The organism is Candidatus Competibacteraceae bacterium (genome assembly GCA_016713505.1).
GTDB lineage: Bacteria > Pseudomonadota > Gammaproteobacteria > Competibacterales > Competibacteraceae > Competibacter_A.
This window is the reverse complement of record JADJPA010000001.1, coordinates 1,997,501-2,055,171: the sequence shown is the minus strand read 5'-3', so window position 1 is coordinate 2,055,171 and position 57,671 is coordinate 1,997,501. Positions and strand designations below refer to the sequence as shown.

General features: G+C 61.0%; 52 protein-coding genes and 1 pseudogene (1 of these 53 cut by a window edge). 47 read left to right on the top strand and 6 right to left on the bottom strand.

Annotated features, from left to right (window positions below; translation table 11 throughout):
- From glmS to IPK09_09135, 32 genes are all read left to right on the top strand, one after another.
- Window positions 1–426 carry the final stretch of a glutamine--fructose-6-phosphate transaminase (isomerizing) gene (glmS, locus tag IPK09_09290; protein ID MBK7983806.1) on the top strand. The gene continues 1,413 nt to the left of window position 1, outside the view, so 426 of the gene's 1,839 nt are visible here — the last part of the coding sequence; its start codon lies off the left edge, out of view; the stop codon is at window positions 424–426.
- Between the two features lie 49 nt (window positions 427–475).
- A complete protein-coding gene (rfbA, locus tag IPK09_09285; GenBank protein MBK7983805.1) occupies window positions 476–1,360 on the top strand; it encodes a glucose-1-phosphate thymidylyltransferase RfbA in 885 nt (294 codons plus the stop codon).
- Window positions 1,357–1,914, top strand: coding sequence for a dTDP-4-dehydrorhamnose 3,5-epimerase (gene rfbC, locus IPK09_09280; GenBank protein ID MBK7983804.1), 558 nt, complete (start codon window positions 1,357–1,359; stop codon window positions 1,912–1,914). The genes rfbA and rfbC overlap by 4 nt, the downstream gene beginning before the upstream one ends.
- Window positions 1,915–1,917: 3 nt before the next feature.
- Window positions 1,918–2,802 carry a dTDP-4-dehydrorhamnose reductase gene (rfbD, locus tag IPK09_09275; GenBank protein MBK7983803.1) on the top strand — a complete coding sequence of 295 codons (885 nt, stop codon included), beginning with the start codon at window positions 1,918–1,920 and terminating at the stop codon, window positions 2,800–2,802.
- Entirely contained in the window at window positions 2,792–4,489 is a 1,698-nt protein-coding gene (gspE, locus tag IPK09_09270) for a type II secretion system ATPase GspE (protein ID MBK7983802.1), read from the top strand. Before rfbD ends, gspE begins: the two co-directional genes overlap by 11 nt.
- A gap of 1 nt (window position 4,490) precedes the next feature.
- Entirely contained in the window at window positions 4,491–5,711 is a 1,221-nt protein-coding gene (gspF, locus tag IPK09_09265) for a type II secretion system inner membrane protein GspF (protein ID MBK7983801.1), read from the top strand.
- A gap of 93 nt (window positions 5,712–5,804) precedes the next feature.
- Window positions 5,805–6,242, top strand: a complete 438-nt coding sequence (gene gspG, locus IPK09_09260; GenBank protein ID MBK7983800.1) for a type II secretion system major pseudopilin GspG — start codon at window positions 5,805–5,807, stop codon at window positions 6,240–6,242.
- A gap of 18 nt (window positions 6,243–6,260) precedes the next feature.
- Window positions 6,261–6,725, top strand: coding sequence for a GspH/FimT family pseudopilin (locus tag IPK09_09255; protein MBK7983799.1), 465 nt, complete (start codon window positions 6,261–6,263; stop codon window positions 6,723–6,725).
- On the top strand, window positions 6,722–7,126 hold the full coding sequence (locus IPK09_09250) for a type II secretion system protein (protein ID MBK7983798.1): 405 nt from the start codon (window positions 6,722–6,724) through the stop codon (window positions 7,124–7,126). Before IPK09_09255 ends, IPK09_09250 begins: the two co-directional genes overlap by 4 nt.
- Window positions 7,127–7,173: 47 nt before the next feature.
- The gene (locus tag IPK09_09245) at window positions 7,174–7,761 is read left to right on the top strand and encodes a hypothetical protein (protein ID MBK7983797.1); all 588 of its coding nucleotides are present in this window, start codon (window positions 7,174–7,176) and stop codon (window positions 7,759–7,761) included.
- Window positions 7,758–8,654, top strand: a complete 897-nt coding sequence (locus IPK09_09240) for a general secretion pathway protein GspK (GenBank protein ID MBK7983796.1) — start codon at window positions 7,758–7,760, stop codon at window positions 8,652–8,654. Before IPK09_09245 ends, IPK09_09240 begins: the two co-directional genes overlap by 4 nt.
- A gap of 92 nt (window positions 8,655–8,746) precedes the next feature.
- Window positions 8,747–9,805 carry a PilN domain-containing protein gene (locus IPK09_09235; GenBank protein ID MBK7983795.1) on the top strand — a complete coding sequence of 353 codons (1,059 nt, stop codon included), beginning with the start codon at window positions 8,747–8,749 and terminating at the stop codon, window positions 9,803–9,805.
- Window positions 9,805–10,401, top strand: a complete 597-nt coding sequence (locus IPK09_09230) for a type II secretion system protein M (GenBank protein MBK7983794.1) — start codon at window positions 9,805–9,807, stop codon at window positions 10,399–10,401. Before IPK09_09235 ends, IPK09_09230 begins: the two co-directional genes overlap by 1 nt.
- On the top strand, window positions 10,402–11,019 hold the full coding sequence (locus IPK09_09225) for a hypothetical protein (protein MBK7983793.1): 618 nt from the start codon (window positions 10,402–10,404) through the stop codon (window positions 11,017–11,019). It begins immediately after the preceding gene.
- Between the two features lie 17 nt (window positions 11,020–11,036).
- Window positions 11,037–13,415: a type II secretion system secretin GspD gene (gene gspD / locus IPK09_09220; GenBank protein ID MBK7983792.1), complete on the top strand. Its 2,379-nt coding sequence runs from the start codon at window positions 11,037–11,039 to the stop codon at window positions 13,413–13,415.
- Between the two features lie 277 nt (window positions 13,416–13,692).
- A complete protein-coding gene (locus IPK09_09215; protein ID MBK7983791.1) occupies window positions 13,693–14,721 on the top strand; it encodes a hypothetical protein in 1,029 nt (342 codons plus the stop codon).
- Between the two features lie 126 nt (window positions 14,722–14,847).
- Entirely contained in the window at window positions 14,848–16,077 is a 1,230-nt protein-coding gene (locus IPK09_09210; protein MBK7983790.1) for a VCBS repeat-containing protein, read from the top strand.
- A gap of 80 nt (window positions 16,078–16,157) precedes the next feature.
- Window positions 16,158–17,201: a peptidyl-prolyl cis-trans isomerase gene (locus tag IPK09_09205; GenBank protein MBK7983789.1), complete on the top strand. Its 1,044-nt coding sequence runs from the start codon at window positions 16,158–16,160 to the stop codon at window positions 17,199–17,201.
- A gap of 12 nt (window positions 17,202–17,213) precedes the next feature.
- A complete protein-coding gene (locus IPK09_09200) occupies window positions 17,214–17,699 on the top strand; it encodes a hypothetical protein (protein ID MBK7983788.1) in 486 nt (161 codons plus the stop codon).
- A 24-nt stretch (window positions 17,700–17,723) separates the two neighbouring features.
- Window positions 17,724–20,444, top strand: coding sequence for a tetratricopeptide repeat protein (locus tag IPK09_09195; protein ID MBK7983787.1), 2,721 nt, complete (start codon window positions 17,724–17,726; stop codon window positions 20,442–20,444).
- A 5-nt stretch (window positions 20,445–20,449) separates the two neighbouring features.
- Window positions 20,450–21,295, top strand: a complete 846-nt coding sequence (locus IPK09_09190) for an ABC transporter permease (GenBank protein MBK7983786.1) — start codon at window positions 20,450–20,452, stop codon at window positions 21,293–21,295.
- Window positions 21,285–22,667: an ABC transporter ATP-binding protein gene (locus IPK09_09185; GenBank protein ID MBK7983785.1), complete on the top strand. Its 1,383-nt coding sequence runs from the start codon at window positions 21,285–21,287 to the stop codon at window positions 22,665–22,667. Before IPK09_09190 ends, IPK09_09185 begins: the two co-directional genes overlap by 11 nt.
- 70 nt (window positions 22,668–22,737) lie before the next feature.
- The gene (locus tag IPK09_09180; protein ID MBK7983784.1) at window positions 22,738–23,481 is read left to right on the top strand and encodes a class I SAM-dependent methyltransferase; all 744 of its coding nucleotides are present in this window, start codon (window positions 22,738–22,740) and stop codon (window positions 23,479–23,481) included.
- 65 nt (window positions 23,482–23,546) lie between these two features.
- A complete protein-coding gene (locus tag IPK09_09175) occupies window positions 23,547–24,209 on the top strand; it encodes a hypothetical protein (GenBank protein MBK7983783.1) in 663 nt (220 codons plus the stop codon).
- A gap of 21 nt (window positions 24,210–24,230) precedes the next feature.
- Complete coding sequence (locus IPK09_09170; GenBank protein ID MBK7983782.1) at window positions 24,231–26,249, top strand: glycosyltransferase; 2,019 nt, start codon at window positions 24,231–24,233, stop codon at window positions 26,247–26,249.
- A complete protein-coding gene (locus IPK09_09165) occupies window positions 26,239–26,793 on the top strand; it encodes a hypothetical protein (GenBank protein ID MBK7983781.1) in 555 nt (184 codons plus the stop codon). The genes IPK09_09170 and IPK09_09165 overlap by 11 nt, the downstream gene beginning before the upstream one ends.
- Before the next feature lie 42 nt (window positions 26,794–26,835).
- Window positions 26,836–27,807: a flippase-like domain-containing protein gene (locus IPK09_09160; GenBank protein ID MBK7983780.1), complete on the top strand. Its 972-nt coding sequence runs from the start codon at window positions 26,836–26,838 to the stop codon at window positions 27,805–27,807.
- Window positions 27,804–29,228 carry a UbiA family prenyltransferase gene (locus IPK09_09155; GenBank protein ID MBK7983779.1) on the top strand — a complete coding sequence of 475 codons (1,425 nt, stop codon included), beginning with the start codon at window positions 27,804–27,806 and terminating at the stop codon, window positions 29,226–29,228. The genes IPK09_09160 and IPK09_09155 overlap by 4 nt, the downstream gene beginning before the upstream one ends.
- Window positions 29,225–30,529, top strand: a complete 1,305-nt coding sequence (locus IPK09_09150) for an FAD-binding oxidoreductase (protein MBK7983778.1) — start codon at window positions 29,225–29,227, stop codon at window positions 30,527–30,529. The genes IPK09_09155 and IPK09_09150 overlap by 4 nt, the downstream gene beginning before the upstream one ends.
- Before the next feature lie 13 nt (window positions 30,530–30,542).
- On the top strand, window positions 30,543–31,283 hold the full coding sequence (locus IPK09_09145) for an SDR family oxidoreductase (GenBank protein ID MBK7983777.1): 741 nt from the start codon (window positions 30,543–30,545) through the stop codon (window positions 31,281–31,283).
- A 127-nt stretch (window positions 31,284–31,410) separates the two neighbouring features.
- A complete protein-coding gene (locus IPK09_09140; protein MBK7983776.1) occupies window positions 31,411–32,133 on the top strand; it encodes a class I SAM-dependent methyltransferase in 723 nt (240 codons plus the stop codon).
- 11 nt (window positions 32,134–32,144) lie between these two features.
- The gene (locus IPK09_09135) at window positions 32,145–33,752 is read left to right on the top strand and encodes a hypothetical protein (GenBank protein ID MBK7983775.1); all 1,608 of its coding nucleotides are present in this window, start codon (window positions 32,145–32,147) and stop codon (window positions 33,750–33,752) included.
- Between the two features lie 73 nt (window positions 33,753–33,825).
- Here IPK09_09135 and IPK09_09130 read toward each other — a convergent pair whose 3' ends face one another.
- Together IPK09_09130 and IPK09_09125 are read right to left on the bottom strand one after the other, a co-directional pair.
- On the bottom strand, window positions 33,826–35,241 hold the full coding sequence (locus IPK09_09130) for a glycosyltransferase family 4 protein (protein ID MBK7983774.1): 1,416 nt from the start codon (window positions 35,239–35,241) through the stop codon (window positions 33,826–33,828).
- Window positions 35,235–37,337: a glycoside hydrolase family 99-like domain-containing protein gene (locus tag IPK09_09125; GenBank protein ID MBK7983773.1), complete on the bottom strand. Its 2,103-nt coding sequence runs from the start codon at window positions 37,335–37,337 to the stop codon at window positions 35,235–35,237. Before IPK09_09125 ends, IPK09_09130 begins: the two co-directional genes overlap by 7 nt.
- 138 nt (window positions 37,338–37,475) lie before the next feature.
- Here IPK09_09125 and IPK09_09120 point away from each other — a divergent pair, with 138 nt between their 5' ends.
- From IPK09_09120 to IPK09_09095, 6 genes are read left to right on the top strand one after another with little or no spacing between them, the layout of a single operon-like run.
- Window positions 37,476–38,507, top strand: coding sequence for a glycosyltransferase family 2 protein (locus IPK09_09120; protein MBK7983772.1), 1,032 nt, complete (start codon window positions 37,476–37,478; stop codon window positions 38,505–38,507).
- Between the two features lie 16 nt (window positions 38,508–38,523).
- The gene (locus IPK09_09115; GenBank protein MBK7983771.1) at window positions 38,524–40,029 is read left to right on the top strand and encodes a class I SAM-dependent methyltransferase; all 1,506 of its coding nucleotides are present in this window, start codon (window positions 38,524–38,526) and stop codon (window positions 40,027–40,029) included.
- Window positions 40,030–40,074: 45 nt separating this feature from the next.
- Window positions 40,075–40,854 (top strand): glycosyltransferase, encoded by a 780-nt coding sequence (locus tag IPK09_09110; protein MBK7983770.1) that lies wholly within the window; start codon window positions 40,075–40,077, stop codon window positions 40,852–40,854.
- A complete protein-coding gene (locus IPK09_09105; protein MBK7983769.1) occupies window positions 40,839–41,858 on the top strand; it encodes an NAD-dependent epimerase/dehydratase family protein in 1,020 nt (339 codons plus the stop codon). Before IPK09_09110 ends, IPK09_09105 begins: the two co-directional genes overlap by 16 nt.
- A complete protein-coding gene (locus IPK09_09100; protein ID MBK7983768.1) occupies window positions 41,855–43,054 on the top strand; it encodes a hypothetical protein in 1,200 nt (399 codons plus the stop codon). Before IPK09_09105 ends, IPK09_09100 begins: the two co-directional genes overlap by 4 nt.
- A 6-nt stretch (window positions 43,055–43,060) precedes the next feature.
- Window positions 43,061–44,551 carry a hypothetical protein gene (locus tag IPK09_09095; protein MBK7983767.1) on the top strand — a complete coding sequence of 497 codons (1,491 nt, stop codon included), beginning with the start codon at window positions 43,061–43,063 and terminating at the stop codon, window positions 44,549–44,551.
- Here the strand turns inward: IPK09_09095 and IPK09_09090 are convergent.
- The 3 genes from IPK09_09090 to IPK09_09080 are packed head-to-tail and all read right to left on the bottom strand — an operon-like array spanning window position 44,522 to window position 46,848.
- A complete protein-coding gene (locus IPK09_09090) occupies window positions 44,522–45,688 on the bottom strand; it encodes a glycosyltransferase (GenBank protein MBK7983766.1) in 1,167 nt (388 codons plus the stop codon). The genes IPK09_09095 and IPK09_09090 overlap by 30 nt on opposite strands.
- Window positions 45,688–46,107, bottom strand: coding sequence for a DUF2304 domain-containing protein (locus tag IPK09_09085; protein MBK7983765.1), 420 nt, complete (start codon window positions 46,105–46,107; stop codon window positions 45,688–45,690). The genes IPK09_09090 and IPK09_09085 overlap by 1 nt, the downstream gene beginning before the upstream one ends.
- A 9-nt stretch (window positions 46,108–46,116) precedes the next feature.
- Window positions 46,117–46,848 (bottom strand): glycosyltransferase family 2 protein, encoded by a 732-nt coding sequence (locus tag IPK09_09080; GenBank protein ID MBK7983764.1) that lies wholly within the window; start codon window positions 46,846–46,848, stop codon window positions 46,117–46,119.
- 260 nt (window positions 46,849–47,108) lie between these two features.
- On the opposite strand from IPK09_09080, the gene IPK09_09075 reads away from it, so the two are divergent.
- The 6 genes and pseudogenes from IPK09_09075 to IPK09_09050 all read left to right on the top strand — a co-directional run bounded on the left by IPK09_09075 (window position 47,109) and on the right by IPK09_09050 (window position 53,812).
- Window positions 47,109–47,414 carry a (2Fe-2S)-binding protein gene (locus tag IPK09_09075; GenBank protein MBK7983763.1) on the top strand — a complete coding sequence of 102 codons (306 nt, stop codon included), beginning with the start codon at window positions 47,109–47,111 and terminating at the stop codon, window positions 47,412–47,414.
- Window positions 47,415–47,435: 21 nt separating this feature from the next.
- A complete protein-coding gene (gene bfr / locus IPK09_09070; protein MBK7983762.1) occupies window positions 47,436–47,900 on the top strand; it encodes a bacterioferritin in 465 nt (154 codons plus the stop codon).
- Between the two features lie 179 nt (window positions 47,901–48,079).
- Entirely contained in the window at window positions 48,080–49,360 is a 1,281-nt protein-coding gene (locus IPK09_09065) for an alpha-amylase (protein ID MBK7983761.1), read from the top strand.
- A gap of 84 nt (window positions 49,361–49,444) precedes the next feature.
- Window positions 49,445–50,916 (top strand): annotated as a pseudogene (glgA, locus tag IPK09_09060) (glycogen synthase GlgA).
- Window positions 50,917–51,043: 127 nt separating this feature from the next.
- Window positions 51,044–52,507 (top strand): glycosyl hydrolase family 57, encoded by a 1,464-nt coding sequence (locus IPK09_09055; protein ID MBK7983760.1) that lies wholly within the window; start codon window positions 51,044–51,046, stop codon window positions 52,505–52,507.
- A gap of 114 nt (window positions 52,508–52,621) precedes the next feature.
- Window positions 52,622–53,812 carry a glycoside hydrolase family 57 gene (locus tag IPK09_09050; protein ID MBK7983759.1) on the top strand — a complete coding sequence of 397 codons (1,191 nt, stop codon included), beginning with the start codon at window positions 52,622–52,624 and terminating at the stop codon, window positions 53,810–53,812.
- A 54-nt stretch (window positions 53,813–53,866) separates the two neighbouring features.
- Here IPK09_09050 and IPK09_09045 read toward each other — a convergent pair whose 3' ends face one another.
- Entirely contained in the window at window positions 53,867–54,292 is a 426-nt protein-coding gene (locus tag IPK09_09045) for a TlpA family protein disulfide reductase (GenBank protein MBK7983758.1), read from the bottom strand.
- Window positions 54,293–54,548: 256 nt separating this feature from the next.
- On the opposite strand from IPK09_09045, the gene IPK09_09040 reads away from it, so the two are divergent.
- The 3 genes from IPK09_09040 (at window position 54,549) to IPK09_09030 (ending at window position 57,576) form a co-directional block, all read left to right on the top strand.
- Window positions 54,549–55,580 (top strand): N-acetyl-gamma-glutamyl-phosphate reductase, encoded by a 1,032-nt coding sequence (locus IPK09_09040; protein MBK7983757.1) that lies wholly within the window; start codon window positions 54,549–54,551, stop codon window positions 55,578–55,580.
- A 244-nt stretch (window positions 55,581–55,824) separates the two neighbouring features.
- Window positions 55,825–56,187 carry an iron-sulfur cluster insertion protein ErpA gene (gene erpA, locus IPK09_09035; GenBank protein MBK7983756.1) on the top strand — a complete coding sequence of 121 codons (363 nt, stop codon included), beginning with the start codon at window positions 55,825–55,827 and terminating at the stop codon, window positions 56,185–56,187.
- Window positions 56,188–56,373: 186 nt separating this feature from the next.
- The gene (locus IPK09_09030; protein MBK7983755.1) at window positions 56,374–57,576 is read left to right on the top strand and encodes a tyrosine--tRNA ligase; all 1,203 of its coding nucleotides are present in this window, start codon (window positions 56,374–56,376) and stop codon (window positions 57,574–57,576) included.
- Window positions 57,577–57,671 lie beyond the last annotated feature (95 nt).

Here is a 57,671-nt window from a genome sequence, read left to right as displayed (position 1 = left end):
TTTCTGGGGCGCGGCCCGCAGTACCCGATCGGCATGGAAGGCGCGCTCAAGATCAAGGAAATTTCCTACATCCACGCCGAGGCGTATCCGGCCGGCGAACTCAAGCACGGGCCGCTGGCGCTGGTCGATGCCGACATGCCGGTGGTGTGCGTGTTGCCCAAGGATGGCTTGCTGGAAAAGGTGCTGTCGAACCTGCAAGAAGTGCGGGCGCGCGGCGGTGAGTTGTTCCTGTTCGCCGACAGCGAGGTTGACACGCACCTCAGCGGCGTCAGCACCCATGTCTTGTCGCTGGGCACCGTCCCGGAATCGATCGCGCCCATCGTGTTCACCGTGCCGCTGCAACTGCTGGCCTATCACGTCGCCATCCTTAAGGGGACCGATGTCGACCAGCCGCGCAATCTGGCCAAATCGGTCACGGTCGAATAGAGCGGCTTGCGGTACTCTTTCCCTCGATCACCAACCTGACGGATCTTGAATGGCCTACAAAGGCATCATACTGGCGGGCGGTTCCGGCACCCGGCTGCATCCGCTGACCGTTTCGGTCAGCAAGCAGCTCATGCCGGTCTACGACAAGCCGATGATCTACTATCCGGTCGCCACGCTGATGCTGGCGGCGATTCGGGATATTTTGATCATCACCACGCCCCGCGACCAGGAGGCGTATCAAAGCCTGCTCGGCGACGGCGCGCGCTGGGGCGTTAACTTTCAATACGCGGTCCAGCCCAGCCCCGACGGTTTGGCGCAAGCCTTCCTGATCGGCGAACGCTTCATCGGCCGCGATCCGGCCTGCCTGATTCTCGGTGACAACATTTATTACGGTCAGGGTCTGTCGGCGTTGCTGCGCCGCGCCACCGCCCGCGAGCGCGGCGCCACCGTGTTCGGCTATTACGTGCGCGATCCCGAACGCTACGGCGTGGTCAGTTTCGACGAATGCGGCCGAGCGGTCGCCATTGAGGAAAAGCCGAAAGCGCCAAAATCCAATTACGCGGTGACCGGGCTGTACTTCTACGACAATGACGTGGCGAACGTCGCCAAGCATATCCGGCCCTCGGCGCGCGGCGAGTTGGAAATCACCGATGTCAACCGGGTCTATCTCGAACGCAGCGAACTGAACGTCGAGCTGTTGGGGCGCGGTTATGCCTGGCTCGATACCGGCACGCACGAGTCCTTGTTGGCCGCCGCCCATTTCGTGCAAGTGGTCGAGCAGCGGCAGGGTCTGAAAGTCGCTTGTCCCGAAGAGGTGGCCTGGCGGATGAAGTTCATCGACGACCACCAACTGGTGCAGTTGGCGGAACCGCTGGCCAAGAGCGGTTACGGTCAATATCTGATGGATTTGTTGGAACGGAAGATCGCGCCGTGAAGGTGATTGCCACGCATTTGCCCAGCGTGCTGCTGCTAGAGCCCAAAGTTTTCGGTGACGCGCGCGGCTTTTTCATGGAAACCTGGCAGGCGGCGCGTTATGGCGGGGCCGGTATGCCCGAGCGCTTCGTGCAGGACAATCATTCCCGGTCGCGGCGCGGGGTGTTGCGCGGCTTGCACTACCAAATGGTGCGACCACAAGGCAAACTGGTGTGGGTGACGCGCGGCGCGGTGTTCGATGTGGCGGTGGACATCCGGCGCGGTTCGCCGACGTTTGGCCGCTGGTACGGTTGCGTGCTGGACGATGTCGACCACCGTCAACTTTATATTCCGCCGGGTTTCGCGCACGGCTTTTGCGTGTTGTCGGAAGACGCGGATTTCTTTTATAAATGCACCGACTATTACCATCCGTCGTCGGAGTGCGGTATCGCCTGGGACGATTCCGACATCGGCATCGACTGGCCGTTGCGAGAGGTGTCGTTGTCGGCCAAGGACCGGGAAAATCCGCGCTTGGGCGATCAGGTCAGCGACAAGCTGCCGCTTTACGAGGGCTGAGCCATGCGACTTGCGATCATCGGCGCCAAGGGTCAGGTAGGTTGGGAATTGAGCCGGCGCGCGCCCATGTTCGGCTACGAGGTGCTGGCCTGGGACGTGGACGAACTGGATATCACCGATGCCGCCGCCGTGGATCGGGCGCTGGGAGCGAGCGGCGCGGATGCCGTTATCAACGCGGCGGCCTACACCGCCGTGGATCAGGCCGAACAGGAACCGGAACGGACGTTCGCGGTCAATCGCGATGGTCCCGCCCATCTGGCGGCGGCCTGCGCGAGGTTGAATATCCCCTTGCTGCACATTTCCACCGATTACGTGTTCGATGGAACCAAGGTGGGTTCCTACACCGAGGACGATCCCGCCGCGCCGTTGGGCGTGTACGGCCAAAGCAAGTGGGAAGGCGATCAGGCGGTACGGCGGTTGTGGCCCCGCCATCTGATCGTGCGGGTGAGTTGGGTGTTCGGGGTGGAGGGTCGGAATTTCGTCAAGACCATCCTGCGGCTGGCGCGCGAGCGCGAGGAGTTGCGGGTGGTCGCCGACCAGCACGGCTGCCCGACCTATGCCGGCGACATCGCCGATGTCTTGCTGGAGTTGGTGGGACGGACCGAGGAAATCGACACCCGTCAGCTCTGGGGCGTCTACCATTATACCGGCGAGCCAGCCACGACCTGGTACGAGTTCGCCGCCGCCATCCTCGAACGGGCGCGACCGCATGAAAAACTGTTGGCCCGCACCGTGACCGCCATCACCACCGCCGACTATCCCACGCCGGCGGCGCGCCCCGCCAATTCGGTGCTGGACTGCTCCCGATTGGGTTCGTGTTTCAGTATCTACCCCGCGTCGTGGCGCGATAGTCTGGCCACTTTGTTGTTTGCCATCCATGGCCGTTGACCTCGGCGAACTGCTGGTCGAGCACCAGAAGCTGACCGCCGCCGACCTGCAACGCGCCCGACGGGTGCGGGAGAGCAGCGGTGAAGGGCTGGATACGTTGCTGGTCAAGCTGGGCTTGGTCTCGGAACGCGATCTGGCCGAGGCGGTCGCCGCGCGCCTGAAGCTGCCCCTGGTCAAGCCGGTCGATTATCCTGAAATCTCGGTGACCAACGGCGGGGTTTCGGCGCGGTTTCTCAAGGAAGCGCGGGTCATCCCTCTGTTCGAGGACGACCAGGGATTGACCGTGGCGATGGCCAATCCCACCGATGATTACGTGCTGTCCGCCTTGCGGCTGGCCACCGGCAAAACCATCGTGGCTCGGGTGGCGATTCCGTCCGAACTCGAAGTCGCCTTCGAACGGCTGTACGGCAGCGGCCGTTCGGCGATGGGCCAGATCGTCGATTCCATCGGGCTGGCGGAGGATCTGACCGACGAGGAACAAATCCAACACCTCAAGGACCTGGCCAGCGAAGCGCCGGTCATCCGGTTGGTGAATCTGATGATCGCCCGCGCGGTGGAGTCGCGCTCCTCCGACATCCACATCGAACCGTTTGAGAACCGGCTCAAGGTCCGCTATCGGGTGGATGGCGTGCTGCGCGAGGTGGAGTCGCCGCCCTCAAGATTATCGGCGGCGGTCATCTCCCGCATCAAGATCATGGCCAAGCTCAACATCGCCGAGCGCCGTCTGCCGCAGGACGGGCGGATTCAGTTGCGGGCGCAGGGCAAGGAAATCGACTTGCGCGTGTCCACCGTGCCGACGTTGTGGGGCGAGAGCGTGGTGATGCGCATTTTGGATAAGGCCAGCGTGGTGCTGGATTTTCCGGTGCTGGGCTTCAGTCCGCGCACCTTGGCGCGTTTCCTGGAAATCCTGCATCTACCACACGGCATCATCCTGGTCACCGGCCCCACCGGCAGCGGTAAGACCACCACGCTGTACACCGCCTTGCAGACCATCAACACCTCGGAGCGGAAAATTCTGACCGTCGAAGATCCAGTCGAATACCAATTGGAAGGCGTCAATCAAATTCAGGTCAAGCCGCAGATCAATCTGACCTTCGCCAACGCCTTACGCGCCATCGTCCGTCAGGACCCCGATGTGATCATGATCGGCGAGATGCGCGATCTGGAAACCGCCGGCATCGCCGTGCAATCCGCCTTGACCGGCCATTTGGTGCTGTCCACCCTGCACACCAACGATGCGGCCGGCAGCGTCACCCGCTTGCTGGACATGGGTGTTGAAGACTATCTGCTGACTTCGACCATCAACGGCATTCTGGCCCAGCGCTTGGTGCGCCTGCTGTGCACCCGCTGTCGTCAGCCGTATCCGGCGTTGCCGGAGCTGGTCGAGGAAATGCGCTTGCACCGCTTCAGCGACACGCCCGACATCACCTTATATAAACCGGTCGGTTGCGAGCACTGCGGGGGTAGCGGCTATCGGGGCCGGGCGGCGATCATGGAATTCCTGGTGATGAGCGACCCACTGCGGCGGCTGGTGCTGAAACACGCCGACGCCGGCGACTTGCAGGACACCGCCCAGCAGGAAGGCATGGACACCATGTACGAAGACGGCCTGCGCAAAGCGGTCGCCGGCGTCACCACCATCGAGGAAGTGCTGCGGGTGACCACCCAGCAGGAGCAGGACGCCTGATATGCCCCGCTATCGCTACGAAGCGGTGGATGCCGCCGGCGAGGTGTTGCGCGACGAGCTGGAGGCGGCGAGTGCGGACGCGGCCATCGAGCGCTTGCGCGATCAGGGCTTGTTGCCGCTGTCGGTTGACGAGGCCAAAGGCGGGTTGCTGCGCGGCGGTCTGGGTCAGCCGCTGTTCAGCAAACGTCGGGCATTATCTCGCAAGGCGCTTGGCGTGTTTACCCAGCAACTGGCCAGTTTGTTGGGGGCTGGAATGCCGTTGGATCGGGCGCTGACCATCTTGATCGGCGTCGCCGAGGACGAACGCGGCAAGGCTCTGTTGGAGCGGGTGCAGGCAAAAGTGCGCGGCGGCTCGACGCTGGCGGACGCCCTGGAGGCGCAAGGCGCGTTTTCGCGCTTTTATCTGAACATGGTCCGGGCGGGCGAATCCGGCGGCGCGCTGGAAACGGTGCTGAAGCGGCTGAACGAGTTTCTGGAGCGCTCGCAAGCCTTGCGGGAAACGGTGACCTCGGCGCTGATTTATCCGATCATCCTGCTCTCGGTCGCCGTGCTCTCGGTCATCATCTTGCTGACCTTCGTGGTGCCGCAGTTCGAGCGCCTGTTCGCGGACGCCGGCAAGGCGCTGCCGCTGGCCACGCAGGTCGTGATCGCCCTCGGCAACGGGTTCCGGCATTACTGGTGGGTCGGGCTGATCGTGATCGGGTCGATCGTGACGGTGGCGCGCCGGCAGTTGAATCAGCCGGACAGCCGCGCCCGCTGGGATCGGCGATTGTTGCGCTTGCCGCTGTTTGGCGACCTGATCGCCAAGGTCGAAACCGCCCGCCTGAGCCGCACGCTGGGAACCTTGCTCGGCAACGGCGTGTCACTGCTAAGCGCCTTGACCATCGTGCGCGAGACGCTGAGCAACCAGATATTGGCCGGCGCGCTGGGCGAGGTGGCGGAACACGCCAAGACCGGTCGGGGGTTGGCCGAACCGTTGTTGGAAGCGGGCCATTTCCCCAAGCTGGCGGTGCAGATGATTCGGGTCGGTGAAGAAACCGGCCAGTTGCAGGAGATGCTGATCCAGGTGGCCGACACTTACGATGGCGAGGTGCAAACCGCTGTCAAGCGCTTGCTGACGCTGCTGGAGCCCGCCTTGATTTTAGGGCTGGGCGTGGTCGTGGCCGGTATCATCATGTCCATCCTGGTGGCTATCCTCAGCCTCAACGACTTGGCTTTCTAAGCCGGATTGGTAGATGAGTCCCGGCGGGCGCGGCTCGCGCCGCGCCGGATAGGCTCCCGCGTTTCGAACTGAACTTTCTGTAGGTGCGTACCGATGAGATTCCACAGCGACGTTCGCCGCTCGCGCGGTTTTACTTTGATCGAATTGTTGGTGGTGCTGGTGATTCTTGGCCTGCTGGCGGGGTTGGTCGGACCGCAGGTCATGAAGTACCTGGGCGGCGCCAACACTAAAACCGCCAAATTGCAAATCGAGGATTTCAGTACCGCGCTCGATGCGTTCCGGCTGGACATGGGGCGCTATCCCAATACGGCGGAAGGTTTGCAAGCATTGGTCGCTCAGCCGGCGGGCGCCAGCCGGTGGAACGGTCCTTATTTGAAGAAAAACATCATTCCCAAAGACCCTTGGGGCAACGATTATCAATATCGCGCGCCCGGCCAACGCAGCGGCGGGGCGTTTGATTTGTACTCGCTGGGGGCCGACAACGCCGAAGGCGGCGACGGCGAAAATCAGGATGTCGTGGGCTGGATGTAGCCGCGCCGGACCCACCGAATGGCGTCGATCCGACCGCGACAGCGGGGCTTTACCCTGCTGGAACTGATGGTGGTGCTGGTGATTGCGGTGCTGTTGGTCGCGGTCGCGCCGCCGTTGTTGTCCGGCTTGAGCGGCGCCACCGAACTGCGCGGCGCGGCGCGGCAACTGGCCGCCGGTTTGCGCTTCGCCCGCAATGAGGCGGTCACCCGCCAGCGGGAGGCCACGTTGACGCTCGATCTGGCCCAACACCGCTTCGCGGTCAGCGGCGACCCGCGCGAAATCAGCTTGCCGGACACCCTGGCCTTACAGCTTCATACCGCCCAGTCGGAACTGTGGAATCACACCACCGGCAACATCCGCTTTTTTCCGGACGGCAGTTCCACCGGCGGCGCGATCACGGTCAGCGGGCCGAAACGGGCCTATCGGGTGAACGTGGATTGGCTGACCGGCGGCGTCGCCATCGTCGAGCAGGACGTGCCGTGAGCCGGCAGCGCGGTTTCTCCTTGCTCGAAATCTTGGTGGCGTTCGCCATCCTCAGCATTTCATTGGGCGTACTGTTGCAAGTGTTCGCCACCGGCTTGCGCAACGCCGGCACGGCCGCTGATTACACGCAAGCGACGCTGTACGCCGAATCGATTTTGGCCGCCATCGGCCGGGAGGCACCGCTCAGTGAGGGCAGCCATTCCGGTCCGATCAACGAGCAATTTTCCTGGCGCAGCCGGATAAGCCCCTACATTGATGGAATGCCCGATCCCGAAAAAACCCGAGTGCGCGCCTATCGAGTCGAGGTCGAGGTGTTCTGGAACGGCGTGACGCAGACCCGTTCCGTCGTTCTGGAAACGCTGCGGTTGGCGCCCCTGCCGCCGCCGCAAGGGCCGGCCTGATGGTCCGGACAGAGCGCGGTCCGAGGCGAGGACAAGCGGGATTCACCTTGTTGGAATTGGTGGTCGCCATCACCTTGCTCGGTTTGCTGTTGGTGGTGCTCTACAGCGGCTTGCGGCTGGGGTTGAACGGTACGGACAGCGGCGAGCGGCGGGCCGAGGCGACCAACCGGCTGCGACTGGTGCAGGAATTCTTACGCCGCCAGTTGGTGCAATCCATGACCGTTCGAACCAACGACCAGCAGGGCAACAGAGTGGTCGTGTTTTCCGGTCAGGCAGACGGCATCGAATTCGTGGCGCCATTGTTGACCCAACTAGGGCAGGGTGGTTTGTATCGAATTCGCCTGGGCGCCAGCGACGGCCGGTTGTGGATGCGCTGGCGGCTTTATCAGGCGAATGAGGGGCCTGATAAAGCAGCGGGTGGGGAGCGCGAAACGGTATTGCTGGACGGCGTAGCCGGCGCCGAATGGGGTTATTTCGGCCCGGAGCGAGACGACGACCAGCAACCGCCGCGCTGGCGCGCCGATTGGTCCAGCACCGAGCGGCGGCCGTTGCTGGTGCGCTTGAACGTGAACCGGCCAGGCGGCGAGCCTTGGCCCGATTTAGTGGCCGCGCTGATCGAGGGTTCCCGCCGATGAACGCGGTTTGCAGACTGCGGGTCTTGGCGCTGGCCCTGCCGCAGCGCGGCATGGCGTTGGTGATCGTATTATGGATCGTCACGCTGTTGGCGGTCATGGCGGGCAGCTTCGCCTACTCGATGCGGATTGAGACGCGGCTGGCCACCAGCACCACCGAACGCGCTCGGGCCAGGGCGCTGGCCGAGGCGGGCGTGGCCTACGCTCAGGCCTGGCAATTGGATCAGGAAGCCAGCCGCAAGCAATGGCCGCCGAACGGCGACCCGCGCGAATGGACGTTCGGCGGCGGGCGTTTGCGGATCGAGGTGACCAGCGCCAACGGTCTGGTCGATCTCAATACCGCCGATCCCAGCGTGCTGAAGCTGTTGTTCGCGGGCGCCGGAGTGGAACCCGCCAGTCAGGATCGGCTGGTCGATGCGCTCATGCGGCGGCGGCAACTGGAGCAACCGGAAGGCCTTGACGCCACCCGCACCCAATGGATGGGCTCGCGGCAAGCGCTTTTTCAAAGCGTTGAGGAATTGCAGCAAATCGAGGGCATCACCAAGCAAGTCTACGAACGGATCGCCGACGGGGTTACCGTGTTTTCACCCCACCTCGGGATCGCGCCGGAACTGGCGCCGGCTTGGTTGTTGCGCGCTTTGGGGCTGGACGAAAGGACGGTTGCCGATTACGTCGCGGAGCGCGCCCGTGCCGCCGCTGAGGGGTTGCCGCCACCGCCGCTGCTGCAAGCCAACGGAAACGCCTTTTTTTCCGGAGGGCGAGGAAACGTTTATCATATGACCGTCGCGGCGGAGACGGCGGAGGGGACGGCGGCGCTGGTTAAGATGGCCACCGAAATACGGGGGGGCGCTAACGGGCAGAATTTCCGGGTGCTGGCCTGGCGCGAAGGGCGTTAGGAATCCTTTCTTTTGACGGTTTGCAGTGGGCGGCTCAGAAGCCGGGAGCCAGACTTTGTGGAGTCCTTTTAGCAGTGGCGACAAGTTTGCGGATGCTGAAACTCAACCCTCGCTGGAATGGCAATGCCCTCTGGCAGTGGTGGCGGGACGGTTTGCTGGCGTGGTTGCCGCTATCGGTCCGGCTCTGGTTGGCGGGTTCTTCGCGACAGCTCGTGGTTGCGTTGAGCGACGGCGAGTGCGTTTTGCTGCGCGAGGAAGCCGGTCAAACCCAGGAACTGGAACGGCTGGACCGCGCGGCGCCGGACTGGAACGCGGTGGCGGAATGGTTCAGGACCGAAAGACCCCGGCAATTGGTGTTGCGCTTTCCGGCCGGTCAAGCGCTGGTCCGGCCGTTGTCGCTACCGCTGGCCGCCGAGAAAAACCTGCGTCAGGTGGCCGGATTTGAAATGGATCGCCTGACGCCGTTTACCGCCGCTCAGGTTTGCTACGATGTGGCCGTGCTGGAGCGCCAGCCCGAACAGCGTCGGTTGCAGGTCGAATTGACCGCGCTACCGCAGCTTACCGTGGAGCCGTTCCTGACGCCGTTGCGGCAACGGGGCTTGCCGCCGGATGTGATCGACGTGGCCGGCGGCCGTCCCCACCTGAACTTGTTGCCCCTAGAGCAGCGCGTGCGCCGCGGTTTTTGGGAGCGCCGGCTCTGGGCGGTTTTGATGGCCACCGCGCTGCTGCTGGTCGCGGCGGCGGCGATCTTGCCGATCTGGCAACAGCGCGCGTTACTGATCGCCACCATGGTCAAAGCCGACCAGCTCCAACCCGCCGCGAATCAGGCTCTGGCCTTGCGCGATCAGCTCGATCGGGCGCTGGAAACCTCGCGGATGCTGGCGCGGAAAAAACAAGCTTTGCCGGCCAGAGTGGATCTGTTGCGGGAATTGACGGGGATTCTCCCGGACGATACCTGGTTGGAGCGCTTGCAGGTCAAGGGCGATAACGCGCAAATCGTCGGCCAGTCCGCCAAGGCTTCGGCGCTGGTTGGCATCATCGAGGCCTCGAAACTCTTGAGCGGTACCAGTTTCATGTCGCCGGTCACCATCGACCCGCGTTTCGGTAAGGAGCGTTTCATGCTGAACGCCCGAATTGGCTTGGAACCCTGATGGTCGCGCTCGCCACGCCCAGCCTGGGCCACCGTCTGTCGGCGTTGCTGCTGCTGTCGTTGGCGATCGGCGGGTTTTACCTGCTGGTGGATCGGGTATTGGTCGCTCGCTATCATTTTTATCATGACCGCCTGGAGCAAACTCAGGGGCGCGTGGCGCAGTTGGAGCGGATGGCAGCCAGCCGGGAGCCGATCCAACGGTTGATTGCGAGCATCCAGCAGGACCCCGCACTGTCGGTCCAATATCTACCGCAATCCGCGCCGCCGCTGGCGGCCGCCGATCTACAACAACGCATCAAGACGATCGTTGAGGCGTCGGGCGCAACCTTGCGTAGCACCCAGACGCTGCCGCCGGTCGAAGAGAGCAACGCCGTGAAGGTCAGCATCAGCACGTCTCTGGTGGGCGATCCCGAAAGCTTGCAAAAGATTTTGTACAACCTTGAAGCGCAGACGCCGCTGTTATTTGTCGATAATGTCGATGTCAGCGCGCGGGACAACCGGCCACGTTTGCCCAACGGGCGATTGGCGAGTTACACCCGAGTGCAACTGACGGTTCAATTTGAAGTTTCTGGCTATTTGCGCAAGGAGAGCGGTTAAGTGTCGGCTAGAGCGGTCGGTTTGGTTTTCTGGGTGTCGGTTGCCGGGCTGGCCGCCGCCGCCCTGTTTTGGCAGCTGCGCCATCCACCCCAAGCGCCGGCCGTCAATACGGCCAATCAAAAACCGCCCGATTTGCCGGTGGTGACGCCGGTCGCGCCATTTCGGTTGCCCGTGGCGTCAACCTATAACGAAATAAGCAGTCGTCCGTTGTTCGTCGCCAACCGGCGGCCCGAGCCGCCGCCGCCCGAAGAACCCGCGCCGGAAAAACCACCGGCCGGACCGGAGAAGAAATTTTTGCTGTTGGGCGTCATGATCAGCCCTAATCTCACCACAGCGCTGTTGCGACCGGAGGAGCCGAACGCCAAAACGGTGCGGATCAAACCGGGCGAGACAGTCGATGGGTGGCTGTTGGAAAAGGTCTTGCCCAATCAGGTCGTGATCCGTCAAGGGCAGGTTAGCCGCGAGCTGAACTTGGTGCGCCAAAAAAGACCGCCCAAAGCCAGGACGGGTCGAACCGGCGCCAGGGGCGCGCAAGAAACAGCGCCGCCGGCCGTTGTTCCGGTCGTGCCGCAGCCGGGAGAACTACCACAAGCCGTGGTGCCGCCGCCGCCCCTATAACGATGGATGATCCGTTTATGAAAAAACGTTGGCTATTACCAACCGTCCTCATGCTGGCTTCGCTCGGTGCGTGCGCCGTGTTTTCAACGACTGAGGAGGCTGCGGAAATGGCGGCCGACGGTACGCCGGTCGGCGGTTCGCCGCGGCTGACCGCAAGACCGCTGCCTTCGCCCTCGACGGGCGTCGAGGGCGAAACGAGTGCGCCGTCTTCCCGACCTTCATTGGTATCGCCGGGGACGGGGAATTTCATCGACAAGAAAATTGCGTCCCAAGCCGCGCCGGCGGCGACCTCCTCCACCAATTCCCCAGGCGAAGTCACCTTGAATTTTGAGGGGGCTGACATTCGCGATGTCGCCAAAGTGATTTTCGACACGCTAAAGGCTAATTACACGGTCGATGCGCAGGTGCAAGGCGAAGTGACGGTCCAGACCACCCGGCCGCTCGCGCGCGACCAGTTGTTGCCTACGCTGGAGACGGTTTTACGCATGAGCAATGCGGTGCTGGTGCGCGACGGAAACATGTACCGGATCATTCCAGCGGCTGGGGCCGTGCAAAAGGGGAACTTGGTTCCACGCTTGGGCGGTGGCGGCAGGGTTGGCTACAGCGTGCGGATCGTGCCGCTGCGCTATGTCAGCGCCGTCGAAATGCAAGCGATCATCGCGCCGTTTCTGCCGGAAGGCGGCGTGCTTCGAGCGGATACCCTCCGCAACCTGCTGATCCTGGCCGGCACGCCGCAAGAGCTGGCCAGCGTGCAAAGCACCATCGAAACCTTCGATGTCAACTGGCTGAAAGGCATGTCGATCGGCATGTTCCGGTTGCGCAACATCGACAGCCAGGCCATGGCGACCAATTTGAACCAGTTGCTGGGCGAGGGGTCGGGGACGCCGGTGGCCGGGTTGATACGCTTCGTGCCGCTGAGCAAGCTGAACGCGGTGCTGGTGGTGACGCCGCAGGCCGAGTACCTGAAGGAAGTCGCCGTCTGGATCGAACGGCTGGATGGCGTGGGTGGCGAGCGTCTGTATGTTTATCAGGTGCAGAACAGCCGGGCCGATTATGTCGCCGAACTGCTCAACGGCCTGTTCAATCTCGGTGGCGGCGGTCAAGGTGGTCGAGGTGGAGAGGTTGCGCCGGGTTTAAAAGCCGGGCAATTGTCGGGTGGCGGCTTGGGAACGAGCGGTGGCTTGGGGGCCGGCGGCCTGGATTCGGGAGGTGGATTGTCGGGCGGCTCGGGTTTGAGCGGTGGCAGCGCCTCGACGCTATCGGGAAGATCGCCCGCTGGCGGCGCGTCGTCCTCGCTGGGGTCTTCCTCGACGGGCAACTCCTCGGCCGCTGGCGGCGGTCGCGCCAGCGGACGGATCGGTGGAGGGGCGTCGGCGACCGCCGGTGGCGGGGCCGCATCCGCCATTGGCGGCGCCATCGGCTCCGGCGGACCCAGCGCGGGCATGGAGGAGGTTCGCATCGTGGCGGATACCGAGAACAATTCCTTGCTCATCTGGGCGACCCATCAAAATTACGAGCGGATTATCAGCACGTTGCAAAAGATGGATACCACGCCCCGCCAAGTGCTGATCGAAGCGACCATCGCTGAAGTGACTTTGTCCGGTCAGTTGCAATACGGCTTGCAGTGGTTTTTCAATAACGATGTCGGTCACAATGTCGGCAATAAGGGTGTGGGGTCGTTGGGAATCGGCAACAGCACGCTGGGCCTTGATGCTACCGCTGCCACTTCTGGTGGAGCAGCGGTGCCTAGTGTGCTTCCCGCTTCGGCCAACGCCTTTTCCTACGCGATTATGGACAATGCCGGAATGGTGCGCGCGCTGTTGAAAACGCTGGCCAGCGATTCCAAGGTCAAGGTGCTTTCCTCGCCGCATGTGATGGTGCTGGACAACCAGCAGGCACTGATTAGAGTAGGCACGCAGCAACCCATTTTAGGCCAGATCAGCAGTTCGACCAGTACGGGAAACCTCCAATCCTTCAACCTCAAGAACACTGGGGTGCTGCTGGAAGTGTTGCCGCGCGTCAATTCCGGCGGTATGGTGAATATGGAAGTCAAACAGGAAGTCGTTGATGTTGGAGGCATAGACGATGCCACCAAGCAGCGAGCGTTTCTGGAGCGCAGCGTGACCAGCAAAGTGGCGGTCAAAAGCGGCCAAACCCTAGTGCTGGGTGGCCTGATTCGGGATAATCGGACCGTCTCAAAAGGCGGCCTGCCGGTGCTCTACAAAATTCCCGTGATCGGATCTTTGTTTGGCAGTACTTCCGAAGTGCTGGATCGGACCGAACTAATCGTGCTGCTGACCCCGCGGGTGGTTGAAAACAGCCGCGATGCCGAGCAAGTCACCGAGGAGCTCAAGCGCAAGATGCGCGAAATCGCGCCCATGGTGCCCGCATCCTGAGTGCGTTGTGGGCTTGTTTGTTGTTGATTTGCAACTTTGCTGTCGCCGGGATAGGATGTTGTAAAAGGGAACGGTAAGGCAATCCTTGCATTTCATATCTATTCTATTTATAAATAATACAAGTAAATTTTTTGTTGTAAGGATAAAGCTGTTGCGCAAACAACAAAAATATGTTGTTATGTTGACACCGGCTGGATTCCCATGTAGTCTCTCACTGGTAGTCAGTCTCTGCTTTTTGTTAAAGCGCTCGTGCGATGCAACCTATAGGAGTTACGAGATGATGGCGAATTTTAAGAAAGTTGGCGTGGCGGCGGCGGTTGCCGCGGCCCTTGGCGCTTCCGGCGCTGCTTATGCCGTGCAACAGGGAACCCCTGGTGACGCGCTGCTGATCCCCTATGTCGTGACGGCCGGCGCCGGCAAGCTCAACACCATGATCAGTGTTGTGGCCGCTAGCCCGAACAGCGTCAGCGTCAGCCAGTTCAACACGCTGAGCGGCACCAAGACGACGGAGAGCTGCAACGGCCGCCTGCATTGGTTCTTCTTCGACAAAGAAAGCAATGAGGTCGCGGACAACACTTTGCCGGTGACCTGTAACGACTGGGTTGGCATCGATTTCGGCAGCATCGTCGAAGATCCCACGCGGCCGATCCCCAGTGCCTTGAACGTTCCGGGCTACATGGTCATAACCGATAATGCCGCCGGTGATGCTGCTGGAAGCGGAATGATTCTCTATGGGGCTGCTTATCAGATCAGGGGCAATTGGGCCACGCAAGCTTATATCCCCGTGGTTCCGCTGGTCGACTCGGCTGACGGTTCTTTGGGCGATGAAGTTGATCACGTTGGCGCATTCGTAACGAATGTTAACCCGGTGAAGGCTGGCATGGCCCTGGCGAGCGGCGCGGGCCAAAGAGCGTTATTCAGTTTGCGCTATTATTTAAAAGCTGATGCTCCGAGTGGTGACACGGAATTTGTGCTGTGGTTCCCGGATAACAGCGACGCCCGCACCAATCAGAATATTCTGGTCTATGATGCGGACGAAAGGGCCATTTCCGCTACGACCAACGTTCCTTATGAGTTAAATGTGGTTGGGGTCGGCGTGGGTGCTAAAGAAGGCCGGCTGATCACGGCTACTATCAAGGATGGTTTAGCCGAGACTGGTTTTGTGTTGTTTGGCGTGGCCGATGGTGTTGGCCCTACCGACGCTCCTACCTCGCGCGCGGGTGTGGCTTTTAGCTTGATCGGTGTCAACGGTAGTGGTACCGACCAAACCCAGACCGAGCTGGCCCACGAGCGTGGTATTCAGTAAGCATTACTAGCATCTCATCGCCGCTCTCTCCGCGTTGCGGAGAGAGCGGCGGCTGAAACGGCGTACGATCGGTGCGCCGTTTTTGTTTTTGGTTTAAAGGAAGGTCAATTAAAGTCTTAGATTAAGATGCAAAAACAACTCTTGCTCGTTTTGGCGGCGATAGTGATCGGGTGGCCGATTGATTTGGAGGCTGTGGAATCGAATCAAACGGGTGTTGCAACAATTGATGCGCCAAATGGTCCGACCGAGAAACAGCCGATCTGGAGCGATTCGGAAGGCCACCAGACCCGTTTTTTGGTCAATAGCGGAGCATTTCATGTTCTCGTGGACGATCTGGACGGCGATGGCCGCCTGGATTTGTTGTTTACCTCCCACGGCGGCAATATGCTTCGGGTGTTTCGGCAGACCGCCGCGCGCCGCTTTGAAGCCACCGACGAACAAGACATCGCCGGATTTCATCCGAACGACACCATCGCGTTGCCCGGCGCGCCCAAGCGCTACTTGATCAACGCCGAGGGAAAAAGCCTCTTGCGGGTAACGGCCGCTCAACCCGATGGCCGCTTGACGTTGATCTCCGACTACAGCCTGCCCCATCCGCTCGGTACGACGCCATTTTCGTGGCCTGATTGGGGCCCGCTCAGCCTGGGGGTCGCGCCTTATACCGGTTCGAGCGTGACGCTGCTGCGCGATTTTAACCCGGAAAAAGGCCAAACCAGAGCTGCTATTGAAATAGCGACAGAAGCCGATCCACAACCCGCGCGTCTGGTGGATCTGAATGGCGATAAGGTGCCGGAGTTGGTGTTTCCAACGTTTCGCACCAATAAAATATGGGCCATCGAACATGCCGGTTCGGAACAAGCACCCCGCTTGCGCGAGCTGGCGGCTTTCAAAATGGGTTGGCCGCGCCATGTCGTGCCGTTCGATCTCAATCAAGATGGCGCTATGGATTTACTGGTTCCGATGTCGGTGCGTCCGCGCATTGTGAGGCTGCTTAACGACGGCAAGGGTCAATTCACCCGTGGAGGGCCGATTCCTTATCCAGGCTCGACCGGCGTGCACACGCTCGCGGTCGGTCAGGACGCGGGCGGACGCTATCTGTTGGCGGGCGGTTCCCGCGCGCTGGTGTTGTATCGAGAGCTTAAGGAACGGCCGGGCGACTTCGAAACCTCAGTCCTGGCGCGGCCGGATTTTACGTGGCCAAACCGGGTCGAATTAGTCGATGTGGATGGCGATCAGTGGCTCGATGCGGTGGTGGCCGATCAAGGCGAAGCGCAATCCGAAGTAATTTACGGACCTTTATGGGATATTTTCGGCAAGCTGTCGGTCAATCCGACGACCGCCGTCAAGCCTGATTGAATTCCAAGCGAACGCAAAGACGTTAAGTCTGGTTCGTTAAAATGAAGATGACGGCCAGATAAACTCTCAGAGGAACCATTATGAGCATCAGCGCTAATCCCGCTGCCGGGCTGGCGGCCGCGTTTTTCTTTGTCGGCGCGATAGCGGTTTATCCGCCAGTTTTCGCCGCCGATGCCCCTGTCCAAGCCCCATCGGCCGGCGCGTCGCCAACGCCCCAAGCACCGACGCCCGCCGCTGCCTCAAATCCTCCAGCCGGCGCGCCAGCGGCCGATCAAGCGGCGTCCGTCAAGGAAGCGCCGGCCTCAGCGGAAGTGCCGGAAGTGATCATGGCGCGGGTCGGAGATCGCAAAATCACGGTCGAGCAATTCATGCGCTACATCACCCAGGATACCAAGCTGGTTTTGAAGGCCCGCACCGCGCCGGGCAAGACCGAGATCTTGCGGGAGATCATTTTGGATCGTCTGATGGAGGAAGCGATGTTCAGGCAAGGTTTACTGCCGAAGGATTACGCTCCCACCAGCCTGGATTACGCCAAAGCCTATAAGCAATTGGAAAAGCAAAATTTCCCGCCGCCTGAGACCGTTCCCACCGAGGACGAACTGTACCGCTATTACCAGCAGCATCCGGAAGCCTTTGGCATACCCGGCATGGTGCGGGTCAGTCAGATCCAGTTCCGCCTGCCCGAAAAGGCGGACGAGGCTGCCAAGGCGGCAACTAAATCCAAGGCGGAAGGGGCGCTCAAACGCCTGCGGGCCGGCGAGCCATTCGCCGATTTGGCCGAGGCGTTGACCGAAAATCCCCAAGCCAAGGTGGCCAAGGGCGATCTGGGTTTTGTGCAGCCTGAAAAAGATCCCTGGTTGAAAAAAGCGGTTGAACATCTAAAAATCGGTCAGTTTTCCGACGTCTTGGAATCGCCGGTGGGCTATGAGATTCTCCTGTTGCAGGACAAGCGCGATCCCATGGTCGCGCCATACGCGAATGTGCGGGAGAGCATCGTGCAGCGCATCCGGCAAGAGGCGCAGGCGAAGGCGCGCGAGCAGTACGCCTGGAAACTGGCCAAGGAGGTCGGCGTTAAGGTGGAAATGCCCGAATTGAAAGGTGCCGTTCCTGAATCCGCCCTTTAAATGGTGAGTGTCATGTTCGATGTGAAATGGGCCAATTTTCTGGGTCTGGCGATGCTGGGTTGGCTTTGGACAGTTCCGGCGCAAAGCGAAGCATCCAAAGCTGAAACGCCGGCTGCGGTGCAACCCACAGTCCCTGAACAGTCAGGCGCGGTTCCGCCGGCCGCTGGATCGACCGCTCCGTCCGAGCAATTGAAGGCGCTGCGAGAACGGATCGAGCGGTACTGGGAAGCGCGCCAATCGCGCGACGTTAAGACGTTATACGAATTGGAATCGGCCTCGCGGCCTGGCGGTTGGCTAAAATTGGAACACGCCATGGGCTTGCAGGGTATGCCGGTTCGTAAGGTCAAGGTGGAAGACGCGCGCATTGAGGGTGATAAAGGGATTACTCGAATCAGCGCGGAGGTCATGATCGGCACCATCGGCTGGACCAAGCAAACGATTGCCGATTCCTGGGTGTTGCTGGATGGTCAGTGGTACCACGAGACATCACGCGATTAGGCTTTCTAACGCGGCGTTCGACTGATGGTTGAAGGGTTGCGAGAGCAGGCCGAGCGGTTCGCGGCCGACGGGCAATTGGCGCAAGCCAGGGATTTATACGCCCGGGTTTGCCAGCTCGCGCCCCATCGAGCCACTCATTGGCTGCGGCTGGCTCAGTTGCGCTACGACATGCACCAAGCGGGCGATTGCCTGCAAGCGTTGCAATGCGCGCTGCGGCTGGAGCCACAAAATCCGACGGCGCTGCTGCTGGCCTCGGCGGCCTCTCTCGAACTCGGCCACTACCTCCAAGCCTTGCAATTGGCCGAGCAAGTCGCCCAGATGAAAGGCGGTAACCGTTTGGCGGCGCTGCTCAATCAAGCGAATGCGCTGCTGAGATTGGAACGCTGCGCCGAGGCGTTCGAAGTCGCCGAGGCGGCCTTGAGCCTGGATCAAGATCACCCTGTCGCGCATTCGACGCGCGGTTCGGCGCTGTTGGGTCTCGGCCGTTATGAAGAGGCGCTGACGGCGTTCCAGCGGTCGCTGGCCTTGCGGCCGGGACATGCCCCGGCGTTGCTCAATCAAGCCTTGGTACTGCGCGCCATGCAGCGCCCGGCCGACGCCTTGGCCGCCGTCGATGCGGCGTTGGCGGTCGAGCCTGATTCGCCGGTCGCGCTGCTGAATCGTGCGGCGATTCTGCTGGATTTAGCGCAGCCACAAGACGCGCTGGCGGCGCTGGATCGGTTGCTGGCCCGCCAGCCACAGCATTTCAAAGCGTTATTGAACCGCGCGCTGGCGCTGCTGCAATTGGGACGTTATGCGGAGGCGCAAAGCGTCGTTCAATCGCTGCGCGCCGCCGGACAACCCGTCGCCGGCATTTTGTTGACCGCCGCCGAAGCTTTGCTGCGACAGAACCAGACAACGCCGGCGTCGGTCTGGATCGAGCAGGGCTTGAGTTGGTATCCCGATCAGCCGGAGCTGCTGCGGGGGAAAATCGCGATCCTGCTGGCCCAGGAACGCTATCGCCCAGCGGTGGCGGCGGCGGAACGGTTGCTGGCGGTGGCCAGCCCAGAGCAGGCGGATGAACGGCTGGCGGCGGCGGCGGCTTTCAATGCCAACGGCCGATTTCAAGAGGCGCTGGCGTTGCTGGATGCCTTGCCGCCAGCGACGATCGGCGAGAACTGGGAGTTCCATGCCAAACGCGGCGAGGCGTTGGCCGGCTTGGATCGTTTTGCCGAAGCGCGCGCCAGCTTCTCGGCCGCCGATCGGTTGGCGTCGCGAACTTTTCGCGCCAATTACCACGACGGTCCGTTTCACAGCCGGCCGGTGGATTCCCCGCCGCCGCCGGTCACGCCCGAACTGGTGCGGATCAATTACGAGTTTCGCCGGCTCGAACACGGCGACTGGCAGGATTACGAGAGCCGGATCGCCGCCGTCGAGCGATGGACGGCGGCGAGTCTGGCGCGCGGCGAGCCCTCGCCGCTGCTGCCGTTCCGCGCGCTGTTCCTGCCGCTGCCGGATGAATTGCGACTGGCCATCGCCCGTTCCGAGGCGCGGCGCTCGGCTCAAACGGTGACCGCGTTGGCGGCGGCCGATGGTCCGTCGCTCGATCCGTTGCTTGGCCAAGGAGCGCGGCTTAAAGTCGGTTATGTTTCAGCCGATTTTCGCGAGCATCCGACCGCCCATCTGATGCGGGGGCTGTTTCGCTGCCACGACCGCGACCGGTTCGAGATTTACGTCTATAGCTTGCGCGAGGATGACGGCAGCGCTTACTACCGCCAGATTCACGACGATTGCGAGCATTTCATCGACCTGTCCAAGCTGGATAACGGCGCGGCCGGACGGCGGATCCGGGCCGATGGCATCCAGATTCTGGTCGATTTGATGACCTACACCAACCACGCCCGACCGGAACTGTTCGCCTTGCGGCCCGCGCCGCTGCAAATGGGCTGGCTGGGCTTTCCGGGCACCAGCGGCGCGGATTATTTGGATTATCTGTTGGTCGATCCGGTGGTGCTGCCGCCCGAACAGACCCAGTTTTGCACCGAGCGACCGGTTTGGCTGCCCGAATGCTATCAAGTCAACGACCGCTGGCAGGATATTGCGGAAACCGGCGTGCGCAGAGCCGATCAAGGGTTGCCCGAAAGCGGGTTCGTGTTTTGCTGTTTCAATCAGGTTCAGAAGATCGAACCGCTCATGTTTGGGCTCTGGATGCGGGTTCTTCAGCAGGTGCCTGGTTCGGTCTTGTGGCTGTACGGCGAGAGCGAGGAAGTCCATGAGCGATTGCGGGCCAACGCCGGCTCACACGGTGTCGCGGGCGAGCGATTGATCTTCGCCGGGCGCCTGCCCAAGGCCCGGCACCTGGAGCGCCATCGCTTGGCCGATCTGTTTTTGGACACTCGCCTCTACAACGCCCACACCACCGCCAGCGACGCGCTCTGGGCGGGTTTGCCGGTGCTGACCTGTCCGGGGGAGGCTTTCCCGGCCCGCGTCGCCGCCAGCTTGCTCCGGGCGGTCGGCTTGCCGGAACTCATCGCCGCTTCTTTGCGGGATTACGAGGCGCAAGCCGTCGGTTTGGCCCATCATCCCGCGAAATTGCAGCGGCTCCGGGAAACGCTGTGGCGGAATCGCTTGCGGGCTCCGCTGTTCGACACCGACCGTTTCGCCCGCCATCTGGAAAGCGCCTATCGCTCGATCTGGGAACGCCATGCCGGAGGGTTGCCACCCGCGCCGTTGCGGGTTCGGCCGCTGCCGCCGGTTGGTGGTTGATGGCGATGCGGCGAACGGAATCCAACGCGGCGGCACGGCGGGAATGGGTGCTGTATCGGGTTCTGCGTCAGTCCTGGTGGCAGCGCCCGCTGTTTTTCAAGCTGCTGCGCCGCGATTTCGCCGAGCGCTATCGGGGTTCCTACCTGGGGGTCGCGTGGTCGCTGCTGCTGCCGTTGCTGTCGTTGCTGGTGTTTACCTTCTTTTTCGGCGTGATCTTCAAGATGCGCTGGGCGGGGCGAAATGAAGGATCGCTCGGCGAACTGGCGCTGATCCTGTTCGTGGGCATGGCGCTTTACAGCTTTCTCGCCGAATGCCTCGGCCGCGCCCCCGGCTTGATCATGACGCATTCGAATTACGTCAAGAACGTCATCTTTCCCCTGGAGATGTTGCCGGCGGTGATGGTGGCGTCCGGCCTGCTGACGCTGGCGGCCACGTTCGTGGTGATTTTGCTGCTCCAGCTGACCTTGGGCAGTGGATGGCATTGGACGGTCTTGCTGTTGCCGGTCGTCGTGTTGCCGCTGGTGCTGTTCGTGTTGGGATGCAGTTGGTTCCTGGCCTCGCTGGGTGTCTACATGCGCGACATCCAGCACTTGATCGCGCCGCTGGTGCAACTGTTCATGTTCCTGAGTCCGGTGTTTTATCCGATGGCCGCCCTGCCGGACCCGCTCCGACCCTGGTTGCAACTCAATCCCTTGGCGTTGGTGATCGAACAGACTCGCGGAATTATTCTGTTTGGCCAGCCGCCGGCCTGGGGGCCTTATTTGCTCTGTTTGAGCGCCTCAGCGCTGGTCGCGCTGCTGGGCGCGTACTGGTTTGCCCGCACCCGCCAAGGTTTCGCCGATGTGCTCTGAGGCCGCCGTGACAGCCTCGGACGAGGCGGATGCCATCGCCATCGAGGTGCTGGACGCCGGCAAGTGCTATCAGATTTACGAGCGGCCGCAGGACCGTTTGAAACAGATGCTGTGGCGCGGCCGCCGCCGCTACCACCGCGAATTCTGGGCCTTGCAACAGGTCTCGTTCTCGGTCCGACGCGGCGAGACCATCGGCGTGATCGGTCGCAACGGCTCCGGCAAGTCCACCTTGCTCAAGCTGCTGTGCGGCACGCTGGCGCCGACGCTGGGCACGTTGGCGGTCAGGGGGCGGGTCGCGGCGCTGCTGGAGCTCGGCACCGGTTTCAATCCCGAATTCACCGGGCGGGAAAACGTTTATCTCAACGCCGCGATTCTCGGTCTGGACGATGCCGAAATCGAACGCTATCTGCCCGCGATCCTGGCCTTCGCCGATATCGGCGAGTTCATCGACCAGCCGGTCAAGACCTATTCCAGCGGCATGGCGGTGCGCTTGGCGTTCGCGGTGGCCGCCCATGTGCAAGCCGATATTCTGATCGTCGACGAAGCGTTGGCGGTGGGCGATGTGTTTTTTGTCCAGAAATGTATGCGCTTCCTGCGTCAGTTTCAGGAGAAAGGAACCCTGTTTTTCGTCAGCCACGACACGGCGGCGGTCATCAACCTCTGCGACCGGGTGCTCTGGCTGGAGCAGGGCCGGTTGCGCGAGGCCGGATCGGCCAAGACCGTTTGCGAGCATTATCTGGCGACTTTGTTTCAAACTCAGAGCTCCGGCATGGAGCTGGCGCAGCGGTCTTTTGGGGATCAGCCCGCCCTCGCGGCCGACCGGCCGCCGGTCGATCTGGTCGATCAGCGCTTGGCGTTTCTAAACCAGAGCCGCTTCCGCAACGATCTGGAGCTGTTTGCCTTTCGGCCCGAGGTGGAAGCGCGCGGCACCGGCGCGGTCCGCATCGTCGACGCCTGTTTGCAGGACCGACAAGGCGGCACGTTACAGTGGGTGGTGGGCGGCGAGATCGTGACCTTGGTGGTGCGGGCGCGGGCGTTGGTCGATCTCGACAGCCCGATCGTCGGCTTTCTGGTCAAGGATCGGCTCGGCCAGCATCTTTTCGGCGATAATACCTATCTGAGCTATTCGACCGAGCCCCGGCCGGTGGCGGCGGGTCAGGAATTGACAGCCCGCTTTACCTTCCGAATGCCGGTGTTGCCGGTGGGGGATTATGCGGTGGATGTCGCCGCCGCATCGGGCATCCAGCAGGATCACGTCACTCATTGCTGGTACCATGACGTGCTGGTTTTCAAGTCCCATGCCAGCAGCGTGCAGCACGGTTTGATCGGGATTCCGATGCTGGAGATCGAGCTGGCCGCGGGTCGTTGGTAGCTCGTTCGCGCGGAGGCGGGGCTCGTTTCAGGCGGCTTTTTTGGTGGCACAACCGGTTCAGGATTCGATCATGCAAGCGGCGGCGCTTTATCTCGATCTGATGAAGAAGATCCTCACCAACAGCATCTATGAAGATCCGAACGCCGGTCCCTGGCAGGCGCCGGCTTACGCCAGGCCGCTGCGCGAGAGCGGTCAGGATTGGCCGCTGGTGGCCCATACCATGATCGGCCTGAAGCGCCTCGATAACTTGCAGTATTGCGTCGAGCAGACGATTGCCGACAACGTTCCGGGCGATTTGATCGAAACCGGCGTCTGGCGCGGCGGCGCGGTTATTTTCATGCGCGCCATCCTGAAAGCGCACGGCGTGACGGATCGGCGAGTGCTGGTGGCGGATTCCTTCGCGGGTCTTCCAGAGCCGAATCCGGCGCAATTTCCAGAAGATGCCGGCGACAGCCATCACCGGCACGCTTATCTGGCGGTGTCTCTGGAACAGGTTCAAGCCAATTTCGAGCGCTACGGGCTGCTGGACGAGCAGGTGGTGTTTCTTGAGGGCTGGTTTCGAGACACGCTGCCCCGCGTTCCGACCGACCGGCTGGCGGTGTTGCGCCTCGACGGCGATATGTACGAATCGACCTGGGATGCGCTGAGGCACCTTTATCCCAAGCTGTCGGTCGGCGGCTATGTGATTGTCGATGATTATAAAGTGGTTCCCGGTTGCCGCGCGGCCGTGGCGGAGTTTCGCCAGCAACAGGGCATCGTGGACCCCATTCAAGAGATCGACTGGGCGGGGGTTTACTGGCGGCGTAGCGCCTGAGCGGGCGCGCCGAGGGCGCGGGACGGTTTTTTCGAGCGATGCGACGGTAAGGAAAAGAGAAAAAAATGGCGTGCTATATGGAAGAACAGCTGGATATGCCGCTGAGGGATGCCTTGGCGATCATCCAGGAGCGGATCATGAATCAAACCACTTATTTTGGGATAAAAGCCCTAAAAAATCCGCTCGATCACTGGGTTTATCAGGAGTTGATTTACGAAAATCAGCCGGATGTCATCATCGAAATCGGTAACGCCAGCGGTGGCGCCGCCCTGTCCTTGGCGCATCTTTGCGATCTGTTAGACAAAGGCAAGATCATCGGTATCGATATCTCCCATCAGTCGATACCCGAACGGGTGAAGAAGCACAGTCGGATCACCTTCATTGAAGGCGATGCCTGTCAGTGTTTTGCGGATGTCAAAAAACTGATTGCCGAAAACGACCGCGTGCTGGTTATTGAGGATAGCTCGCACACTTATCAGAACACCCTGGAGGTATTGCGGACGTATTCGGCTCTGTTAAAGCCGGGGGATTATTTTATCGTCGAGGATGGTATTTGCCATCATGGGTTAGCGGTGGGGCCCGCTCCGGGTCCGTATGAAGCGATTGAGGCGTTCGTGCGAGAGAACGGGGACTTCGAGATCGACAGGAGCAAGGAGTCCTTTCTCATTACCTGGAATCCCAAGGGCTATCTCAGGCGGGTCAGCTCCGGTGCCAGCGAGTCTGAGTAGCGCCGGGCGGGAGGGAACGTGATGGACGCTGATTTTGCGTCGGCCGAGACCGGCGCGGCCGTCGTGGATGTCATCGTGCCGGTCTATAAGGGGCTGCATGAGACCCGGCGCTGTCTGGACAGCGTGCTGGCGTTTCCCCAGCGTACCGCTCGCGAAATCGTGGTGGTCGACGATTGCGGCCCGGAGCCGGAACTGGCGGGCTGGCTGCGCGAGCTGGCCAAGGCCGGCGCGATCACCTTGTTGGAAAATCCCGCCAATACCGGTTTTGTCAACGCCGTCAACCGGGGCATGATCCTGCATCCCGACCGTGATGTGGTGCTGCTCAACAGCGATACCGAGGTGCATGGCGACTGGTTGGATCGGTTGCGCCGCCCCGCTTGCAGCGACCCCAAGGTCGGCACGGTCACGCCGTTTACCAATAACGGTACCATTTGCGGCTATCCGCGCTTCAATCAAGACAATCCATTGCCCGAAGATTGGCCGCTGGCCGCAATGGATCGCGCCTTTGCCGAGGTCAATGCCGGTTCGAGCGTCGAGCTGCCCACCGCCGTGGGTTTTTGCATGTACATCCGGCGCGCGTGTCTCGATCAGGTCGGGTATTTCGACGCCCGGATTTTCCCGCGAGGTTACGGCGAGGAAAACGAGTTTTGCCTGCGGGCGGCCGAAGTCGGATTCAAACACTTGTTGGCCGGTGACGTGTTCGTTTATCACCGGGGCGGCGTGTCGTTCGGCGCCGAGGCCAAGGCGCTATGCGCCGAGGCGGAACGGAAAATCCTGGAGCGCTACCCGCACTATTTGACCCTGATCGGCGATTACTGCAACCGCGATCCGGCCCGCCTGTTGCGGCGGCGGGTCGATACCTGTCGGCTGAGCCGTTCGCCGCGCCCGCGCCTGCTGTTTCTGACCCATCACTGGGGCGGCGGCACGGAAAAACATATTCGGGATTTGGCCGAGTTGTTGGAGCCGGATTTTGAAGTCTTGATTCTGCGGCCGACCGGATCCGATGGCGTGAGCGTCGAGTGGGCACGAAGCGGCGAGGAGTGGCGCGGCTATTTCACCCTGCCGCATGGCTATCCGAAGCTCCTCAATGTCCTCAAGGGTTTGGGCATCGTGCGGTTGCATGTCCATCACGTCATCGGCATGAACCGCCAAGCCCTGCAACTGTTGGAGGATTTGAGGCTGCCCTACGATTTTACCCTGCACGATTACTACCCCATTTGCCCGCAATATACCTTGACCCTGGCGGATGACCGCTATTGTGGCGAACCCGCTGTGGCGGGTTGCAACGCTTGCCTGGCCGAGCGTCCGGCGCTATGGGGCTTGGATATCGTGACCTGGCGCGAGTTGTTTTACGGGCTGTTGGCCGGAGCCGAACGGGTGATCGTGGCGTCGGAAGACATGCTGGCGCGGATGCGCCGCTACGTCCCCGACGCCCGCTATCTCAAGTTGGCGCACCCAGAGCCGCCAATCACGGTTCCCGTGCCGCGCGCGCTGCCCTGCGGCGAGCTTAAAATCCTGGCGCTGGGCCGGCTGAGTCCCGCCAAAGGACTTTATCGGTTGGAAGCTTGCGCGGCCGATGCCAAGGCGCGCGGCTTGCCGTTGTTTTTTCGAGTGATCGGTCCCGCCGACTGGCCGGTCCGGCAAGCGCCGGAACTGCCGCTGTCTTTTTCGGGACTGTACGACAATGCCGAATTGCCGCTGCTGATCGGTCGGGAACGGCCGGATGTGATTTTTTTCCCCGGTCAATGCCCGGAAACCTACTCTTACACGCTCAGCTATGCCCTGGCGACGGGGTTGCCTATCGTGGCGCCCCGGTTGGGCGCATTGAGCGAGCGGCTGACCGACTATCCCCAGGCTTGGCTGGTGGATTGGGATCTGCCGGTGGCGGAATGCAACGATTTGTTCGTGCGCCTGCTGAAGCAGGGTAGCGCCGAACCCTCGACTGTCGAAGCGGCTGCCGCTCAAGCGGCGAACGTTCCGGTTCCGGCAAGCGATCATCTTGAAAATTCGCCGTTGGAAGACGCCGATCATGACGCCTGAGGACTATTTGAGGCAGTACGCCGAACCGTTGCGGCCGTTGGCCGAAGCGACGCCTGGCGATTGGCAAAGCCTGCTGTTGGAGCCGGATTATTACTATCCGCCTTCCATGGACTTGGGCGTCGGCCTGGATGGCCTGAACCGTAGCGATCTGCTGGCGTTGTTGCAGCAAATTCTCAAGCTCGAATATCCGCAGCAACGCCTTTCCAAAAGCACGGCGCGAACCTTTCTTGAAACCTTGCGGCGCTCGGTGGACGAACGCGAGCGACTGCAAGCGGAGCTAGCGCGGCTGACAGCGGTTCTGGATGAACGGCAAGCCGACAACGAGCGCATGAACGCCGCGTTGACCGCGCAGCAAGCCGAATTGCAACGGTTGGCCGTGGAACTGGAGCGCAGCCGGAGCGAAGCGGCGATATCCGCCAATGACACAGCGACGTTGCGGGCCAATCTAACCGATCTGCAAGGGTCTTCATCCTGGAAAGTGACGAAACCGCTGCGGTGGTTCGGCCGGTTGGGCAGAGTGATGCGTGCGCCGGACCTTCCATAGGTCGGGCTTTTTTGAACGCTGAAGGGAATCGTTTTTAAGCCTATGTCGAGCAAGCGCCGCGCCCTGACTCTCAGCATCGGTCTGACGGCGGTGGTGTATCTGGCCGGCGTGCTGCTCGCCGACCGCCATGCCGTGTTGGCGGCCTTCGGTCGCCTCCATCCGGCGACGGTCCTCGGAATTTTCCTGTTGTCGCTGCTGAACTATCTGCTGCGGTTCTGGCGCTGGCATTGCTATATCGCCGCGTTGGGCCACCGCCTGCCGCGCCGGCGGCATGTCCTCTATTATTTGGCCGGTTTCATACTGACCGTGACTCCCGGTAAGGCCGGAGAAGCGATTCGCTCGCTTTATCTGTTCCCCTGCGGCGTACCCTACAGCCAGAGTCTGGCGGCGCTGTTCGTGGAGCGGCTGCTGGACGTGCTGGCGATGAGTCTGTTGGCGCTGCTGGTCTTGCTGGTTCGACCGGATTATGCCTGGTTGGTGGGAGTAGCCTGGGGTTTGGCGCTAGGCTTGATCGGGCTGGTGACCCGACCCGGCTTGCCGGAGCGGTTGCGGGCTTGGGGGCGGGGCCATCGGTTCAGCCAGCAAGTTGAGCGGCTGGGTCGGTTGTTTGGCGCGACGGCGGTGTTGCTGCGCCCCGGCCTGCTGCTGTTCGGATTGGCGCTGGGAGTGCTGGGCTGGGGGTTGGAAGGTCTCGCGCTGTATTGGAGCGCCCGCGACATGGGGGTGCCGATCACCTTGGCCGCCGGTATCGGCGTCTATGCCATTGCGGTGCTGGCCGGCGCGCTGTCGTTTTTGCCCGGCGGCTTGGGCGGCACTGAAGTGGTGATGGGAGGATTGCTGATCGCGTTTGGCGCGGACGGCGCGACGGCGGTCGCCATCACTCTGTTGTGTCGGCTGGCAACCCTGTGGTTTGCGGTCGCGCTAGGCGGTCTGGCGGTGGCGGTGCTGGGTCTGAGCGGTCAAGCGCCGCCGAAGGCTGAGATACCCGTGGTTCCGGTAGATTATACGCCATGAGTACAACCGTTCCGTTGTGCGTCGATCTCGACGGCACGTTGCTGAATTCCGATTTGTTGCTGGAATCGGCCTTCGCTCAACTCAAGCACCGACCGCTGGCTGTCATTCATTGGCCGCGCTGGCTGGCGGCCGGTAAAGTCCGGCTCAAGGCGGAACTGGCCGCGCTCGCGGAACTGGACATCGAGACGCTACCTTATCATGCGGCGTTTTTGGATTTTCTGCGCGAGCAGCGCGAGCAGGGGAGGTCGCTGGTGTTGGTGACGGCCGCGCATCGCCGCTTGGCCGAACCGATCGCGGAATACCTGGGCTTGTTCGATCAGGTGATCGCCACCGAGGGCGAGCGGAATCTGGCCGGTGCGCGCAAAGCCGAAGCACTGGTGGCGCTGTATGGGGAACGCGGCTTCGATTACGCCGGCAATTCCGCCGTGGATGTGGCGGTGTGGCGGCATTCGCGCCGCGCCATCGCGGTCAACGCCAGCGCCAAGGTGACGGCGTTGGCCCGCGCCAGCGCCGAACTCGAACGGGTGTTCGACGATAAGGGATCGCGGTTAAAGCGCTGGTTCAGGGCGGCGCGGCTGCATCAATGGCTGAAGAACGTGCTGATTTTTGTGCCGTTGGTGGCCGCTCACGCCTGGAACGATGCGGGAAAAATCGGGCTTTGTCTGCTGGCGTTCCTCAGTTTCGGCTGGTGCGCCTCCAGCGTCTATCTGCTCAACGACTTGCTGGACTTGGCCGCCGACCGCCGCCATCCGCGCAAGTGCCGCCGGCCGTTCGCCGCCGGCACTTTGCCGATCCTGCACGGCGCTGTGGCCGTGCCGGTTCTGTTGTCGGCGGCGTTCCTGCTCAGCCTGGCGGTCAATCCGCCTGAATTCAGCGCCTGCTTGGTCGTTTATTACGGGCTGACCTTGACGTATTCGCTCCGGCTCAAGCAGGTACTGATGCTCGACGCCATCGTATTGGCCGGGCTGTATACCTTGCGGATCATCACCGGCGCGGTGGCGGCGCAGCTTGCGCTCTCATTTTGGATGCTGGCCTTCTCCATGTTCTTGTTTCTCAGTTTGGCGCTGGTCAAGCGCTACACTGAGTTGCACGCCCTGTTGCAGCGTGGCGAACTGGACGCGCGCGGTCGGGGCTATCAGGTCGATGATCTGGCCATCCTGCAAAGCTTGGGCGGCAGCGCGGGCTATCTGGCGGTGCTGGTGCTGGCGCTCTACATCAACAGTCCCGACGTCCAACACCTTTACCGGCACCCGCTGCTGATCGGCTTTCTCTGCCCGCTGTTGTTGTACTGGATCAGCCGGGTGTGGCTGTTGGCCCATCGCGGCCTGATGCCCGACGATCCGGTGATTTTCGCGTTGACCGACAGAGTCAGCCAAGGGTTGGTCTTGATCGGAGCGCTTATCTTCTGGAGCGCGCTGTGACCGGTCAAGCGTCGCTCGGTTCTTGGGGACGTTATCCGCCCGTCCGGCAAAACCGGCGGGCCTTGGCGCCGGGAGTCGATTCTTTCTCCCCGCGCGCGGAGCGGGTGCTCGCGTTCGGCAACGGTCGCAGTTATGGCGATGTCTGCCTGAACGATGGCGGTACGCTGCTGCTGGCGCGGGGACTGGATCGCTTCATCGCCTTCGATCCGGCCACGGGTGTTTTGCGGGCGGAAGCCGGGGTGCTGCTGGCGGAGATTTTGGCGCTGGTCGTCCCGCAAGGTTGGTTTTTGGCGGTCACGCCCGGCACTCAGTTCGTCACCTTGGGCGGAGCCGTCGCCAATGACGTGCACGGCAAGAACCATCACCTCGCCGGCAGCTTTGGCGAGCAGCTCCGCGCTTTCGAGCTGCTGCGTTCGGATGGAACGCGCCTGACGTGCGGTCCTGATACCAATGCCGACTGGTTTCGGGCCACGGTCGGCGGCTTGGGCCTGACCGGGTTGATCGCGTGGGTCGAAATCCAGTTGCAGCGCATCGCCAACCCCTGGATCGTGGCCGAGAACCGGCGCTTCGCCAGCCTGGAGGAGTTTTTTACGCTGAACGACGAGTACGAGGCGCGTTATCCGTATATCGTGTCTTGGATCGACTGCGCGGCGGCCGGTAAAAGTTTGGGACGAGGGCTTTACCTGGCGGGGATGCACGCGCCGCCGGGGGTCGCGGCTCCGGTCCCGCCGCGACGGTCGCTGAGCGTACCGTTCGCGCCGCCGGTCTCGTTGGTGAATACTTGGAGCGTGCGCGCCTTCAATCAGCTTTACTACCATCTGCCGCGCCCGGCAAGGGCGTTGCTTCCATATCAGCCGTTTTTCTACCCGTTGGACAATCTGTTGGAATGGAACCGGCTGTACGGCAAACGGGGGTTTTTCCAATACCAGTGCGTCATCCCACCGGCGGCGGCCCGCGCCGCCTTGCGGGAAATTCTCGGCCGCATCGCCGCCAGCGGCCAAGGTTCGATGTTGGCCGTATTGAAGCGTTTCGGCGAGCGGACTTCAGGAGGGTTGTTGTCCTTTCCCCGACCCGGCGTGACGTTGGCGCTGGATTTTCCCAATCTGGGCCAGAAGACGCTCGATTTATTGGATCGGCTCGATGAAGTGACCCGGCAGGCCGGCGGGGCGGTTTATCCCGCCAAGGATGCCCGGATGAGCGGCGACCACTTCCGCCACTATTTTCCGAACTGGTCCACCTTCGCGAATTTCATCGACCCGCGTTTTTCCTCCAGTTTCTGGCGTCGGGTCATGGCCGGCTGAGAGCACCTTCATCATGCGCAACCTCTTGATTATCGGAGCGACCTCCGCCATTGCCGAAGCGACCGCCCGCCGTTTCGCCGCTGCTGGCGCTCGGTTTTATCTGATCGGACGCAATGCTGAAAAGTTGGCCGCCATCGCCCGCGACCTTGAAATTCGCAGCGGCCAGTCGGTCCATTCCGAAAGTCTCGATCTGGATTTGTTGGCGCACCATCCGGCGCTGGTGGAACGGGCGACACGCGCCTTGGGCAGCATCGATATCGCCCTGATCGCGCATGGTGTCTTGCCCGATCAGATCGCCTGCCAGCAGTCGGTGGAGCGGACCTTGGCGGCGATCCATACCAACGCGCTCAGCGTTATCAGCCTCGCCACTTTGTTGGGGAACGCCTTCGAGGCGCGCGGGCGCGGTGTGCTGGTGGTGATCGGCTCCGTCGCCGGCGACCGGGGCCGGCAAAGCAACTACATCTACGGCGCGTCCAAGGGGATGGTTGGACTATTCCTGCAAGGGCTGCGCAACCGGTTGAGCGCTAAGGGCGTACAGGTCATCACCATCAAGCCCGGCTTCGTGGATACGCCGATGACCGCCGCGTTCGAAAAGAAAGGGCTACTGTGGGCGCGGCCCGATCAGATCGCGAAGGGCATCGTCGCCGCTGTCGAACGCCGCCGCGATGTGGTTTATCTGCCTGGATTCTGGCGGTGGATTATGCTAGTGATACGTCACATTCCAGAAAGTATCTTCAAACGCTTGAAGCTCTAGCGCCCGGCGCTGTAGTAGCTAGCCCTGATCGTGATCCATCGAAATGCTTGCGTTAAAAAGGGCGTATTTCGGTTTTTGGCGTCGGCGACTGCGTCGGTGGATGAGCAGAATAGCTCGGAGGCAATCGATGCTCTTTGAACATGAAGGATATTGCCCGATCTGTGAAGGACCGACCCGATTCGTCGCCGAACAAGCCTGGCTGCGCGATCATTACCTGTGTACGAAATGCCAGAGTATTCCTCGCCAACGCGCGCTGGTACAAGTGCTCAATCTCGTGCGGCCGGATTGGAAAAAAACCCTCATTCATGAAAGCTCACCTAGCTTCTGGTTCTTTCGCGATCACTGTTCGCAATATTCGTTTTCTTACTATTTCGACGATTGGGAGCCGGGTCAAAGCCGTGGTGGAGCGCGCTGCGAGAATCTCGAACAACTGACCTTCGCTGACGAAAGCTTCGATCTATTTATCACTCAGGATGTGCTCGAACACGTTTTTTCACCGCAGCGAGCATTGGCGGAAATTTCGCGCGTGTTGCGACCGGGAGGAATGCATGTCTTTAGCACACCAAAGCACAAGGATTTATTGCAAAGCCGCCAGCGCGCCCGCTTGGAGGGCGGCCAAGTAATTCATGTTCTGGAGCCGGCCTATCACGGCAATCCGATTTCCGCCGAGGGTTCTTTGGTCACTTGGGATTACGGCGCGGATTTTCTCCAATTGGTCGAACGCTGGAGCGGCTATCGGACTAGCGTTTATGTGTTACATGATCGGAAGTTGGGAATTGATGGCGAGTTTATGGATGTATTTGTAATGACCAAGAATGATCTGAATCGAATCAATGATATTAATAAATAAAAGAGCTTTTCATGATGAATCATTTTAAGGTGAAATTGCCATCGCAATTAATGAATTTAACCATCTTTTTACTTCTTGCAGTCTTGGTTTTTTTTTATATTCGCTACAATGATCTATATGGATTGGATGATTCCTATATTACCTATCGTTATGCACAAAACCTAGAATTTGGAATTGGACTCGTTTTTAATGAAAGGGAACGTTATTTTGGTTCTACCGCGATGGGAATGGCTATTTTGCTTGCTGGACTTTCATGGATAGTCGATGGTCTATCTACATTATGGCTAGGCCAATTGCCTTGGCTGAGTGGAGATCAGATTCCTTTGATTGCTCATTGGATTTCGGCTGTTTCGATTGGGGCCATTGTAATCTTGGCGTATCGAATAGTGTTGCACCATATTGCCCAGCATTGGGCTTTTTTGATTTCATCAGTATTTGCTCTTTACTTGTTTCCGGCTGAATATATGAGCGCCGCTGCTGGACATGAAACCTATTTGTTTTTAGCGTTTTTGGGGTGGTCTGGCTACCTTTTAATCTATAGGGAGCATTCTTTTTGGGCCGGAATTTTGCTTGGTATAACAACGACTTTTCGGCCAGATTCGCTCTTGTATGCCGTTATATTGGCAGTTTGGCTCTTTTTATTGTGGATACATTCGGGGTTCACAGAAAACTATCGTCATCGATTAATTCTATTGCTCGTCGGATATGGATTGATTTCATTTCTTTGGTTTGGGTTCTGTGGTTTTTACTTTGGCCAAGTATTCCCTGAGACTTTGATTGCTAAACGTGCACAACCGCTTCTCGGTGATTTTAGGAGTTTTACTATTGAAGCTACCTCAAGAGAACTCATGCAACGCCTGAGATGGACAATCGTCATGGCAGTGGTGGTGCTCATTTCTGGTAGTTTATTGATGCATATTCTGAGTAAAAAAGGGTTGCAGGCATGGTGGGGTTTGCTTGGCAATCGTTTGCTGGCTTTTATTAGTTGTTTGCTGGCTTTTGGTTTTGGACAGGTTATTTTTTACAGCTTGCTTAATGTCAGCTTCTGGTTTTGGTATGTATTTCCCCTTTGTGTAATTTTAGTGTTGTGTGGACTTCTCGCGCTGGTTGATCTTTTGGAGGGATTCTGGAATAAAGTGACGCCTATACTTTTTAAGATAAAAGTGATCGTATTGGTGGTAGCAGCCTCTTTGATTTTTATTAATCTTAATGCTTTGCGTTACGACCTGCATCAATTATTGATTGAGCGTAATATGAATTTGCAACTGACTAGCTATGATCCAATTATCGATTATCTAAAAACTCATGAACCAAACGGCACCTCAATAGCGACTGCCGAGCCTGGAGCGCTGGGTTTTAAGTTGGGTCCTCGCTATCAGACCGTCGATGAGCTTGGGCTGACAAGCCCTGGTGTCGCGAAAAACATTATGACGGGAAATTTGGACTATCCTTTCACAACTTATGCGCCAGCTTATCTGATCGTATCGTGGCCCGGGAAATACTCACCTCATGAACGACCCTGGTTCTCTAATGCTTACGAATTGGTCGGGGAGTTCACGCATCCTTATTGGGATCTGCATTTGAAGCGAGGAGCCTATCTCTATAAGCGAAAGAGTTAGTGAGGAAATAAATTATATTTATTGAAGTTTTTCCTGTTGTCTCTATGAATGGAAGCTTGAAAATCGGTTGAGATCAACCCAGTAAACCAAGCTTTTCCAGCCGCCGCCGGTGGCGAGCGCCGATTGCGGCGTAACTGTGATAAGTTTGAATATAGTGGGCGGCGCGCTGACCGATTTCCGCAGCGTATTCAGGTTCCTTGACCAGCCGTCGCAGATACCACGCCGCTTGTTCCACATCCGGTTCGGCCCAAATTTGACCGGCTCCATAGGGGTATTGATCGGCACCCACTGGAATCAGCGTGTAATCAATCAAGCAAGAATTGGCTTCGTTCATGAAATCGACATTACCGGAATAACCGGTGGCAATGACGGGCTTGCCAAAATACATCGCCTCCGCCAAACCGCGCCCGAATCCCTCCGAGCGGTGCAGCGACAGAAAACAATCACACAGCCGGACCAGTTCCGTAATCTCCCAATCCTCCATGATCCGATCGATCAGGATGACCCGTGGATCGCGCACGGCCTCGGAAGCCAGAAAAGCCTGATAGTCGTCAGGCCGGGCGTCCGCGCCGTTCACTTTGATGATCAGTTTGGCTGAGGTAGCAGGCTCATGATGAAAGGCGAGGAAGAAGGCGTGCAATGCCGCTTCAGGATTCTTGCGGTGAATGAAGGAACGAAAATCGAAGAAAAAAAGCACTAGAAATCCATCGTCGGGCAACCCGAAATAAGCCCGCGAAAATTTCGCGGAACTGACCGGCTCCACCGCGACCGGCATACAAAGCACCGGACAGGGCGCTTTATCGGCAACCGCTTGTTGAATAAAGCGCGTATGCACCCAAATTTCATCCACGTAACGGAACGCGCTCAGCCACGCATCTGGAAACGCGCTCAGCTCCCAAGCCCAATAACCGATGTTGTAGCAACCCGTGAAGAAATTCGCGCCGAGATGGACAAAAGCGTCGTCCATTTCATTGGCGTTGAGATAAAACACATTGGCCTTGCGGGCGATGCGGGCATCGATTCGATCCAGGTATGGAAAATTCTGCTGGAAAACCGCCATTTCCTTGCCGTAATCGCCAAAGGTGTTGCGCAGCGTGAAAGGAATAGCGGCGGCGGCGAAAGCGCAGGTTCCGGTGCGCACGTCCTCACCTCTCCCCAGCACCGCATAGGGATGGCCGACCAAAACAGCGCCCGGTAGCAAGTCGGTTCGATGGCGCTGGCGCCAGCGAGTATCCGGCGGCGCTGAGGGCGTGGGATTGTTCGGATCGGACGGATCGGACCCGTCGCGATCCATTGGCGGGTTTGGTTCGCTGCGGCGTTGCGCGCCGAACAGCAATTTCCACCGCAAAACGATGCCCGACCAGCCTTCAGCGCGCAAAACGGCAATGCTTCGGCGCAGCAATCCCAGCAAGCCGGCATGACGGCCCAAGGCGGTGCGAAGAGCGCCCAGGAGCCGCCGCGAACGGACCACCAACCCCGTTCCTAACATTGCCGCAAGTCCAGGGCGCTGCGGGTGGCTTCCAGGTAGCGGTGACCTAATTTTCTGTCCGGTTCCAGATAGTTGCCCTCGGCCCATTCGTTCCAGGCGTTGACGAATACGACGCGCTCTTCGCCGAACTTCAACTGGCGAGTCTGTCGGACGAGATGTTGCAACCAGCGCTGGTAGCGGTCGGGCGTGCTATCGAGAAAAATATCGCTGGTATCCTGACGGCGGGCGGTGTTGTCCCAGCAGGGCATCGCGGTACGGAAAAACGGGTAGGGCATCGGCGGGCGGTTCATGAAAAATTCGGCGGTGGCGGGATAATCGTAAAACCGGCCTTGAAAATCGGGATTTAGCACCTGCGCCGGGCGTTCGGCCAGCACCGACATGGCATGAGGCGGAAATTCGACGGCGGCGTCAAAACCGAAATTGTTCGGATCGGCGGTAAACCCGAGGCTTTGCACCACCATCAGATACGGTTCGCCGATGCCCGCGTCCCGACAGTAACGCCGCCAGATTGCGGCGGTCCGGGTCGCGTCCGGCAGCAAGCCGGGTTGATAGACCAGCAGCAACGGCCGGCCGTTGATTCGAATATAGCGGTGGTCGCGCAAGGCGGGTTCGAGAGTGCGGATGAAGTTTAGATCGTCCTCATCCGAGTGTTCCTGAGCGATCAGGATTTCAGAATCCAGACCGTCCCAGCGCCGGCTCCAGTTTTCGTTGGCCCAACACACGCAAAACGGAAAATCCGGGCGGCCGGATTGCACCACCTCATCCAGCGGCCGGTTCAGCAAACGCTTGCCGGCGAACCAATAGTAGTAATAACAAAAGCCGTAAATCCCGTACCGCCGCGCCAGAGCGGCCTGTTCTTCGCGCACTTCCGGCACGCGCAGATCGTAAAAGCCCAAATCCGCCGGCAATCGCGGCTGGTAATGATCGACGAAGTTCGGCACGGCCTTGGTGACGTTGGTCCATTCGGTGAAGCCTTTGCCCCACCAGTGGTCGTTTTCGGGAATCGGATGGTACTGCGGCAAGTAAAAAGCGATCAGTCGAACTCGGTCAAGCGCTTGCAAGGTCGAGCCCCAGCGCTCCAGATAAAGGTGTTTGTTGCGCTCGATCTGGCGTGCCTTGTGGCCGTCTTGCTGAGTGGTGACACTCAGATGGTGAATGATTTCGGCGGCGGGCTGATAATAGATTTTGCGGCCCCGCTGCCGCACGCGCAGCGACAGGTCGCAGTCTTCGAAATAGGCCGGCGCGTAAATGTCATCGAAGCCGCCGAGCTCCCGGAACAAGGCGGTTTCGATCAGCAGGCCCGCGCCGGAGCAGTGATCGACTTCCCGCAGGGTGTTGTACTGCGGTTTGGCGGGATCGTCGTTCAAACCGATCAAATCCACCGTCCCATCCTGACGCAGGGCGGCGCCGGCCTCCTGCAAATGGCCGCTCGGATAAATCAGCTTGGCCCCGACGACGCCGGCATCTGAGCGGGTGGCGAAGACCTCCAGCAGCCGGTCGAGCCAACCTGGCAGAACTTGGGTGTCGTTGTTCAGAAACAGCAGGTAACGGCCCCGCGCCTCGGCCGCGCCCCGGTTGGCGGTGCGCAGAAAACCGAGATTTTCCGGGTTGCGGAGATAGCGCAAGCCCGGAATCGCGCCGAGCAGGCGTTCGGTGGCGTCGCTGGAGCCATCGTCCACGACGATCAGTTCGTAACGGGCAGCGGGCGGCTGGCGGTGGATCGAGGCCAGACAGCACGCGGTATAGTCGATTTGGTTGAACACCGGCACGATCACCGAAACCAGCGGCTCCTCGGGCGCTGTGAATGCCAGCCCGGCCACCAAGCCTTCGACGCCTTGCGGGCCGATTTTCACCATGGCCGGCGGTGTGGGAGGCGGTGGCAAGGCGTGGGTTGAATCAGGTGCTGGCCCGGTCGCCGGCTGGCCGGCCGAGGTCTGAATCAACCATTGTTGATAGTTGGCGCTACTCTTTAGCAGCGGACCCAAATGCCGGTACAGGAACGATTTGATGCGCCATTTAACGGGCAGCGGCAGCGGCAGCCGACGATACACGACGAGCGCGCCGCGGCCGGCCAAAATGCGAATTTTGCTGGGCATAACAATCGTCGGTGAGGTCGGGGGGTTGTGGTCGCCGGGTAGGCTGAGGTTGATTTCGGCTGGATGGAGCGGCTATCGTGGCACCCTTTCCGGAAACGGGATGCCAACCGGAGCGGCATTCTAGGGCATTGCCCTCCGATGTGGAACCGAATCAGCGATAACAGGACCCAGGTCGGTGATCGGCCGTGGAGCGCGATAGTGCCAGCGAGCGTGGCGGTCATCATCGTCAATTTCAACAGCGGCGCGTTGCTGGCTGAGTGTTTGCGCCACGTGCGCGCGCAAACGCGCCAGCCCGAGCGGGTCATCGTGGTGGATAACGCCAGCCAGGACGGTTCGGCCGACCGTTTGGACGCTGAGTATCCCGGCGTCGCGCTGGTTCGAATGGCGCAGAATATCGGCTTCGCGGCCGCCAACAACCTAGCGGCGCGGCAAGCGGGCGAGGTGGAATGGCTGGCTTTGCTCAATCCCGACGCCTTTCCCGCGCCGGATTGGCTGGAGCGCTTGCTGCAAGCGGGGGGCGCTTATCCTGAATGCGCCAGCTTCGGATCGCGGCTGGTGGATGCCTGGGATCCCAATCGCTTGGATGGCACCGGCGACATCTATCATGTCAGCGGCTTGGCCTGGCGGCGCGACCACGGCCGGCCTGTGAGTTCAGAGGAGCGCGAAGCGGGCGAACTCTTTGCGGCCTGCGCGGCGGCGGCTCTTTATCGCCGCGAGGCGTTTTGTGAGATCAGCGGTTTCGACGAGGATTATTTTTGCTATTTCGAAGATGTCGATGTGGGTTTTCGACTGCAATTGCGCGGGCATCGGTGCCGCTACGTGCCGGATGCCGTCGTCCGGCACGTCGGTTCGGCGCTGACCGGCCGGCGCAGCGCGTTCTCGATCTATCACGGCCATCGCAATCTGGTTTGGACTTGGTGCAAAAATATGCCGGGACCGTTGTTCTGGCGGTATCTGCCGCAGCATCTGCTGTTGAATCTGATCGAAGTGGTTTGGTTTGTGCTGCGCGGTCAAGGCCGGATTATCCTGCGCGCGAAATGGGCCGCCTTGCGCGGTTTGCCGCGCTGTTGGCGAAAGCGCGCCATCGTGCAGTCGCAACGCCGCGTCTCGCCCTGGCGTCTGCGCGAACGGATGCAGGACGGTTTGCTGGCGCTCTGCCGGCGCGGCTGAACTAGGGTTGAGGGCCATGTCCGCCGTTCCCGCCGTTCACGTTTACCACCGCGCGCTGGACCCTGACGGTCAGGATTCGTTGGCCAAGCTCGCCCGGCTGGTCCGGCCGGGCAGTCAGGTTCTCGATTTGGGAGCGGGTCCGGGCGTGTTGGGGCGCTATCTGGCGGAGCGACTGCATTGCATCGTGGACGGCGTCGAGTCCAATCCCGCCGCCGCGGCCGAAGCCGCGCCGTGGTACCGCCGCTTGCACTGCGCCGATCTGGAACGGATCGCGCTGGTCGAACCCTGTGCCGGCCGCCGGTACGATTTCATCATCTGCGCCGACGTTCTGGAACATCTGCGTCGGCCCGCCGACCTGCTGGCCCAATTGAGCGAGCTGCTGGCTCCAAACGGTCAGGTGCTCGCCTCCGTGCCGAACGTGGCTTATGCGGGCTTGATCGCCGATTTGCTGGCCGGAGATTTCCGCTACCGCCCGGAAGGTTTGCTTGACGAAACTCATCTGCGGTTTTTTACTCTTCGCTCGCTGGTGAGGCTGTTGGAAGAGACCCAGTTGCGGGCGGTGGCAGTCGATGTGGTGATTCGAGATTTGCGAGAGTCCGAGTTCGCGGGCCGTTATTTGGATGCCCTGCCACCGGCTCTGCGGCGCGGTTTGTTGGGCCGGCCGGAGGCATTGGTTTATCAGTACATCGTTTCGGCGCGGGCCGCGACCGAGGCGGACGGGATCGAATTGCCGCCGCTGGCATGTCCGGCGCCTGAGTTGCGGTTTGCCTGTCAACTGTTTTGGCGCGCGCCGGAGGCAAGTTACCGGGAAAGCGACAGCCGCGTGCGTTGGGGACGGATCGGGGCAACCCGGCAAACGGTACTGCTTTCGGTTCCCGAGCTTGCCAGCCCTCCTGAAGCGTTGCGTCTCGATCTCTCGGATCGTCCGGGCGTGCTGCGGCTGTATGCGTTGGCCTTGCGGGATGGCAAGAATCGGTTGCTGTGGCAGTGGGACGGCCAGCGCGCCAGCTTGGCGGCCCGACCCGGCCAGCAACTGGCGTTTGCGGAACGGGATTCTGCCGCCGATGGGTTGCTGGTGCTGCTGGCCGGAGAAGATCCGAATCTGGAACTGCCCGTTCCCGCTTCGGCGCTGGCGTCATTACAGGGCGGCGGTGAGCTAGCCGTGGAACTGTCCTGGCCGATGTCGCTGGATTATCTGGCATTGGTTCAGGATTGCGTCCCGCGCCGGGATGCGGCGGCGTTGCAGGCCGCGTTGACCGGGCAGATGCAGGCATTGCAAGCCAGCAACGCGACGTTGGCGAATCGAGCGGCCGAACTGGAAGCAAGCGTGGCGGCCTGGATCGCCAAAAGCACGGATTTGGAAGGAAAGTTGGCCGTTCAAACGGAGGCCAAAAGCGCGCTGGAAAAGGAATTGGCTATTCTGGCCGCGCGGTCGAGCGAGCGGGCCGCCGCAATCGAAACCTGGCGCGGCTCCTGGCGCGAGCGAGTGTGGGCGGGACTGCGGCGGCGCTGGCGTGGTTGAAGCGTGACATCATTAACCATTGCCATCATCACGCACGCGCCGGAAATGCCGGTGTTGGCGCAGGTGCTGGAACGGCTCGATCGAGCGCTGGCTCACGCCCGCCAGCGGCAGTTGCTGGATTCGGCGCGGCTGGTGGTGGTGGACAACGGTCCGGGCGCCGGCTGGCGCGAACCGCTGCGAAAGTTGCTGGATTCGACGCGGTTCGCCGCCGGCTCCGAACTGCTGAGCGGCCACGGCAACGTGGGTTATGGGACCGGTCACAATCTGGCCTTGCAGCGGGGAGCGGGGGATTTTCATTTGATCCTCAATCCCGATGTCCTGCTGGAAGAGGATGCGCTGAGCGAGGGGCTGGCGTTTCTGATCGCCCATTCCGATGCGGGGTTGGTCGCGCCGGCGGCGTGGGGCGGCGACGGTCGGCCCCAATACTTGTGCAAACATTATCCGACGGTGATGGATTTGGCGCTGCGCGGCTTTGCGCCCGGCTGGCTGCGCCGGCGTTTTCAGGCCCGCCTGGACCGCTACGAATTGCGCGACAAAATGGGTGAAGAGGTGTTGTGGGACCCGCCCATCGCCAGCGGCTGCTTCATGCTGTGCCGGCGGGAGGCGCTGGAGCGGATCGGCGGATTTCGCCCGGAGTATTTCCTGTATTTCGAGGATTTCGATTTGAGCTTGCGGCTGGCGGCGGTGGCGCGGCTGGCGTGCGCGCCGCAAATCCGCATCGTCCATCTCGGCGGCCATGCCGCGCGCAAGGGTCTGCGGCACGTCGGATTGTTCCTGCGGTCGGCGACCTTATTTTTCAGCCAGCACGGGTGGCGGTGGTGGTAGCGGCGGATTTTTTTCGGGAGCGTCCGGTGCTGGTGACCGGCGGAACCGGCTTCATCGGCCGCCGGCTGGTCGTGCTGCTGCGGGCGCGCGGCGCGCGGGTGCGCGTTTTGATCCGCTCCGAACGAAACTTGCCAGCGGACTGGCACGGTATTGAAACCGTTCCCGGCGATCTGACGGATACCGACAGTTTGAGGCGAGCTTGTTCCGGCATCGATACGGTCGTTCATGCGGCGGGCTTCGCCCATGCCGACTCAGCGGATACGCCGGATTTCGCGGCCCGGCATCGGGCGGTGAACGCCGAGGGAACGTTTCGTCTGCTCGATGCGGCACTGGCGGCGGGCGTGGCGCGGTTCGTGTTTCTGAGCAGCGTCAAAGCGGTCGGTGAGCCCGGAGCGCATTGCGTGGACGAAAGTTGGGACACGCCGGCGGATACGCCTTACGGGCAAGCCAAGCGCGCCGCCGAGGAGCAAGTGACAGCCGCGGGGCGCGACCGGGGGCTGCACGCGGTCAATCTGCGGCCGGCGCTGGTCTACGGACCCGGCATGAAAGCCAATCTGGCGCGCTTGATCGAGACGGCGCGGCGCGGCTGGTTGCCGCCCTTGCCGGATACCGGCAACCGCCGCTCGCTGGTTCACGCCGACGATGTGGCGCAAGCGGCGTTGCTTTGCGCCGCGAATCCCGCCGCCGCCGGCAAGACCTATTTCGTGACCGATGGGGTGCCCTATTCCGGTCGAGAGCTGTCGCTCATTCTGCGTCGCGCGCTGGGGCGTCCCATTGCGCGCTGGACCGTGCCGGCCGGGGTCTTGTACGGGGCGGCGGCCGGGATGGATGGGCTGCGCTGGGTGCTCGGACGCCGGGAGCGGAAGGCCCGAACGGCGCTGGACAAACTGCTGGGCTGGGCTTGCTACGATTCCACCCGACTCAGCGCCGAACTGGGCTACCGTCCCGTTTGGACGCTGGAACGTTACTGTAGAGAAGCCGCATTGCAAGGATCACTCAAATGACGCTTGCAGGGTTCGCGCCGGTGTGGGTGAGAGCGGTCGGCGGCGTCTTATTGGCCGCGGCGGGCGGCATCCTGCTGACCGCGCTGGTTTTGATCTTGTTCTATCGCGCGGGTGGTTTGCTGTCGGTCGCGCCGCCGGTCATCCTGAAAGGGGCTGATTTGCAGCTGGCGAGCGGGCAGGGCGCGCCAACGGAGGCTGGCTTGCAAGTCAACCAGCCGGGGCCGCGGGGTGTGATATCGGCTCAAGGATCGGCCCGCTTGGTGCGAGCGGCGCTATACCGCCAGCTGTTCTGGCGCGTGGACGGTTTGCAGCCGGGTCGCGAGCTGAAATTGATCTGGACCACGGTGGCCGAGCCGCGCACGGTGCGGGAGAAGGTGTTGCCGCCGGCCGGGCCGGAGTTCGGCACCCTGGATTTGAGCGCGGAACCGCACTGGCGGGGGCGGATCGACATGATCGGGCTGGTGTCGGAAGGGTCGCTGGACCGACCCCTGGTCATCCGCCGCCTGCGCGTGCAGCCGCCGCCGCTGGGCGTCACCGAACTGGCGCGGCTGGCGCTCGACGAATGGACCGCTTTCGAGGACTGGAACCAGCGTTCGATCAATTACACCGCTGGCGCGCCGCTGGATGCCTTGTTCCCACCGGTGTTGCTGGTGGCGCTCTGGATCGGATTCAGCGCTGGTTTGTATGCGCTGTTCGTCCCGCCGCGTCGTGCTGGGGGCGCTTGGCGGCCTTATCTGGCCTTGTTGGCCTTGGGTTGGTTGGTGCTGGACGCGCGCTGGCAGTGGGATTTGGGCCGGCGGCTGGCGGCCACCGAGGCCCGCTACGCCGGTAAGCAGGGCGATGAGCGCCTGCTGGCGGGCTTGGATGGCGAGCTGTATCGCTTCTTGCTCGACGTGCGGCGCCAGCTTCCCGATCGGCCGGCCAACAAACTGTTCATCATCAGCGCCGAACCCGGTGATTTCTGGTCGGGACGGGCGCGCTATCACTTGTTGCCGCATAACGGCTATATGAAATTTTCTCAACCGCCGAGCGCCGGGGTGGCGCGTCAAGGCGATTTTGTGCTGGTCTTGTCGCCGTTGCCGGGAGTGCGTTACGACCGCAACCGCCAAATCCTGGAGTGGACAGGCGGAGAATTGCCGGTGGATTTGCTGCACTCGGCTACGTCCGGTGCGCTGTTTCGGGTTCGAGGAGGCTAAACGGCGATGGAAGGGTGGTTGACGGGCTTGGCTTTGATGTTGCCGGGGCTGGCGGGCGCGCTTTGGGTGCGGGCCGGCTGGCGCGCGGCTCCGCCCGGAATGTGGCCGCTGGCGCTGGGTTACGGTTACATGCTGGGAATGCTGGCCGTTAGCCTGTTGCTGCGGCTGCAAAGCGCTTTGGGCTTCGCGCCGAGCTCGAACGCACCGCTGCTGGTTTTGGCGTTCCTGACGCTGGCTGGCGGCGGGTTGGCTTGGCGGCGGTCGCGCGGCGGCGGTTCTGTCGCGATGGATGTTCGAGATCCTAATGATCGATGGTTCGGGCAGCCGATTTGGCGGCAGGTGTTGTTCTTCGTACTGCTGGCGTGGCTGGGCTGGCGCTTGACCGGATTGGTACAGGAAATCTGGTGGCGACCGCTGTTTCCCTGGGACGCCTGGACCACGTGGACCGTCCGGCCGAAGGTGTGGTCCGAGTTGCGTCAATGGACGCCGTTCGTCGATCCGCAACGCTGGGTGAACGACGCCACTGGCGCGCTCTATACCATCGAAGCGTGGAACTATCCTGACACCGTGCCGCTGCTGGCGCTGTGGCCGACACTAACGTTCGGCGCGTGGAATGAAACCGTCGCCAACCTGCCGTGGTCCGGCGCGGCGCTGGCGTTGGGGTTCGGTTTTTACGGACAGGCGCGTTGGTGGGGCGCGACGCCCCTGATCGCCCTGGTGTCCACCGGCATGTTGCTGTCGTTGCCGATCCTCGATACCCACATCGCCCTGGCGGGTTACGCCGATCTGTGGATGACGGTGGTGTTCAGTCTGGCCGTGATAGCTTTCTTTCAGTGGCTGTGGAGTGGTGACCGCCGGCAAGGCGTGCTGGCGGTGTTGTTGGCGGTGGCCTGTCCGCTGATCAAACTGGAGGGTGCGGTCTGGCTGCTGCTGTTTTTACCGGCGCTGCTTCTCGTCGGGTTGCGCGGCTGGCCGTTGCGGCTGCTGGCCGCCAGCGTGGCGGTGCTGGGAATCGGCTGGTGGGCGGTCGGCGGCGTGGCGTTTGGCGTGCCGGGGTTGGGCGAGTTGCAACTGCGACCCCGGCTGATCCAGATTCCTTATCTGGGCCGCTTCAACCTGGGCTATCGTGGCACCTGGGAACCGGTGCTGAAAAATTTCTTCGTGTTGGGCAGCTGGCACTTATTCTGGTATCTGATGCTGGCGGCGGTCGTGGCGGCCGTTCCCGGCCTGCGGGCGGAGCGCTGGCGGCGGATCATGGCTGTCTTCATCGGCTCGTGCCTGTTGGCCCTGTTCGTGCTGTTCTTCTTTACGGACGCTCAGTACTGGGCTGAAGAGTACACCAGCATCAATCGGGTGTTCCTGGAGTTCGTACCCGCCTTTATGTTCTGGGTGATGACGGTCTTCGTGCCGCCGCGCCCGGCGCGTGAGAAGGAGCGGCCGATAAAACCCTCACCGGCGCTCGACCGCTCAAGCGGCGGCGAGCACCTGTCGGTATAAATCGGCGACAGCGAGCGCGACCTGATCGCTGCCGAATCGTTGCCGCAGGGCGGTCGCGCCGGATTGGCCGAGCGTTTGTCGCCGGGCGGGATCGTGCTGGAGTTCCCGCAGCGCGGCGGCCAGCGCGGCGGCATCGCCCGGCGGCGTCAACAGACCATGACCGGCCTGTCGCACCACCCAACCGGGACCGGAACCGGGAATATCGCCGACCACCACCGCCTTGCCGAAGCGCATCGCTTCCAGCAGCACCATGCCGAAGGCTTCGGTCCGTTCCAGCGACGGCAGGCACAGCACATCGCAACTGGCCAACAGCGCATACAGCTCGGCCTGCGGCTGGAAGCCGGGCAACAGTACCCGCTCGCGCAGTTGCAACGACTCGATCAGTGCCGCCAACCGCTCCCGCTGATCGCCGCTTCCCACGATCAGAATGCGGCTGTCCGGCAATTCGGCGGCAGCCCGGATCAACACGTCGTGACCCTTGTAATAGGTCAACCGACCGATGGCCAGCACCCGAAAAGAGGTGCCAGCACCCCATAGGGTTGCCGCTCGCGCCACTGCCCCGGCCTCAGGATCGGGAAAGCGGCTGGCGTCGAGGCCGAGCGGAATGACGTGGCAACGCTCGCGCCACGGTTTCAAAGCGGCGCTGGCCTCCAGATACGGTGCCGAGGTGGCGATGATCGCCTTGCTGGCGGCCAGCAGCCGTTGTTCCAACGGCCGATACAGACGGTAGGCCAGCGCCAACCGGCGGTCGATGAGCGAGGCCACCACGTCGGCGTGCCAGTGCACGATCCACGGGATTTTTCGGGCGCTGGGGACGAGCATCGCCCAGAACGCCGAGGTGTTCGGCAGGTGCAGGTGGAGCAAGTCGGGCCGAAACTCGCGGATCGCCCGTTGTAGCCACGCTGGAAATGTGGGGCTGACCGGCGCGTAGAGCAACTGGCCGTGGCAGGGCGCGCGATAGATCGCCGGGTCATCGGCGGGGCCGGGATACCGCCCCTGGCGGCCGCGCTGTTCGTCGTGCACCACCGCCGCGCCAGCGATGCCCCGACGCTGCAACGCGGGTAACAGATCGGCCAGAAAATGCTCGATGCCGCCGGCGAACGGCGGATAGTATTTGCCGATATGCAGGACGCGCATCACAATTTTTTGAGGGCGCCCGACCGATGCTCGTCGGAGTGCGGGATCGCTCCGATTTCCGGTGGCTCCAATTCCTTGGCGTCGGGAATAGGCCCGTGCGCCTCGAACATCGCGAGCCGTTGCGTCAAGCGACGGATCAAGCGTTCCTGCCGGGAGCGCTCCAAGTCCATGGTCAGGATCTTGACCAGCAGCATCCCAAGCCCCAGGATGATGGCCAGCACCGGCGGGTAGCTGATACCCAGGTAGACGGCCAGGTAATCGAACAGCTGCGGGAAATAGCCCAGGATTCCGACCGTCGCGGCGGCTCCGATCCACCAGATCGCATAAGGTCCGTGCAGGCGGTCGCGGCGCACCAGAAACAGGATGATGAGGGCAAAACTGATCCCGATCACCGTCGAGGTGATTTTGTATGTAATCATGCAGGCATCTCAGTCGTCGGAGGCGGTCGAAACAGCTCGGCCGCCGACCCGCGCGAGGCAGAGCACGCTGGTCTGAAGCATGTATTTTCCCACGATCCACCAGGAGCGGAACACCCGCGACGCGCCTTGGGCGCGCGGTTGCATCGATACCGGAACCTCGACGGTGCGCAATCCCTTGCGGCGCAGGATCAACAGCACGCCGACGTCCTGGTAGTCGAGCAAGCTGGCTTCCGGGGCGGCGAGCACGGTCATCGCGGTGTGGTTGTAAGCGCGAAAACCGGAGGTGATATCTTCCAGTTTCAAGCCCGTGAGCCAGCGAAAATACGACCAGGCAATGCGGCGGGCGCGGCTGGCGCGCTCGGGAAAAGCGCCGATCACGACATCGGCTCGCCGGTCGGCCAGCGGTTCCACCAGCTCGCTGATGCACTCGGGCTCGTGCTGGCCGTCGGCATCGAGGGTGATGGCGGTCCGGTAGCCGTGGCGCAAGGCATAGCGCAGGCCGGTTTGAATCGCGCCCCACGCGCCGAGCTGGAGCGTCAGCGGCAGGACGGTGGCGCCGGCCGCGCGGGCGATTGTCGCGGTGGCGTCGCTGCTGCAATCGTCGATGACCACCACCGGATACTGAAAACGCCGCCGGATCCGCGCGACGATGAAGCCGATGGTGGCTTCCTCGTTGTGAGCGGGCACGAGCGCGATCGGGCGGTCGAGCGGAATGTTTGGAACGGCCCATTCATCAGGCATGGCGAAACTGTCCGGCAATTCCGGAAGGCCGTATGCTTTCTTCGCGGTATTCAACATAGTAGTCGCGTCCGCTGCGGTTTTGCGGGTTCGGTTTAGATCGGGCTGGTAAATTCCCACCGTTTTGCTCTACTTTTAGCAAGTGAGATTGCGACCGCAGGCGCTTTCAGTGTCTGATTTCATCCGGCTCGTGGCAAGAGATATCCGCAAGTAAATCCAGCGGACCCTCTCGAAACCGCCATTGACGAACGAGGAGTTCGAGCGTGTACCTCTGTATCTGTAAGGCGGTCACCGACCGACAAATCCGGCAAGCGGTCGAACAGGGCGTTCGCACCATGGGCGATTTAAGTGTTCGATTCGGTATCGGCATCGAATGCGGCAAGTGCATCGATAGCGTTCGAGAGGCGCTCGACGCGTGCCTGGCCGCGCCGCCGCGGGACATGGCGGCGGCGGCGCCACCCGCCGCCGCGCAAGCCGGCGCAGCGCCTCCCGGCGCGGACCTCGCGCCCGCGCCGGCCGCCGCGCAACCGGCTTCCCAGCAGACCGCTTGGTTCGCCATCGATTTGTAATCTTCGCGGGAGACCGGCTCGATGAAAGGTGATGTCAAGGTTATCGAATACCTGAATAAAGCGCTCAAGAACGAATTGGCCGCTGTCAATCAATACTTCCTTCACGCCAGAATGCTGGAAAGCTACGGGTTCGCCAAGCTCGGCCGGCACGAATACGACGAATCCATCGATGAGATGAAACACGCCGACCGGCTGGTGCAGCGTATCCTGCAACTGGAAGGATTGCCCAATTTGCAGGATCTTGGAAAACTGATGATCGGCCAAGATGTCGAGGAGATGTTGCGCGGCGATCTCGGGCTCGAACGCATCGCCCATCCGCTGTATCGGGAAGCCATCGCCTATTGCGAGGGCTGCGGCGATTATGTGACCCGCGATCTGCTGGCCGCCATCCTCGCCAGCGAGGAAGGGCACATCGGTTGGTTGGAAATGCAACTGGCCTTGATCGAACGCCTCGGCCTGCCCAACTACTTACAATCGCAAGTCTAGGATATTGAGCCGCCGTCTTTTTCGCAGCCGTTTACCACGCGCTGTAGCTCCAGTCGCCGGCGGTTTCATGTTAGGATTCCACAAATAATTTATAGTGGCCGCGCCTCGCCGGGCGCGGCTTTAGCGATGTGCGCCACGGCGCGCCTCGGCTACAGAATGAAAAACTCAAGGGAGTCGCCATGCTGATCTATAACCTGTTCCCGTTATTGGCCGGTCCCTGCGGGTCGTGGAAACCCCATTTGGAACGCGCCGCCAAGATGGGCTTCGACTGGATATTCGTCAATCCGGTTCAAAAGCCAGGCAGTTCGGGTAGCCTGTACTCCATCGCCGATTATTTTCAAATCAATCCGCTATTGGTGGATCCGGCCTCCAAGCAAACTGGCGAGCAGCAGCTCCAGGCGGCGTTGGCGGCGGCGGACCAGCTCGGCCTGAAGGCGATGGTGGATTTGGTCATCAACCACTGTGCTTTCGACTCCGATTTGACGCGCCAGCACCGAGAATGGTTCGTCCAGGAAAACGGCGAACTCGCCCATCCCTTTTGCGAAGAGAACGGCCACAAAGTGGTTTGGGGCGACTTGGTGCGTTTCAACCATCAGCACACCTCCGACCCCGAGGGACTCTACCGCTATTTTTACAAGATCGTCGAATACTTGCTGGGGTTGGGCTTCAAGGGGTTCCGCTGCGACGCCGCCTATCAGCTTCCGGGCTCCCTGTGGAGCCGCCTGATTCGCGACATCCGGCAAAAATACCCGAACACGGTATTCACGGCCGAAACGCTGGGCTGCACCGCCGATCAGACCAAACAGACCGCCCAGGCCGGATTCGATTATGTGTTCAACAGTTCCAAATGGTGGGATTTCCATGGGGTTTGGTTGATGGAGCAGTATCAATTGGTGCGCGAAATCGCCCCGTCCATCAGTTTCCCCGAAAGTCACGATACCGACCGGTTGTTTCAAGAAGTCAACGGCAACATCGCGGCGATCAAGCAACGCTATCTGTTTTCCGCGTTCTTCTCGGCCGGCGTGATGATTCCGATGGGTTTCGAATACGGCTTCCGGCGCCGCCTGCACGTGGTCGAGACCCGGCCAGACCAGTGGGAGCAGCCGAATGTCGATCTGTGCGACTTCATCGCCGGCGTCAACGCCGTCAAACGCCGGTATCCGATCTTTCAGGAAGAGTGCCCGACCAGCGTGCTGTCGCATCAGAACCCCAATATTCTGATCCTGTGGAAAGCCTCCGCCCGGACCCATGAGGAAGCGTTGCTCATTCTGAACAAGGATCCTTGGAACCACCAATACTTCCATGCCGAAAACCTGGGCGCCTACATTCAGGCGGGCGCCCCGCTCGTGGACGTGTCGCCCGAATATCCCCTGGAGTATATCCCGCGACCGTTTTCCTACGATCTGCGGCCCGGCCAGGCGTTCGTGCTGGTGACCAGTCGCGACCATATTCCCCGTTAGGTCGGCCGGCCGCGGTTTGCGCCTTGGGCTTGAGGTGTCCCGAAACCGCCCGGTCCGGAATTTGAAATTTAAGGATGGCTGTTTATGTACATTGTGCAGATTGCTCCCGAATGCGCCCCGGTGGCCAAAGTCGGCGGGTTGGGCGATGTCGTGTTCGGATTGAGCCGGGAGCTAGAAATCCGCGGCAACGAAGTCCACATCATCTTGCCGAAATACGATTGCATGCGTTACGACCATATTTGGGGGCTCCAGATCAGCATGCCCGATCTTTGGGTGCCTTGGTACAACAGCGCCGTCCATTGCTCGGTCTGGTTCGGGTTCGTGCACGGCCGCAAGTGTTTTTTCATCGAGCCTCACTCGCAGGATAACTTCTTCAACCGCGGCCATTATTACGGCTTTTCGGACGATGTCAGCCGGTTCGCTTTCTTCAGCAAGGCCGCCCTGGAATTCCTGCTCAAGGACAATCGCCGGCCGGATATCATCCACTGTCACGACTGGCAGACCGGATTGGTGCCCGTGCTGCTCTACGAACAGTACGTCCATGCCGGCCTACATCGGCAACGGGTCTGCTACACCATTCACAACTTCAAGCATCAGGGGTTGACCGGCGAATACGTGCTGTGGGCCACCGGCCTGACCAACATCGCGCAGTATTTCAATTTCGACCGCCTGCGGGACAACTTCAATCACGGCGCGGTCAACTTGATGAAGGGCGGTATCGTCTATTCCAATTTCGTCACCACCGTATCGCCGACCCATGCCGATGAGGCCCGTCATACCGATCAGGGCAGCGGGCTCAATCATACCTTGGAAGTGCATCGCGATAAGTTCGGCGGCGTGCTGAACGGCATCGATTATGATGTCTGGAATCCGGAAGTCGATTCGCACATTCCCGCCCGCTACGGCCTGACACCCTGGATCAGAAGTACGCCAATAAAGACGCCCTGCGCGATCGGTTGTGGTTGCGCAAGGATTTCAAACCGATCATCGCCTACGTCGGGCGGCTCGACAGCCAAAAGGGCGTCCATTTGATCCACCATGCCCTGTTCTACGCATTGCGCAACAACGCGCAGTTCGTATTGCTCGGCTCCAGCCCGGACCCGCACATCAACCAGCAATTCTGGAACCTCAAGCGGCATCTGAACGACAGCCCGGATTGTCACCTGGAGCTGGGCTTCGACGAAGAGCTATCCCACCTGATCTACGCCGGCGCGGACCTGGTGGTCATGCCCAGCCTGTTCGAGCCTTGCGGCCTCACCCAGATGATCTCGCTCAAGTACGGGACGGTGCCGATCGTGCGCTTGATCGGCGGTTTGAAGGATACGGTGTTCGACAAGGACTATGACGGCAAGCCGTGGGAAGAACGCAACGGTTTCGTGTTTTATAACGCCGACCATGCCGGTATCGAATCGGCCATCCATCGCGCCATCGCGTTGTGGCATCACTACCCCGACGACTTCCGCCAGTTGATGGTTCACGGTATGAATTGCGACTACTCGTGGTACCGGCCCGGCCAGGATTACCTGAATATTTACGAGCACATCCGCTGCAAGTAGCCGGCGGACGGACGCTTGATCTTGAATCGGTCCCGGCGCTGCTTCGAACCGCCGGCGCTATTTTTTCGCGGCCCGGAGCCAACGGGTTTGTCAAGGCCGCGCACAACCCTCCAGGAGAATGTCACGCATGAGCTCGCTTCCGGAATATGTCGATGGCTTGCCGAACGTTTGTGGTTCGGAACACCTCGTGGAAGAAACGTTGCGCGCCAGCCGCGCCCAGCCGGTTTTCCTGCCGGAGAGCCGGATCGATTTCGGCCGGATCCGCGCGGCCAGCGCCATCGCCTTGCACATGCATCAGCCCTTGATTCCGGCCGGCGGCGGTGATTTGGCCACGGCGTCCATCATCAGCAATCTCCAGTACATGATGGAGAATCAGGGCATCGGCGACAATCACAACGCGCCGGTTTTCCACTGGTGCTACAAGCGGATGGGTGAGTTCATCCCGCAATTGATCCACGAGGGCCAGGAGCCGCGGGTGATGCTGGAGTATTCGGGAACCCTGTTTCACGGCCTGCGCGCCATGGGTTTGCACGATGTGTTCGACGCCCTCAAGAACGCGACCTGCAACCCCGACTACCGGCGGGCGGTGGAGTGGTTGGGTTGCCCGTGGGGCCACGCGGTGGCGCCGTCCACCCCGGCGCAGGATTTCCGGCTGCACGTCAAAGCCTGGCAACATCATTTTGCCGGTATTTTCGGATTGGAAGCGCTGGCGCGGGTACGCGGTTTCTCGCCCTCGGAAATGGCGCTGCCCAACCATCCCGACACCGCTTACCAATACATCAAGACGCTGGTGGATTGCGGCTTCCAATGGGTGTTGGTGCAGGAGCATACCGTGGAACGCCCTGAGAACGGTTGGGGCCCCGAAAAGAAGCATCTACCGCATCGGTTGGTCTGTACCAACTCCAGCGGTGAGTCGGTCAGCATCATCGCCATCATCAAGACTCAGGGGAGCGATACCAAGCTGGTGGCCCAAATGCAGCCCTACTACGAAGCCAAGAGCTTGTCCCGCTGGGATCTGGCCGGGAAGTCGGTGCCGCCGTTGGTGACGCAAATCGCCGACGGCGAGAACGGCGGGGTGATGATGAATGAGTTTCCCGGCAAGTTCATGGATTCGATTCGCGAAGCCTCCGGCTCCGATACGCCGTTCATGAACGCCACCGAGTATCTGGAGCACCTCTTCGCCTCGGGCATCCAGGAAAGCGATCTGCCCGCGCTCCAACCGTTATTTCAGAAACGGATCTGGGATCGCTTCCAACCGGGCGGCGGGCCGGAAAAGCTGGAAGCGGTCATCGCCGAACTGAAGCAAGAGGACGGGCGCTTTCATATGGAGGGCGGCAGCTGGACCAACGACATTTCCTGGGTGCGCGGTTACGACAACGTGCTCGGTCCGATGGAAAAAGCCAGCTCCCAGTTCTATGAAAAAGTGCTGAAGCCGGGCGTGTCCCCCAGCGATCCACGTTTTCGCAATGCGCTCTACCATCTGATGTGTTCGCAAACCAGTTGCTACCGGTATTGGGGGCAAGGTTTGTGGACCGAGTACGGCCGGGAAATCTGCCGGCGGGCCAGCGCCATCGCCGACGCCGATTTCTGAAGTTGGCGTTCCTCAGCCGGGTCAGTTCCAATTCATCATTATAAAAAACAGGGCGGCGGTCGGCGGTTGGCCTTCCGCTCGCTAGGGTCCGCCCATCACCGGAGGAGGCCGAATATGACGGATACGCTTTATCACGCGCTGGTGCTGAACCTGCACCAACCTCATGGCAATCTCGAACACCTGTTGGTGCATAAGGAAGGGGAGGCTAAGGAAATCCTGCTGGCGATGGATCGCATTCCCCGTTCGCTGGCTGATTACCAGGATGTTGGCAGGCTGCATCTGGCGCTGTCAGGAACCTTAATGGAGACCTTGACCCATTCGGACTTCCAGAGCCGAGCTTACGGAACCGTCGATTGCGGAGCGCTGCTCTGGCAGTTACAAAACAACCGGGCCATCACCATGCTCGGTACCGCTTACTACCATCCGATCATGCCGCTTATCCCTCCAGCCGATTGGGAAGCCCACGTGGAACGGTGGCGCGGGATGGGCCGTCGCTGGTTTTTTCACGACGATTTTCAAGGGTTTTGGCCGCCGGAAATGGGATTTTGCATGGAGTTGATCCCCTTGCTGCGGCGGTTTGGCTATCGCTTTGTGCTGGTCGATAGCGAACATGTGCGCTCGGTGGGCGGGGCCATGCGCTGGGAAGAATTATGTTATCGGCCGCACGTTGCCCGCTTTGGCGGCGAAGAGATCACCGTGATCGTGCGCGATCGCGAGCTATCGAAGGCGCAAGAAGCGGGCATGGAGCCGGCGTGGTTCGAGCGGGAAGTCCGGGCGCGGACCAAAAACTGTGATTTTCCGCCTTTGGTGACTACGTGCACGGACGGGGAAAACAGCACTTGGTTTCGAACCCTCACGCCCGGCGGCAGTTTTTGGGACGTTTTCTATAAGCCGTTGCTGGAAAGAGCGCGCAGCGATCAGCGCGCCATCCAGCCGGTTTTCGTCAAGGACTATCTGGACCGGTTTGGAGTCGGGGGCGAGGTGACGGTCGGGCCGGGTGCCTGGAACACCGACTGGCGCGAGGGAGGCGATTTCATGCAGTGGGCCGGCACGCCGGCGCAGCAGGATGCCTTGACTCGGGTGGATGAGGTCAGCCAGGCCGTACAGGCGGCGCTGAGCAACGCCGCCCATCTCGGCTCGCGCCATCCGGAGCTGCCGAAGCTGTTGGAAGAAGCGCACTGGCGGGTTTTACGGGCGGAAACCAGTTGCAATTTCTTTTGGGGCGACGCCTGGGTCATGCGCTGTCACGCCGACCTCGACCAGGCGTGCGAATATCTGGAGCGAGCCAACTCCCACTATACGTGATCCGGAAAAATTCGAGCGGCGAGGCTGCTGTCTTGGAGGGTCGGGTTCGCCGTTTCAGAGCATTTCCTGGAGGGTCTCGCGCAGCTTGGGCATATCCAGCAGGCCGAGCCGGTAATGGGCGATCCGCCCTTGCGGCGAAATCAGCACCGTGGTCGGGGTCAGCCGCACGTTGTCGAATTCGCGGGCGATGCGTTCTTGCGAGTCCAAGACGATGGGGTAGGGGATTTGCCGTTGCTTGGCCATCGCCCGTACCTGTTCCGGTGGATCGTAAGCCATCGCCACCCCGATGATCTCCAGTCCCTTCGGATTCATTTCCCGATACAAATCGATCAAATGGGGCATCTCCTCGACGCAGGACGGGCAGGTGGTCGCCCAAAAGGTGACCAGCACCGGTTTGCCGCGAAATTGCTCCAGCGTCAACGTGCGGCCGTCGAGAGTTTGGCCGACCAGCGGGGGCGCTTCGCGCAAGCCCGCCGGCATGAACCACACCGCGGCGGAAATCAGAACGACGGCCAGCGCGATGCCGGCGATGACGGTTTCTTTGTTCGGTTTCACGGCGTGGGCCTCTTGCGAATCAGAGTGGGTGGCGTAGCGACGGTCTGTCAACCTCAGACCGCCGCAAGCGCCGAAAGTCGCTTGGCAGACGTGATTATGCCAGAACAGCTCGGTTTGCGCGGGCGGATGAAGGCCGTATCATGAGCGCTTTTCAGCGACCGAGCGCAAGCGGATGACAGACATGATCAAAGTGGGCATCGTCGGTGGAACGGGCTATACCGGCGTTGAATTGTTGCGGTTGTTGGCCGCGCATCCGCGAGTGGAGCTGGCGGTCATCACCTCGCGGGGCGAGAAGGGCGCCAACGTCAGCGACCTGTTTCCCAATTTGCGCGGCCGGGTGAAACTGGCGTTTGTCGAGCCGGACGACGCCGTGTTGCAAGGCTGCGATGTGGTGTTTTTCGCCACCCCCAACGGCACCGCCATGAACAGTGTGCCAGCGTTGCTGGAGAAGGGCGTGAAAATCATCGATCTGGCTGCCGATTTCCGGTTTCGCCAGGCGGCGGATTGGGAACGGTGGTACGGAATGCCGCACGCCTGCCCGGAATTGCTGGCTGAGGCGGTCTACGGTCTGCCCGAAGTCAATCGCGAGGCCATCCGCAAGGCGCGGCTGGTGGCCAATCCCGGCTGCTATCCGACGGCGGTGCAACTCGGCTTTCTGCCGTTGTTGGAGGCGGGCATCATCGACCCCAAGTCGTTGATCGCCGATGCTAAATCCGGGGTGAGCGGCGCTGGCCGCAAGGCTGAGGTCGGGATTTTATTGTGTGAGGCGGGCGATAATTTCAAAGCCTACAACGTGTCTGGACACCGGCATTGGCCGGAGATTCGCCAAGGGTTGATGGCGGTGGCGGGCGGACCGGTGGAACTGGTGTTCGTGCCGCATCTGACCCCGATGATTCGCGGCATTCACGCCACGCTCTACGCCACGCTGACCGCTCCCGAAGCGGACTTGCAAGCGCTGTTCGAACGGCGCTATGGCGCTGAGCCTTTCGTGGATGTCTTGCCGCCCAAATCGCACCCAGAGACCCGTAGCGTGCGCGGGGCGAACCAGTGCCGGCTGGCGGTGCATCGGCCCCAAAACGGCAAAACGGTGGTGGTACTGTCGGTGATCGACAATCTGGTCAAGGGCGCGGCGGGTCAGGCCGTGCAGAACATGAATTTGATGTTCGGCTTGCCGGAAGCCACCGGATTGGAAGGAATCGCCTTGCTGCCCTGAAGTCTCTCCGATCTGTGTGGAGGCATTGACCTGAGCGCATGGCCCGCCGAAAGAACCAAAGCGTGCGGTGCGGGTAGCAACAGCTCGACTACAAGCCCGGCCCGACCGCGGGGTGGGTGATGAACTTTTGCTAGAGGCAGCGCTGACCAGAGGCTCGTGCGAACCTGGAGATCGCCCAAACTATTCTTGACCCGCAAGGTCAAGAATCAGACAATTCAATGGTTTTTTTCAAGAGGATAGAGCCATGAGCGCCATCGCCGAAACGTTTACCCCCGCCGAGAGTCCGCTGTTGTTCACCGACGCCGCCGCGTTGAAGGTCAAGGATTTGTTGGAAGAGGAGCAGAATCCCAATCTGATGTTGCGAGTGTTCATCTCCGGCGGCGGCTGTTCCGGGTTCCAGTACGGATTTACCTTCGATGAAGCCTTGGGCGACGGCGACACCATCGTAGAAAATCAAGGCGTAAAGCTGCTGATCGATCCCATGAGTTTTCAATATCTGGTCGGCGCCGAAATCGACTACACCGAAGGTCTCGAAGGCGCCCAGTTCGTCATCCGCAATCCCAACGCCGTCACCACCTGCGGCTGCGGCTCGTCTTTCTCCGCCTGAACATCGTTCTCGCCGGGCGGGGTGCGAGCCTCGCCCGGTTTCTTTTTCGGCCTCCAAAACCTGTAGACCTTTCGCGCTGATGCAGGCCAACGCCGGGAGCTTGTTCACCCCTTGGCGAGCTTGCTTGAAAGCGTAGCGAGTCGAGCGTGGTTTGCTAAAATCTCCCCCATTTTTTGAGGACTACCCATGCACTCGCTGCAAGAATCGCTTGAATTGATCAAACGTGGCGCGGTTGATCTGCTGCTGGAAAACGAATTGGTGGACCGTCTTAAATCTGGCCGGCCGTTGCGGGTCAAGACCGGCTTCGATCCGACCGCTCCCGACTTGCACCTCGGTCATACCGTACTGATCAACAAGATGCGGCAATTTCAGGAGCTCGGCCATCATGTCATGTTCCTGATCGGCGATTTCACCGGCATGATCGGCGATCCGACCGGGAAAAATATCACTCGCAAGCCGCTGACTCATGAAGAGATTTTTACTAACGCCAAGACGTATCAGGAGCAGGTCTTCAAGATTCTTGACCCGGAAAAGACTGAAATATTGTTCAATTCAAGCTGGTTCAATCAAATGACCCCAGCCGATTTTATCCACTTGGCGGCCAAGCACACGGTCGCGCGGATGCTGGAGCGAGATGACTTCGGCAAGCGCTACGCCAGCGGTCAGCCTATCGCGATCCATGAGTTTTTGTATCCATTGGTGCAAGGTTACGATTCGGTCGCCATGCGGGCGGATGTGGAACTGGGCGGCACCGATCAAAAGTTCAATTTGTTGGTCGGTCGCGAATTGCAAAAACACTACGGTCAACCACCGCAGATCGTCCTGACCGTGCCGATCCTGGAAGGCTTGGACGGCGTGCAGAAGATGTCGAAATCGTTAGGAAACTATGTGGGTATCCGCGATGAACCCAACGAGATGTTCGGAAAATTGATGTCCGTATCCGATGAGTTGATGTGGCGTTACTTTGAGTTACTGAGCTTCCGCCCCACTCGCGAGATCGCGGACTGGCGGCGCCAGGTGATCGACGAGGGGCTGAATCCGCGGGATGTCAAATTCAAATTGGCCGAGGAGTTGGTGGCGCGGTTTCACGGCGTCGAGGCAGGCCAAGCTGCGCTGGCCGCTTTTATCGAACGGTTTCAAAAAGGCGCCTTGCCCGAAGATTTGACCGAATTACAGGTGCGATCCCGCAATGGTCGGCTGCCGATCGCCAATCTGCTCAAGGAAGCGGGCCTGACCGATAGCACCTCGGAAGCGCTACGGCTGATCCAGCAGGGCGCGGTGCGGATCGATGGCGAGCGCGTCGGCAGTCGAGCCCTCGAACTGGCGGCCGGAAGTCGCCATGTCTATCAAGTCGGCAAGCGGCGAATCGCGCGGGTGGTGGTACTGTGAGGAGCATGATTGCTTTTTCATGAACAAACGTTGACAGAAAGATTTCCGGCTCTATAATGCGCGCTTCCCAAGGTCGACTGGCTGAGGCGATCGAG

Bases quoted from the DNA above. Each gene is read 5' to 3' on its own strand.
- gspE (MBK7983802.1), top strand. From the start codon at position 2,792: ATGGCCGTTGACCTCGGCGAACTGCTGGTCGAGCACCAGAAGCTGACC.
- IPK09_09115 (MBK7983771.1), top strand. From the start codon at position 38,524: ATGTCCGCCGTTCCCGCCGTTCACGTTTACCACCGCGCGCTGGACCCT.
- IPK09_09255 (MBK7983799.1), top strand. From the start codon at position 6,261: ATGGCGTCGATCCGACCGCGACAGCGGGGCTTTACCCTGCTGGAACTG.
- IPK09_09215 (MBK7983791.1), top strand. From the start codon at position 13,693: ATGATGGCGAATTTTAAGAAAGTTGGCGTGGCGGCGGCGGTTGCCGCG.
- erpA (MBK7983756.1), top strand. From the start codon at position 55,825: ATGAGCGCCATCGCCGAAACGTTTACCCCCGCCGAGAGTCCGCTGTTG.
- IPK09_09180 (MBK7983784.1), top strand. From the start codon at position 22,738: ATGCAAGCGGCGGCGCTTTATCTCGATCTGATGAAGAAGATCCTCACC.
- IPK09_09125 (MBK7983773.1), bottom strand. From the start codon at position 37,337: ATGCCCAGCAAAATTCGCATTTTGGCCGGCCGCGGCGCGCTCGTCGTG.
- IPK09_09175 (MBK7983783.1), top strand. From the start codon at position 23,547: ATGGCGTGCTATATGGAAGAACAGCTGGATATGCCGCTGAGGGATGCC.
- IPK09_09085 (MBK7983765.1), bottom strand. From the start codon at position 46,107: ATGATTACATACAAAATCACCTCGACGGTGATCGGGATCAGTTTTGCC.
- IPK09_09230 (MBK7983794.1), top strand. From the start codon at position 9,805: ATGGTCGCGCTCGCCACGCCCAGCCTGGGCCACCGTCTGTCGGCGTTG.
- IPK09_09240 (MBK7983796.1), top strand. From the start codon at position 7,758: ATGAACGCGGTTTGCAGACTGCGGGTCTTGGCGCTGGCCCTGCCGCAG.
- IPK09_09190 (MBK7983786.1), top strand. From the start codon at position 20,450: ATGCGGCGAACGGAATCCAACGCGGCGGCACGGCGGGAATGGGTGCTG.
- gspG (MBK7983800.1), top strand. From the start codon at position 5,805: ATGAGATTCCACAGCGACGTTCGCCGCTCGCGCGGTTTTACTTTGATC.
- rfbA (MBK7983805.1), top strand. From the start codon at position 476: ATGGCCTACAAAGGCATCATACTGGCGGGCGGTTCCGGCACCCGGCTG.
- IPK09_09185 (MBK7983785.1), top strand. From the start codon at position 21,285: ATGTGCTCTGAGGCCGCCGTGACAGCCTCGGACGAGGCGGATGCCATC.
- gspD (MBK7983792.1), top strand. From the start codon at position 11,037: ATGAAAAAACGTTGGCTATTACCAACCGTCCTCATGCTGGCTTCGCTC.
- IPK09_09135 (MBK7983775.1), top strand. From the start codon at position 32,145: ATGATGAATCATTTTAAGGTGAAATTGCCATCGCAATTAATGAATTTA.
- IPK09_09120 (MBK7983772.1), top strand. From the start codon at position 37,476: ATGTGGAACCGAATCAGCGATAACAGGACCCAGGTCGGTGATCGGCCG.
- IPK09_09160 (MBK7983780.1), top strand. From the start codon at position 26,836: ATGTCGAGCAAGCGCCGCGCCCTGACTCTCAGCATCGGTCTGACGGCG.
- IPK09_09050 (MBK7983759.1), top strand. From the start codon at position 52,622: ATGACGGATACGCTTTATCACGCGCTGGTGCTGAACCTGCACCAACCT.
- IPK09_09065 (MBK7983761.1), top strand. From the start codon at position 48,080: ATGCTGATCTATAACCTGTTCCCGTTATTGGCCGGTCCCTGCGGGTCG.
- IPK09_09030 (MBK7983755.1), top strand. From the start codon at position 56,374: ATGCACTCGCTGCAAGAATCGCTTGAATTGATCAAACGTGGCGCGGTT.
- IPK09_09195 (MBK7983787.1), top strand. From the start codon at position 17,724: ATGGTTGAAGGGTTGCGAGAGCAGGCCGAGCGGTTCGCGGCCGACGGG.
- IPK09_09200 (MBK7983788.1), top strand. From the start codon at position 17,214: ATGTTCGATGTGAAATGGGCCAATTTTCTGGGTCTGGCGATGCTGGGT.
- IPK09_09090 (MBK7983766.1), bottom strand. From the start codon at position 45,688: ATGCGCGTCCTGCATATCGGCAAATACTATCCGCCGTTCGCCGGCGGC.
- IPK09_09130 (MBK7983774.1), bottom strand. From the start codon at position 35,241: ATGTTAGGAACGGGGTTGGTGGTCCGTTCGCGGCGGCTCCTGGGCGCT.
- IPK09_09155 (MBK7983779.1), top strand. From the start codon at position 27,804: ATGAGTACAACCGTTCCGTTGTGCGTCGATCTCGACGGCACGTTGCTG.
- IPK09_09040 (MBK7983757.1), top strand. From the start codon at position 54,549: ATGATCAAAGTGGGCATCGTCGGTGGAACGGGCTATACCGGCGTTGAA.
- IPK09_09145 (MBK7983777.1), top strand. From the start codon at position 30,543: ATGCGCAACCTCTTGATTATCGGAGCGACCTCCGCCATTGCCGAAGCG.
- IPK09_09055 (MBK7983760.1), top strand. From the start codon at position 51,044: ATGAGCTCGCTTCCGGAATATGTCGATGGCTTGCCGAACGTTTGTGGT.
- IPK09_09100 (MBK7983768.1), top strand. From the start codon at position 41,855: ATGACGCTTGCAGGGTTCGCGCCGGTGTGGGTGAGAGCGGTCGGCGGC.
- IPK09_09170 (MBK7983782.1), top strand. From the start codon at position 24,231: ATGGACGCTGATTTTGCGTCGGCCGAGACCGGCGCGGCCGTCGTGGAT.
- IPK09_09205 (MBK7983789.1), top strand. From the start codon at position 16,158: ATGAGCATCAGCGCTAATCCCGCTGCCGGGCTGGCGGCCGCGTTTTTC.
- IPK09_09045 (MBK7983758.1), bottom strand. From the start codon at position 54,292: ATGCCGGCGGGCTTGCGCGAAGCGCCCCCGCTGGTCGGCCAAACTCTC.
- IPK09_09110 (MBK7983770.1), top strand. From the start codon at position 40,075: ATGCCGGTGTTGGCGCAGGTGCTGGAACGGCTCGATCGAGCGCTGGCT.
- IPK09_09140 (MBK7983776.1), top strand. From the start codon at position 31,411: ATGCTCTTTGAACATGAAGGATATTGCCCGATCTGTGAAGGACCGACC.
- IPK09_09235 (MBK7983795.1), top strand. From the start codon at position 8,747: ATGCTGAAACTCAACCCTCGCTGGAATGGCAATGCCCTCTGGCAGTGG.
- IPK09_09095 (MBK7983767.1), top strand. From the start codon at position 43,061: ATGGAAGGGTGGTTGACGGGCTTGGCTTTGATGTTGCCGGGGCTGGCG.
- bfr (MBK7983762.1), top strand. From the start codon at position 47,436: ATGAAAGGTGATGTCAAGGTTATCGAATACCTGAATAAAGCGCTCAAG.
- IPK09_09080 (MBK7983764.1), bottom strand. From the start codon at position 46,848: ATGCCTGATGAATGGGCCGTTCCAAACATTCCGCTCGACCGCCCGATC.
- gspF (MBK7983801.1), top strand. From the start codon at position 4,491: ATGCCCCGCTATCGCTACGAAGCGGTGGATGCCGCCGGCGAGGTGTTG.
- rfbD (MBK7983803.1), top strand. From the start codon at position 1,918: ATGCGACTTGCGATCATCGGCGCCAAGGGTCAGGTAGGTTGGGAATTG.
- IPK09_09165 (MBK7983781.1), top strand. From the start codon at position 26,239: ATGACGCCTGAGGACTATTTGAGGCAGTACGCCGAACCGTTGCGGCCG.
- IPK09_09210 (MBK7983790.1), top strand. From the start codon at position 14,848: ATGCAAAAACAACTCTTGCTCGTTTTGGCGGCGATAGTGATCGGGTGG.